The sequence below is a fragment of the Actinomadura rubrobrunea NBRC 15275 genome, from assembly GCF_001552235.1.
Lineage (GTDB): Bacteria > Actinomycetota > Actinomycetes > Streptosporangiales > Streptosporangiaceae > Spirillospora > Spirillospora viridilutea.
In genome coordinates this window covers 1-50,205 of sequence record NZ_BCQU01000049.1, presented here as the reverse complement: position 1 = coordinate 50,205, position 50,205 = coordinate 1, and the positions used below count along the sequence as shown (strand labels likewise).

The window sequence follows — 50,205 nt, the reverse complement described above, 5'->3', positions numbered from 1 at the left end:
AAGGGGCGGCCCGCCGGAACCCCCGCCCGGCGTCCCGCCGGCGCGTCCGCGCAGGGCCGCGGCGCCGTGCCGGGGCGGCGCCCTCCCCGAACGCCGGGAGGGGCCGGGCCGGGCACCGAACCGGACGACCAGGTGGTGATCGGCCGGATCGGCCGCCCGCACGGGATCCGCGGCGAACTCGCCATCGACGTGCGCACCGACGACCCCGACCGCCGGTTCGCGCCCGGCGCCGAACTGGCCACCGACCCGGCGGACGTCGGCCCGCTGACGGTCGAGCGCGCCAGATGGCACGCGGGCCGGCTGCTCGTGCGCTTCTCCGGAGTCGACGACCGGAACGCCGCCGACGAACTGCGCGGCGTCTGGCTCGTCGTCGACCCCTCCGACATCCCCCCTTCGGCCGACCCCGACGAGTTCCACGACCAGGAGCTCATCGGCTTGGCCGTGACCACCGTCGACGGCGCCGACGTCGGCACCGTCGCGGAGGTGCGGCACCACGGACAGGACCTGCTCGTGGTGCGCCGGGCCGACGGAGGCGAGGTGCTGGTGCCCTTCGTCGCCGCCCTGGTCCCCGAGGTGGACGTCCCCGGGGGGCGGTTGCGCATCGACCCGCCCCCCGGCCTCCTCGACTGAGCCACCCCCGGGGCGACGCTCCCCGCGACCGGCACCACCGAAAGCCTGATGAAGCTCGACATCGTCACGATCTTCCCGGAGTACTTCGCTCCGCTGGACGTCTCCCTGCTGGGCAAGGCGCGCCGCGCCGGCCTGCTCGACGTGCGCGTGCACGACCTGCGGCAGTGGACCCACGACCGGCACCGCACCGTCGACGACACACCGTACGGGGGCGGGCCCGGCATGGTGATGAAGCCCGAACCGTGGGGGGAGGCGCTGGACGCCATCGCGCCGCCCGGCGGGCCCGTGCCCCGGCTGATCGTGCCCACCCCGAGCGGCCGCCCGTTCACCCAGGCCACCGCCGTCGAGCTGGCCGAGGAGGACTGGCTGGTGTTCGCCTGCGGCCGGTACGAGGGCATCGACGCGCGCGTCGTGGACGAGGCCCGCACCCGCATGCCGGTGGACGAGGTCAGCCTGGGCGACTTCGTGCTGGCGGGCGGCGAGGTCGCGGTCCTGGCGATCGTCGAGGCGGTCGGGCGGCTGCTGCCGGGGGTGCTCGGCAACGCCGACTCGGTGGCCGACGACTCCTTCGCCCCCGGCGCGATGGAGTCGCTGCTGGAGGGCCCCGTCTACACCAAGCCGCCGGTCTGGCGCGGCCGCGCCGTCCCGGAGATCCTGCTGTCGGGCAACCACGGCGCGATCGCCCGGTGGCGCCGCGACCAGGCGCTGCGGCGCACCGTGCGCAACCGTCCGGAACTGGCCGCGCGGCTGGACCCGGCGACGCTCGACGCGCAGGACCGCCGGGTGCTGGCCGAGGCCGGTTTTCCGGTGGACGGCGAGGATGTGGCACACTGAAACACCGCCGTGCGCGCGGGCGCCCGGCACACAGACTCCCATCAAGATCCACTTCGCGCGGCGCGACGCCCCCACCGCGTTCACCGGGGCCTCTCGACGCCGCGTATGACCATGAGGAACCGCTGTCATGCACACCCTGATCCGTGAGATCGAGCAGGCCACGCTGCGCACCGACCACCCGGCCTTCCGCCCGGGCGACACGGTCAAGGTGCACGCGCGCATCACCGAAGGCAAGGTCACCCGGATCCAGGTCTTCGAGGGCGTGGTGATCCGGCGGCAGGGCGGCGGCGCCCGCGAGACCTTCACCGTCCGCAAGGTCAGCAAGGGCGGCTACGGCGTCGAGCGCACCTGGCCGCTGAACAGCCCGCACATCGAGAAGATCGAAGTGGTCACCCGCGGCGACGTGCGCCGGGCCAAGCTGTACTACCTGCGCAACCTGCGCGGCAAGGCGGCCCGCATCAAGGAGAAGCGCGAATTCTGATCGCGCCCGCCGCTTCCCGACGCCCCGGACCGAGCTCCGGGGCGTCGGCCTGTTTCCTCCGGCATTTTCCTCCCAATACCGGGTAATCGCTTCGAATTCGTCTTGTGGGCGGTGGGCCCGTTCAGGAACCCTTCGAGGGGAACGGAGCGTTGCCCGCAGTGGCGGGGACGCGCGTCGGGCCCGGATCGGGCGCGACACGGTCCGGTGCGCGGTGCGACGGCGTCCGCGCCGATAGTCTTGCGCAAGGGATGACTGACGAGGACGATCGGAGAGACGTGCGATCGGAAGCCGAGGGCGCGGTGCCCGACGACAAGCAGACCGTGACCTCCGGTGCGGAAGGCGCTGGCGACACGTCCTCGGACGACGGGGAGAGCGGCGGCCGCAAGGAGCGCAAGCAGGGCTCCTTCTGGAAAGAGCTGCCGATCCTCATCGGGGTGGCGCTGATCCTCGCCCTGATCATCAAGGCGTTCGCCGTGCAGGCGTTCTATATTCCGTCCGCGTCGATGGAGAACACCCTGCAGATCGGCGACCGCGTCCTCGTCAACAAGATCGTCTACCATACCCGCGACGTGAAACGCGGCGACATCGTCGTGTTCAACGGCCTGGACTCCTGGGACCCCGAGGTCCAGGTGGAGGAGCCCGGCAACCCGGTCTCCCGGGCGCTGCGCGGCATCGGCCGGACCTTCGGCATGGTGCCCGGCGAGAAGGACTACATCAAGCGCGTCATCGGCGTCCCCGGCGACCACGTCAAGTGCTGCGACGCCCGCGGCCGCATCACCGTCAACGGCGTGCCGCTGGACGAGCGCTCCTACCTGTACACCGACCCCCTCACGGGCGAGCAGAACCGGCCGTCCAACGAGCCGTTCGACCACGTCGTCCAGCCCGGCCAGCTGTGGGTGATGGGCGACCACCGCGAGGTCTCCTCCGACTCGCGGGCCCACCGCGGCGACCCCGGCGGCGGCACCATCCCCACCAACCGCGTCATCGGCCGCGCCTTCGTGATCGTCTGGCCTCCGAAGCACATGGGCACCCTCCCGATCCCGAAGACCTTCGAACAGCCGGCGCTGCAGGCGGCCGGGGCGGCCCTGCCCGCCACCCCCTTCGCGCTCGGCCTCGCGGGCGCCGTCCCCATCACCTACCTCCACCGCCGCTACCGCCTACGCCGCCGGCGCTCCTGACCCGGCCACCGCACGGCCGTGAGGAATTTCAAGGCCGTCACCTCGACGACGCCCTGGGGCCCCGACGAAAGGTTGTTCAGACGGCCCGCGGGTCGCCCTGGGCTCCCGGTGTCGTCGCTCCGCCGCATCAGCTCGCAGCGATCCGCAGGTGCTCGAGCTCCATGTTGAGGCGCGGCTCCCAGATGGCCTTGACCAGCCGCCGTCTGGGGCGCCAGGGGCGCCGAGCCGTGGCGTGCCGGGATGCGGCACGCGGTGCAGAGCGCGATGCCAGTGCGGGCGGGGCCGACCCGAGCGATTACTTGCCCCTCGATGTCGTTGGTGTCCATCGGGGGCTGCCGGTGCCGTCGCGGTGCCGGTTGATGCGGCCTCGGCGCGCCCAGTACCCGCCGCCGTCCGGGGGAACGACCGAATCTATGTGACGTAGATGTGGACCAGGTCGCCGGCGCCGGTGCTTGCAGCGGAGAAAGGTGTCGCCGGCGGCCCGGTGCCTGCCGCTGGCGGCGCCGTGGCGTGCCGGGATGCGGCACGCGGTGCAGAGCGCGATGCCAGTCAGTGCGAGCGGTCAGGCGGAGAGGGCCGATCGTTGTGTGCGGCGCAGAGCGATCACCTACGCCTCGATACGTCCGTCGGGGGCTGCGATACGGGCTGCTGGAGCGGTAGGGCATGCCGTCGGCGGGGTGCCGGTACGGGCATGACTCCCATTCCGGGCGCCAGGACGGGTGCAAGAGACGTACGCTGCGGACCATGAGAGGTCGTCCACTCCGCTACACCCCGCGCCGGGACGCCGGGTTGTACGCCTACGAGCGGGCGTTGGCGCACGCGGGCTTCAGCCCTGTGGCCGGTGTCGACGAGGCGGGCCGCGGCGCGTGCGCGGGCCCGCTGGTGGTCGGCGCGGTGATCCTGCCCGATGGGCGACGCGAGCGGATCGAAGGGCTGACCGACTCCAAACAGCTCACCCCGGCGCGCCGCGAGGAGCTGTACGACGAGATCGTCGAGCGGGCCGTGGCGTGGAGCACGGTGATCATCCCCTGCCACGACGTCGACCGGGTGGGGCTGCACCGGAGCAACGTCATGGGCATGCGGCGCGCGCTGGCGGCGCTGGAGCGGCGGCCCGCGTACGTGCTGAGCGATGGATTCGCCGTTCCCGGTCTGGACGTGCCGGGGCTGGCGGTCATCAAGGGGGACCAAGTGGCGGCATGCGTGGCGGCGGCCTCGATCGTGGCCAAGGTCACCCGTGACCGCATCATGATCGACTTGCACGAGCGTTACCCGGCCTATGGCTTCGATGTGCACAAGGGGTATGTGACGCGTGACCATTCAGCGGCTCTGGCCAGGTACGGGCCGTGTCCGGAGCATCGGTTCTCCTTCGTGAACGTGGGGCGCGCCGTGCGTAACAATGGTGGAGAGGCCATGGGGGAGGAGTCCGGGTACGGCCCCGCGGGGGAGATTCCCGGCGAGGGGCGGACGGAAGGGGCACGAGCGTGAGCGCCGAGGATCTCGAGAAGTACGAGACCGAGATGGAGCTGCAGCTCTATCGCGAGTACCGCGACGTCGTCGGCCTGTTCACCTACGTGGTGGAGACGGAGCGGCGGTTCTATCTCACCAACTCGGTGGACCTGCAGGTGCGCAGCTCCGACAACGGCGAGGTGTTCTTCGAGGTCACCATGCAGGACGCCTGGGTCTGGGACATGTACCGTCCTGCGCGCTTCGTCAAGAACGTCCGCGTCGTCACGTTCAAGGACGTCAACATCGAGGAACTCGCCAAGAGCGACTTCGAACTGCCGGCGGCCCACTGAGCCCACCGGACCGCACGAACTGCCGGGCATTGTCGGCCGACTCAGCAAGACGGACATCACTTTCTCTCCGATCCCGCCTCTCCACCCCACCGCGAGCCTCCAGGCCACAGGGCTGCGAGCAGGCTGCTCCAAGGCCGTCTCCGCGGACTCACCGCATGTCCGGTGAGCGGGTCCGGTGCGGCTCGATCGTCCATGGGGACCGCTGACCGTGTCGGGCTGGGCGAGCTCCAACGTGGTCGGCGGCGATGCCGTCGATCCGCTCGGCGCCGTGGCGCGTGGCGTACAGGCTCTGGCGTAGATCGGCTGCGAGGCTCTGGCCAGGGCTCGGGGCCGTGAGCGGGCTGCTTCATGGTCGTCTCCGGCGACTCGCCGCACGCTAGGCGAGAGGGTCCGGCGCGGCTCGATCGTCCATGGGGGATCGCCTGATCGCGTCGGGCTGGGCGAGCTCCAACGTGGTCGGCGGCGATGCCGCTGGCCCGCTCGGCGGCCCGCTGGGGGGAACGGGCGTTCATACCTGGCGAAGATGGACGACCCGCTGCACATCGTGTGGTCTCGTCCCCTCCCAGAAGGTGCGGAGCCGTCCACGGTGACGGTGTCGCGCGGCGGGACGCTGGTTCGTGCCCATCCTGGTCGAGGAGAACATCCCGCCCGCCTGCCCCGGTCGAGCCGGCTGTGGGGTGGAGCTGGTATCACCTGCCTGGTGACGCTGTCCACCGGGGAGAGGATCGACAACCCCAGGCATGAGCGCCGGGACCGGCGCAGGCTCGCCAAGGCGCAGCGTGCCCGGTCCCGTACAGCCAAGGGCAGCGTGAACCGGGACAAGACCCGACGGCGGGTCGCCCGCATCGCCGACCGGTGCCGCGACGTTCTGCACAAGATCACCACTCGGCTCGTCCGTGAGAACCAAACGGTCGTGATCGAGGACCTGACCGCCCGCACCATGGTCCGCAACCGCTCGCTGGCCCGCGCCATCTCCGATGCGGCGTGCCGTCAGCTGCGGTCGATGTCGGACTACAAGTGCGACTGGTACCGGCGCGAACTGGTCACGGTTGACCGGTGGTTCCCTTCCTCCAAGCTGTGCTCGGCGTGCGGCACCTTGCGGGACGAGATGCCGCTGAACGTCCGGAGGCGGGAATGCGCCTGCGGCGCGGTCCACGACCGCGATGTGAACGCGGCCAAGAACGTGCTCGCCGCCGGGCTGGCGGACAGGCAGAACGCCTGTGGAGCTGGTGTGAGACCTCAACGAGAGTCCTCTCGGACGAGGCGGCTGGCTGTGAAGCAGGAAGGCCGACCGGCGACCTTTGAAGGCCCCGCCTTTAGGCCGGGGGAGGAAGTCAACTGCGGCTATTTCGGCTGTTTGGCGGACTTGGTGAGGCGCCAGCCGCCGGAGCAGCGTTCGACGAAGCCGCCGGCGGCCAGGAGGCCGAGCTTGCCGTTGACCGTGGCCAGGTCCACGCCCGCCTTGACGGCGATCTGGGCCGGGCCCGCGGCGCCCCTGGCGGGGAGGGCTTCCAGGACGGCGCGGGCGGTGGGCTCCAGACGGTCGCGGGGGAGCACGGGGCCGGACGGGACCGGGGCCAGGTCGTCGCCGATCCGGCCGACCGCCTCGATGATCTCCTCGGAGCGGGTGACCAGTGTCGCGGACGGGTCGTCTCGGAGCAGTTTGTGGCAGCCCACCGATGTCCGGGAGTCGACCGGGCCGGGAACCGCCATGAGGACGCGGCCCAGCCTGCGGGTCCAGGCGGCGGTGCTGAGGGCCCCGCTGCGCGCCTCGGCTTCGACGACCACCGTGCCGCGGCACAGCGCCGCGATGACCCGGTTGCGGACGAGGAAGCGCAGGCGGTGCGGTTCCACGCCCGGCGGGGACTCGCTGACGAGCAGCGTGCGGCGGGCGATCTCGGCGAACAGCCCGTCGTTGGACGCCGGATACGGCACGTCCACGCCGTTGGCGAGCACCGCGATCGTCGGGCCGTCGGCCGCCAGGGCGCCCCGGTGGGCGGCCGCGTCGATGCCGAGCGCCCCTCCCGAGACCACCGTCCAGCCGCGTTCGGCCAGGTCGGCGGCGAATCCGGCGGCCAGCCGCAGGCCGTAGGACGAGGCCGCGCGGGATCCGACCATGGCCACCGAGCGCAGGCACGTGTTGCGCAGGTCGCCGGGGCCGCGCAGCCAGAGCGCGTAAGGGCGCTCCCCGCCCAGATCGTCCAGCGTGGTGGGCCATTCCGGGTCGCCCGGGCAGAGCAGACGGCCGCCCAGCCGTTCGCAGATTTCCAGGTCGCGTCCGGGGTCTGCGGCGGCCGACCGGATACGCCAGTGTTCGACTCGGCGGACGACGCGTTCGGAGAGCAGGTCTCCGGGGATGTCGCCGGTGCGGATCGCCTCGACGGCCCCGACCGGGCCGAGGCGGTCGATGACGCGGTTGAGCAGGGCGTCGCCCGGTTCGGCCGTGGCGGTCAGGGCGGCCCTGGCCAGACGTTCGTCGGTCATGACCGCCTCACCGTCCACAGGGCGAGCGCGCCTCCGACGTCGTCCTCGGAGGGCTGGTCGCGTCCGGCGAGATCGGCGATCGTCCAGGCCACTCGCAGCACGCGGTCCAGCCCGCGGGCGCTGAGCGTGCCGTTCTGCAGGGCCTCGTCGGCGGCGCGCATCGCCTCCGGCGCCGGAGTGAACCGGCGGCGCAGCTCCGGGCCGGGGATCTCGGCGTTGGACCGCCACGGGGTGTCGGCCAGGCGTTTGCGGGTCCGCTCGCGGGCCTCCTGGACGCGTTCGGCGACGACCTGGCTGGACTCGGCGAACTCCAGGTCGTACCGCAGTTCGGCGCGGCTGGCCGGCACCAGTTCCAGCTTCAGGTCGATCCGGTCGAGCAGCGGTCCGGAGATCTTGGACTGGTATTTGCGTCGGACGCCGGGCGCGCACGAGCAGTCGATCTGCTTGGCCGCCGCGCACGGACACGGGTTGGCGGCCAGCACCAGCGTGAACCTGGCGGGGAACGTGGCCGTGCCCTCCGTGCGGGAGATCCGCACCACTCCCTCCTCCAGCGGTTGACGCAGCGCGTCCAGAACCCCGTTGTGGAACTCGGGCGCCTCGTCGAGGAAGAGGATGCCGCGGTGGGCCAGGGAGACCGCGCCGGGTTGCAGCGTGCGGCCGGAACCGCCTCCGACCATGGCCGACCGGGTGGCGGTGTGATGCGGCGCGTAGAACGGCGGCCTGGTGATCAGCGGCTGATCGGGCGGCAGGGTGCCCGCGACCGAGTGGAGCGCGGTGACCTCCAGGGCCGCCTCCGGCTCCAGCGGCGGCAGCAGTGTGGGGAGGCGTTCGGCCAGCATCGTCTTGCCGCAGCCGGGCGGGCCGCAGAAGTACAGGTGATGGCCGCCGGCCGCGCTGATCTCCAGCGCGCGGCGGGCCTCGGCCTGGCCGCGCACGTCCGCCAGGTCCAGACCGGGACGCGCCGCTCGGCCGCCCAGGGCGAGCCCTTCGGGAGCGGCGCGGACGGGAAGCTCCTCGTCGTCCTCCTCTTCCTCGATCGGCGGCGGCTCGTCGCGCAGCATGCACAGCAGCCCCCGCAGCGACCGCACCGCTATCACCCGCAGGTCGGGGACCAGTTCGGCTTCCGCGGCGTTGGCGTGCGGCACGACCACGGTGCGGCAGCCCGCGTTGGCGGCCGCCAACGCCGCGGGCAGCACGCCCGGGATGGCGCGGACCCGGCCGTCCAGCCCGAGCTCACCGATCATCACCAGCTCCGCGCACGACCGCGGCGGAACGGACTCGGCCGCCGCGAGCAGCGCGACGGCGATGGCCAAGTCGAAGGTCGAGCCGCGTTTCGGCAGGCTGGCGGGGAAGAGCGACACGGTGACGTGCCGGTTGGGCCAATCCTCACCCGAATTGAAGACGGCGGCCCGCACGCGGTCGCGCGCCTCGTTCAGCGCGGCGTCGGGCAGGCCCACCAGGTGCAGCCCCGGGACGCCGCTCGTGATCGCGGCCTCCACATCGATGACGAAGCCGTCCACTCCCACCAGGGACACCGAACGGGTTCTGGCGAGGGTCAATCAGCACACCCCCCGCACGTGCTCTACCGAGAAACCGCAGCTTTCGGCGTGCGGGGCGCCACCGCCGAGGCGTCTGGCCCGTCTATGGCGCGGGTCGTGTTCATCGGCTGGAGCAGGCCGGCGCTTTCCGAAAACCGCGCCGGCGATCCAGGAGACGCCTCTGCCGCGGGATACCGCCCGGTGCGGCGGCGTACACGGGGTCAAGCCGAGGACGTCGATCCGGACGTCGGCGCCGCGGACGCGGTGCTCGGCGGCCCAGCGCCCGGCCAGCCGCCGCAGCCGCGCGGCCTTGTCGGGCGTGATCGCCTCCAGCGGGGCGCCGAAGGCCGCCGTGCTGCGGGTCTTCACCTCACAGACGACGTGACGCCGCCCGTCATACGCGACGATGTCCAGCTCGCCCTCCGGGCACCGCCAGTTGCGGTCGAGGATCGTCCAGCCCAGCCGGGTCAGGTAGGCCGCCGCGGCGTGCTCGCCGCGCCGTCCGAGAGCCGCGTTGTCGGTCACAGGATCACCTCCGTGTTCTCACGGTGACGCGGCGTCACTGCGGGCGGAAGGTGAACCGGATTCTGTGGAAAAGTCGGCGGGAAGATCACGAGAGCGGCGGTGCGCGCTTGCCTTCGCGGCGTCCGTGGCGCAGCGTGACGGCTGTGAACGCCGACGACGCTTCCGTCCCCTCCGCAGTGCCGCGAGAAGTGCTGGAGGACTTCGAGCGGCATCTGCGGGTCGAACGAGGACTGTCGCCGCATACTCTGCGGGCTTATCTCGGCGACATTCGCGACCTGAGCCGTTACGCCGCCGAAGTGGGGGCATCCGGGTTGGACGGCATAGACGTCGCACTTCTCCGCGCCTGGCTGGCCAGGCAGCATGCTCACGGCCGCTCGCGCGCGACCCTGGCGCGCCGGACCGCCGCAGCGCGGACCTTCACCGCCTACCTGTTCCGGCGGGGGCTCCTTGCGGACGACCCGGGCCTGCTCCTTGGCACGCCTAAGCAGCCGCGAGACCTCCCCACGGTGCTGACGCAGGACCAGGCCGCCCGCCTGCTGGACGACCTACGGGGCGAGGGGCCCATAGGTCTGCGCGACCGCGCCGTCCTGGAGATGCTCTATGCCACGGGCGTGCGGGTCAGCGAGCTATGCGGCCTGGATATCGACGACCTGGACACCGAACGCCAGACCGTGCGCGTCCTGGGAAAGGGCGACAAGGAGCGCACGGTGCCGGTGGGTGATCCTGCCGCGCGAGCAGTCCAGGAGTGGCTTCGGCACGGCCGCCCGGCGCTGGCCACAGAGCACAGCGGACCTGCCCTTTTCTTGGGGGCGCGCGGCGGTCGCCTCCATCCCACCAGCGCGCGGCGCATCGTCCATTCCCGCATCGCCGAAGCGGGCGACATGCCGGATGTCAGCCCGCACGGGTTCCGGCATACTGCCGCGACGCACCTTCTCGAGGGCGGAGCCGATCTGAGGAGCGTGCAAGAGATGCTCGGGCACGCGTCCCTGCAGACGACGCAGATTTACACCCGGGTGTCCGTCGAACGGCTCAAGCAGGTCCACCGCCAAGCCCATCCTCGCGGCACCGCATGATCTTGCCCTGTCTCCCAGCCGCAGCGGGTCGAGCCGCAGGGTGCTTCCGTCTGCCTGGGGGAGATCAGGCCCTCGCCTGCGGTTCGTGGCGATCTCGTTGATCAGCGCGCAGACGTCGTCCTGATCGACGCCGCCCTCGAGCCTGGGCGCCATCCTGCCGGCCACCACGGCGTCGACCGGATCGCGGCCTTGCTGTCTACTTCCACCACGCCGCATGGACCGATCACGACGTGATCCAGGTCTGCGCGGTCGACAGGCTGATCGAGAGCTCGGTCGTGCGGGATCGGCGCCTGGGCGGGAACGCGGCGTGGCGTCCCCGCCCCTGGCGGCCTGCTTTCGCGACATGGCCGGCTCCGGAAACGCGTAGCGCATAGGGGGCGTTGCCGGAGGACGGTCGCGAGCCCGAAGGCGCGACCGTCCGGGCGAAAGGTCAGCGGGCTCGGCGTTGGCGGCGTTCTCTCGCCAGGTCGATCACGCCCGGGGGAGGGCGGCGCATGGACGGACGGGAACGGCCATAGCGCCAACCCAGGCTCAGGAGAAAGGCGAGCACCATCCCGGCCAGTGCGCCGCCACCTGCGGTCGTGGCGTAAGCCCGAAGATCCATACCGGGAGAGGCGACGGAGCGCGGCGGGGCCGACGGCTGCGACCGGGGGCGCGGGGTCGGCGTCCAGTACGGCAGCAGGCGGACGTTCGGACGCACCAGGCGCAGCGGGTCGAGGTAGAGCGACCCGCGTATCAGCCCCCAGTGCAGGCATGTGACCGCGCAGTGCTGCCAGGTGGTCTCCACGGTGCCGATGAGGGTGCCGGCGCCCACCTGGCGTCCTCGGTCCACGGCGGGGCGCACGGGCAGGTAGGTGGTGCGCAGTGCCCCGTGGGTGACCGCCACGATTCCTCGGCCTGCGAGACGCCCCGCATACGAGACTCGGCCCGCGGCGGCCGCGTAGACAGGCTGGCCTGGTTCGGCCGCCAGGTCGACGCCGCGATGACCGGCGCCCCACGGGGACGCGGGTGCGGAGAACAACCGCACAACCCGGGGTGCGGGCGGCCCCAAAGGCCATCGCCAATGGCCCGACAAGGCCGGAGGGGTGCTTCTCGTGGGTGGCGGGCGGCGGGGCAGAGCTGGTGTGGCCGTGTCCGGCCGCGGAGGGCGGTTCGGTTCGCCTGTCGGCGGAGACGACGTGCTGCCGTCGGTCCCCGCTAAGGGGGCATCGCGGCCGGTCGGGTGGGATGCGTGCACAGCGCCGCTCCGGGCGACTGCCGGGGCGGAGGGTCGAGTCAGCGCGGCGGAGGCGGCGGTGGTGGGGGAGACGAGGGCCGCCAGAGTGGTGCAGGTGACCAGGATGCTGACTAGGCTCATGCCCGGCAGCCTGCTCCCCCTGATCCGAGGGTCGCCAGACCCGGTCGCGCATGTGGATAACCGCCGCCAGCCGAGGGCCGCCGGTGCGGCCCGGTCCACCCGTGCGCACGACATCCCGTAGACTTGGGCAACGGCCGTGTGGGTGCTCACCTGGACGGCCGAATACACGCGCCCGTCAGCCACCAGTTCCACGACCGGTGGGGCGCGGCCGCTCGGTCCGTCACCCGTTGGCGGCGTGGCCGTGTCGCGGGCGCAGGAGGACAACCGAGACGAGGCCCGGCGGCGACCGGGCCGGACAGGAGATTGCGGGCCATGGCACCCGTCGTCACCATGCGGCAGCTGCTCGAGAGCGGCGTTCACTTCGGCCACCAGACCCGTCGGTGGAACCCGAAGATGAAGCGCTTCATCTTCACCGAGCGCAACGGCATCTACATCATCGACCTGCAGCAGTCGCTGTCGTACATCGACCGCGCCTACGAGTTCGTCAAGGAGACGGTCGCGCACGGCGGCACGATTCTGTTCGTCGGCACCAAGAAGCAGGCCCAGGAGGCCATCGCCGAGCAGGCCACCCGGGTCGGCATGCCCTACGTGAACCAGCGCTGGCTGGGCGGCATGCTCACCAACTTCTCGACCGTCCACAAGCGGCTCACCCGGCTCAAGGAGCTGGAGGAGATCAACTATGACGACGTGGCCGGGTCCGGCATGACCAAGAAGGAGCTGCTGGGCCTGCGCCGCGAGAAGGACAAGCTGGAGCGCACCCTCGGCGGCATCCGCGACATGGCCAAGGTGCCCAGCGCCGTGTGGATCGTCGACACCAAGAAGGAGCACATCGCCGTCAACGAGGCCAAGAAGCTCGGCATCCCGGTGGTGGCGATCCTCGACACCAACTGCGACCCGGACGAGGTCGACTACCCGATCCCCGGCAACGACGACGCCATCCGCAGCGTCAGCCTGCTGACCCGCGTCGTGGCCGACGCGGTCGCCGACGGGCTGATCGCGCGCGCCGGCGCCGCGACCGGCGGGGAGGAGAAGCCGGCCCCCGGCGCCTCCGCCGAGCCCCTGGCCGAATGGGAGCGCGAGCTGCTGGAGAGCGGCCAGACCCCGAGCGCCGAGGCCAAGGACGCCGCGTCCAAGGAGGGCCAGACCCCTGCCGAATCCGCCGCCGAGGGCAAGAGCGGCGAGGCCGCGGGAGCCTGACGACGGGGAGCTCCCGGGCGCCGACGTCGCGCGGCTCCCGGGGGCCCGTCTCCACCAAGCCTTACGTCCCACCACGACAGAGACGAAGAGAGCGATGGCGAACTTCACCACCGCGGACGTCAAGCGGCTCCGCGAGCTGACCGGCTCGGGCATGATGGCCTGCAAGAACGCGCTGACCGAGGCCGAGGGCGACTTCGACAAGGCCGTGGAGATCCTGCGGCTCAAGGGCGCCAAGGACGTCGGCAAGCGCGCCGAGCGCACCGCGGCCAACGGCCTGATCGCCGAGCACTTCAACGGCACCGGCGACGGCGCGATCCTCGAGCTGAAGTGCGAGACCGACTTCGTCGCCAAGAACGCCGAGTTCATCGAGCTGGCCAACCGCATCGTCGCGTTCGCGGCGGGCAGCGACGTGGCCGACGCCGCGGGCCTGCTCGGCGCCGAGATCGAGCCGGGCAAGACCGTGGAGGCGCTGATCCAGGAGGCCAGCGCCAAGATCGGTGAGAAGCTGGAGCTGGGCCGCTACGCCCACTTCACCGGCGCCTACGTGGCCAGCTACCTGCACAAGTCGGACCCGTCGCTGCCGCCGACCACCGGCGTGCTGGTCGAGCTGGACAAGGAGAACGCCGAGGTCGCCAAGGACGTCGCGCAGCAGATCGCGGCGATGGCGCCCAAGTACCTCACCCGCGACGACATCCCCGCCGACGTGATCGCCAAGGAGCGGGAGCTGGCCGAGCGGCTGACCCGCGAGGAGGGCAAGCCCGAGAAGGCGATCCCGAAGATCGTCGAGGGCCGGGTCAACGCCTACTTCCGCGACTTCGTCCTCCTGGAGCAGGCGTTCGTCAAGGAGCCCAAGAAGACCATCGCCAAGGTCCTCGACGAGGCCGGCGTCACGGTCAAGCGGTTCGCCCGGTTCAAGGTCGGCCAGGCCTGACGCCCGTCTCGCAGGGACGGCGGGACCAGGGACCCGGGGCCGGGCGGAAGGACGCGCCTCGTACGCGCCCCCGGCTCGCGGGACCTCCGCGCAGACTCGGATCCGGCCGGACAACGGCAGCGCGTCCCGGCCCGGATCCGGTCGGCGCGACCGCCCCGGCAGGACGGCGACGGACGATCCCGAGCGACAGCAGCATCTTGGGCCCTGGGCGACGCGGGACCCCGCACGGGCACCGTGTCCCCAGGGGGCGCCGCCCGGTCGAAGCCACGGCCGGGCGTGCATCCTGAATACAGGGGCCTGCTTCCCTCGGACAGGGGTCCGGAGCCTCAGAGGGAAGCCCGGTCCCCGAGGGAGGGCTCGATCACCGGGAAATCTCCCGGATTCTGGGGAACCCTTGAGGGAAGCCCTGGAAGCATGCGAGGCAGGGCATGCCGACACGAACCAGCAGACGCCGCAGCGAGGAGGCCGCCGACGTGCAGGAGACACCGACCACTGACACGACGGCGGCCTCGTCGTCCACGCTCCGTCCGAACCGCGCCGGCTGGAAGCGTGTGCTGTTGAAGCTGTCCGGCGAGGCGTTCGCCGGCGCCGAGCCGCTCGGCATCGACCCCGCGGTCGTGCAGCACGTCGCCGAGGGCGTCGCCGAGGCGGTGCGCGTGGGCGTGCAGGTCGCGGTGGTCTGCGGCGGCGGCAACATGTTCCGCGGCGCGGCGCTGGCCGAACGGGGCATGGACCGGGCGCGCGCCGACTACATGGGCATGATCGGCACGGTCATCAACTGCCTGGCGCTCCAGGACTTCCTGGAGAAGATCGGCCTGGACACGCGGGTGCAGACCGCGATCACCATGAGCCAGGTCGCCGAGCCGTACATCCCGCGCCGCGCCATCCGGCACCTGGAGAAGGGCCGCGTGGTCATCTTCGGCGCGGGGCTGGGCCAGCCGTTCTTCTCCACCGACACCACCGCCGCCCAGCGCGCGCTGGAGATCGGCGCCGACGCGGTGCTCAAGGCGACGCAGGTGGACGGGGTGTACGACGCCGACCCGCGCAAGAATCCGGACGCGGTCAAGTTCGACCGGCTGGACTACGCCGAGGTGCTGCAGCGGGGCCTGAAGGTCATGGACGCCACGGCCATCAGCCTCTGCATGGACAACGCGCTGCCCATCGTGGTGTTCGACCTGATGGGGCAGGGCAACATCGTCCGGGCCGTCCGGGGTGAGAAGATCGGCACACTGGTCACTCAGGCCGACGGCTGACGCGACGCGCGCCGCGCCGTCCGGGCGCCGGACGACCGGGGCCGGGCGGGGCGCGCGGGACGCCCGGTCCCGGGAAAGCTGCGGATCAGTGGCCCCGAGGACCGGCGGATCAGGCGACAATGGCTAGGTGGCAAGGGCCGACTAGGTGACATGGGAGTCGAAGTGATCGACGAGACCCTCCTCGAAGCCGAGGAGAAGATGGAGAAGGCGGTCGCGGTCGCCAAGGAGGACTTCCAGGCCATCCGCACCGGCCGCGTCACTCCCGCCATGTTCAACAAGATCACAGCGGAGTACTACGGGACGCCGACGCCGATCAACCAGCTGGCGTCGTTCCGACTGCCCGAACCTCGCTTGGTCATCGTCGAGGTCTTCGACAAGAGCTCCATGGCCGCGGTGGAGAAGGCGATCCGCGAGAGCGATCTCGGCGTGAACCCGACCAACGACGGCAAGGTCATCCGGGTGGTCTTCCCCGAGCTGTCGGAGGAGCGGCGGCGGGAGTTCATCAAGGTCGCCGGGGCCAAGGCGGAGGAGGGCCGGGTGGCCATCCGCAACATCCGCCGCCGCGCCAAGGAGACCCTCGACAAGCTGGCCAAGGACGGCGAGGCGGGCGAGGACGAGGTCCGGCGCGCCGAGAAGGAGCTCGACGACGTCACGCACCGCTATGTGGCGCAGATCGACGAGCTTCTCGAACACAAGAAGGCGGAGCTGCTCGAGGTTTGATGGAGCTGGACGAGACCGGAGAGCCGTCGGGCTCGCCGGCCGACCCGCACGTGTCCTCCGGTCCCACTGGCCCAGCGGAGGACGCGCCCTCGCCGGACCCGGCGGGGGGCGCGCACTCCCCGGACCCGTCCGGGGACGCGTCATCGGACGCCGCCTCGGGGCAGACGCCCACGCCCAAGAAGCGCAAGATGGGCCGCAACCTGCCGGTCGCGGTCGGCGTGGGCGTGCTGCTGGGCGGCGTGGTGCTGGCGTCCCTCTACACCGTCAAGGAGATCTTCCTCGGCGTCCTGGTCGCCTTCCTCCTCGTCGGGCTGCACGAGCTGAACGGGGCGTTCGCCACGCGCGGCATCCGCGCCCCGTGGATCCCCATCGCCGTCGGGGCGGTCGCCACCGCCGTCGCCTCGTACGCGTCGGGGCCGACGGGTCTGGTGGCGGCCGCGGCGCTGACCGTTCTGGCGGTGCTGGTGTGGCGGATGCCGGGCGGCGCCGACGGGTACGTCCGCGACGCCACCGCCGGCGTGTTCCTGGTCGGCTACCTGGTGGTCATGGGCGGCATCGTCGCCCTGCTGCTGCGGCCCTCCGACGGCGACCACCGGATCGTCGTGTTCGTCGCGGTGGCCATCGCCTCGGACATCGGCGGCTTCTTCGCGGGCTCGTTCTTCGGCAGGCACAAGCTGGCCCCGGCCATCAGCCCCAAGAAGACGTGGGAAGGCGCGACCGGCTCGGCCGTCGCGTGCATGGCGGTGGGCGCGTGGCTGGTGTGGTGGCTGCTGGACGGGCACGCCTGGCAGGGGGCCCTGCTCGGCGCCGCCGCCGTCGTCACCGCCACGGTGGGCGACCTCATCGAATCGCAGATCAAGCGGGACCTCGGCATCAAGGACATGGGCACCCTGCTGCCCGAGCACGGCGGCGTCATGGACCGCCTCGACTCCCTGATCGCCACCCTCCCCGTGGCGTGGCTCCTCTTGGAGCTCTTCGTCCCCTCCACCTGACGCGGATTCCCCCCGAGGGCGCCCGGCGCGGGGGCGCCCCCGGGGCGGATGCTCAGGAGACGACCCAGGAACGACCCTGCTTGGCCAGGCGGCGCACCAGCGCGTCGCTGCCCTCGTTCTTGGCGTACCGGTACTCCTCGGCGGTGATGGGCACCAGCCACAGCCACCGCACCGGATCCCCGCCGATGGACAGCCCCGCCAGCCCCGGGGGCACCGGCCCCGAGAGGCGGCTCGGGTCTTCCAGGAGCAGCACGCCCTCCCATTGGGACTTCTCGCTGTTGAGGGGGAACGTGTGCGCCTGGTGGTACCACTTGACCACGTCGCCGGGGGCGAACCAGGTCACCGAACGCCACGGATACTGCGACAGCCACGGGAAGATGCTGCCCGCGCGCTGACTGGGCAGGGTCGTGGCCACGGCCAGCTCGATCCTGCTGTGGGGGGAGACGTCGTCCTCGTACAGCTCGATCGTGGGCATCCGCTGGCGGCTCATGCCGACAGTGCTGAGCACCGTGTAGTCCCGGCCGTCCTGGACGGGACGTTCGGAGACGCCGACGGTGGGCGCCACGCCGCTCTTCCCTCCGGGATGCTGGCGGCCGACGTCATGCCAGTAGTGGCCGCCCGGGCCGAGACGCTGCAGGAGGTGCCCGAGCACCGACTGCTGGAAGTCGGCCCAGGAGCCCTCCTTGGCGCAGATCTCCCAGTGCTCCCGCGCGCGCTTGATGCGAGGGGTGAACTCGTCGATCTCGTCGTCGAGCGGGAAGGCGTACGGGCTCTTCCGCTTGACGTCACGGCTGTAACCGGGGATGCCGCGGCTCATGTCGGACCAGCCCGGGATGACGCACAGCAGCTCGCCCGCCTCCATGACGGCGACGCCGTCGCCCTCCTCGAACCACACCACGTCCAGGGACCCGGCAGGCACCGGTTCGCGTCCTTCGGGGTGACGCACGTGCGAAGCGGGCATGAGCGGCGCCAGCCCCGCCTCGACCCGTGAACGGTCCAGTTCGGCGGGGGCCTTCTGGTGGTTGGCGAGCCACGCGGCCCCGACCACGTTGCCGCGGACGTCCTTGAGGTAGGCCGCGGTGACCACCCCGTCGGATTCGATGACGAGACGGCGGCTCCCGTAGGGGCTGACCTCGGACAGAACAGTCGTGGCGGCTGTAGCGGACCCCCTGCGCAATACCGACATGATCGAGACCTTAGCCGCCCCCAGGGCCGTGCGCAGGCATGTCGAGACCACGGGCACCAGTGCGCGGCCCGAGAGGCGCGGGCGGCCGGGGCACCGGGCGATGTTTGCGACACTGGAACCACCATGTCTGCCACCGCCGAACCTGCCGCCGCCGAGACCGCCGGGACGAGGACGCCCGCGAAGCTCGTCTTCGCGGCGCCCCGCAGGGCCAAGCCGCCGCGCCACCTGGCGGACCTCACCCCCGCCGAACGCCGGGAGGCCGTCGCCGCGCTCGGCGAGAAGCCGTTCCGGGCCGACCAGCTGTCCCGCCACTACTTCGCCCGTCTGGTCGACGACCCGGCGCAGATGACCGACCTGCCCGCCGCCACACGGGAGCGGCTGACGGCGGAGCTGCTGCCTACCCTGCTCACCCCCGTGCGGGAGCTGTCGTGCGACGGGGGCACGACGTTGAAGACGGTCTGGAAGGCCTTCGACGGCGTGCTGTTCGAATCCGTGCTGATGCGCTACCCCGATCGCGCCACCATGTGCGTGTCGTCTCAGGCGGGCTGCGGCATGAACTGCCCGTTCTGCGCCACCGGCCAGGCGGGGCTCACCCGCAACCTGTCCACCGCCGAGATCGTCGAGCAGGTCACGGCGGGGGCGCGCGCCATGGCCGCCGGCCGCATCCCGGGCGGGCCGGGACGCGTCTCCAACATCGTCTTCATGGGCATGGGGGAGCCTCTGGCCAACTACAAGGCCGTCCTGGGGGCCATCCGGCGCATCACCGACCCCAGCCCGCGCGGGCTCGGCATCTCCCAGCGCGCCGTCACCGTCTCCACGGTGGGGCTCGTCCCCGCCATGGAGAAGCTGGCCGCCGAGGGACTGTCCGTGCGGCTCGCGGTGTCCCTGCACGCCCCCGACGACGAGCTGCGCGACGAGCTCGTGCCGGTCAACAACCGGTGGAAGGTGCGCGAGGTGCTGGACGCGGCCTGGGCCTACGCCGACCGCACCGGCCGCCGCGTCTCCATCGAGTACGCCCTGATCAAGGACGTCAACGACCAGGCGTGGCGGGCGGATCTTCTCGGAAGGCTCTTGCGCGGGCACCTCGTCCACGTCAATCTGATCCCGTTGAACCCCACGCCGGGATCCAAGTGGACCGCCTCCCGGCCCCGGGACGAGCGCGAGTTCGTCCGCCGGCTGGAGGCGCACGGGGTGCCGGTCACGGTTCGCGACACCCGAGGGAGAGAGATCGACGGGGCCTGCGGCCAGCTGGCCGCGACCACCGGGAAGTAGCGGGCCCGAAGGGACGCCGCGCCGTCTCCGGGCGAGGCGGCCCCGGACGGCGCCGCTCGGACGCACGCTGAGGAGTCCGGTGCCGTGAAGACGGGGATGCGCCTGCCGGTGGCGTTGCGCGGGTACGACCGCGCCCAGGTGGACGGACTGCTGCGCAGGATCGGCGACGCCCTGCAGGGCCGCACGGTCGTGACCGCGGACGAGGTGCGCCGGACCCGTTTCGACATCGTCCTGCGCGGCTACGAGACGCGCGCGGTGGACGAGCTGCTGCGCGAATGCGTCCTGGAACTGCAGGCCGCGGCGCCGATCGGGCGGCGCCCGCGGCGGCCCCGGGTGCACACCGGGTGGCTCATCACGTGGATCCAGAACGCTCGGTTCTCCGGCTCGGGCGTGCGCGCGGGATACGACGTGCGGGACGTGGACGCGTTCCTCGACCGCGTCATCGACGGGCTGCGCGGCGTGGCGCCGCCGGTGACCGCCCGGGATGTCCGCGAAAGCGTCTTTCGCACGGTCCGCCTGGGGCCGGGCTACGACGAACGCGAGGTCGACGAGTTCCTGGTCCAGCTCGCGGGCGCGCTCGAAGCCCGCTGACGCGGTTATCCACAATCTCCGCGGGCCCTGGTCAACACCCCGCGGCACGCGCGACGCTACGTGACATGGACCACTTCACCGTTCAACGTCAGCGGCTGCGCTCCATGTTCGGCGTCTTCTTCGGCCCCGAAGTCATCGAGGCGATCCTGGCGCTCGTCCGGCCCGCGCTGCGCCTCGGCCCGGACGGCGCGGCGGCGGTGCGGTTCGGCGGCACGCCGCTGCTGCCCGCCGGCGCGCCGTGGCCGACCTGGAACGGCCGCCCGCTCGACTTCCTCTGCGCGGTCGACTTCGGTGAGCTGGCCGCGGTTCTGAAAGTCCCCGGCCTGCCCACCGAAGGGCAGGCCGCCCTCTACTACGCCAGCGCCATCCCCCGCCCCTGGGGGGACGAGCCCGGCCAGCGCGACGGCTGGCGGCTCCTCACCGGTGACCTCGTGGAGGCCGAGCCGCCCGAAGGCACGGTGTCGTACCCGTCCCGAACCCTGCGGGCGGCGCCGCTCCTCTCCCTCCCCGCACCCCAGGAGCCCGTCCTGCGGCAACTGGAGAACACCTACAGCGGGACCCTCCAGGTGTACGAGCAGTTGCACGCCGCCTGGCTGCAGCACACATGGCCGGACGACACCCCCGCGCACCAGATCGGCGGATGGCCGGCGCTCGTCCAAGGCCCCCTCGACCCCGGAAGCCGCCGCACGTCGGAAGAACGCGCCCCCGGCACCTCGTCGTCGTCCGGTGACGACGAGGGCGCCGCCGCCGAGGATTGGGACCTCCTCCTGCAGCTCGACTCGGATCCCGGCCTCGACTGGCATTGGGGCGATCCCGGTCGCGTCTACGTCAGCATCTGCCGGGACCAGCCCCTCCACGACGCGTGGCTCACCCTCCAAGCCACCTGACCGTGAACCGGACCTCCAGCGTCGCGTCCGCACGCTCCTCGGTCACGGACGGTTGCGGCGGGCCGCGATGTAGACGAGGGCCACCGCCGCGGACCACAGCGCCAGGTGGACGGCGAGTCCGGGGAAGGCCGTGACGAGCCCGTCGGGGCCGTCGTGCGCCGCGCGCAGCCACTCCACCATCGGCACGGCCGCCCACGACAGCGGGCTCATGCTGAGCAGCAGAGCGGCGGTCACGCCGCCGAGCAGCGTGAGCAGCGAGAGGCCCGGATGCGGCACGACGGCCCGGCTGGCGCACGCGCCCAGCACCGTCGCGCAGGCCGCCACGAGCGCGTTCAGCGCCGCGCCCGCCAGCACGGCGCCGCCGACGCCGGCCGACAGCGCCTGGGCCGTCGGCACGGCGAGCAGCAGGCCGGTGAGGCACAGGTTCACCGCGTACGCGGCGACCGGCCCGGCGAGCACGTGCGCCAGCCGAGACGGCGCGGCGGTCTCCGACAGAGCGCGCTGCTCGTCAGGCTGGGTGTCCAGCAGCAACCGAGCCGTCCACGCCCACACGGGGAATGCGAACGCCGCCACGTCCCCGAACGTCCCCGTGGCCAGCCTGCGCGCGTCGTCACCGCCGACCCCCTGCAGCACCACCGCCGAGAACAGAAGCACGGCGATCACAGGGGGCAGCACCCGAAGGGACCGGACGTATCCGGCCACATGGAAGCGAACGAGGGCGATCACCGGTCGCTCCTCCGCACCCGGTACCCGTCCGCGCGGAGCTTGGCCTCGACGTCGTCCGCCTCGTCCACCCGCACCACGACCTCCAACACGGCCCAACCCTCCTCTGCCGCGCCCAGGCCTGGCGCACCGTCGCCTCCCGCCTCCCCGCAAGGCCCGCCCACCCGCGCCTGCGAGGCATCAGAGGCCGGGATGTCGCTGACTGGGGAGGGAGGGTCGCTTATGTGTGTTCTGTAGGCATCAGGTGCTGCGTCGTTGGCCGGGGCGGAGGGCTCGCCCATGCGCGCCGCGGGGGCTGCTGGCGCCGGACTTTTACTGGTCGGGGCGGAAGGATCGCTCGTGCGTGCCCCTGAAGTACGCCGTGCCGTGCGCCGTATGACACGGCCGAGTGATCCCGCCCTGTCGCGGGCAGCGTCGTTCGGCGTTCCGTCGGGCTCTGGTGGACCGGAGATGTCCGGCACTGCCGCTGAAGTCCTCGGCTCGGACGGCGAGGCCGGTGCCTGACCGTCCGGCACAGGTTGCAGCGACGCTGATTCCGGCGCTGCCGGCCGTACTCCTTGACCGGACGGCGAGGCCGGTGCCTGACCGTCCGGCACAGGTGGCAGCGACGCTGATTCCGGCGCTGCCGGCCGTACCCCTTGACCGGACGGTGGAAAGACCGGCGTGGATTCCTCGGCGCCGGTGACGGGATGGACGGTGCCGTCCGCGACGCGGACGCGGTGGACGTCCGGGCGGCCGTCCAGGCAGCGCTGATGGTCGCTGAGGACGACGGTGGCGCCTTCGGCCGCCAGCTCGGCGAGCAGGTCCGGGAGCGCCCCGCGGGTTTCGGCGTCCAGACCGGCGAACGGTTCGTCCAGCACCAGCAAGCCGGGCCCGGCGAGGAACGCCTGCGCCAAGCCGATCTTGTGGGCGCTGCCCTTGGACATTTCCGACAGCCGGACGTCGAGCACATGCGCGAACCGCAGCCGGTCGGCCAAGTCGTCGATGGCCGACACGGACACGCGCCGCACAGCGGCCATGTGCGACAGGTAGGAGCGCGCCGTGAACGGCTGCCCGACGGGGAAGCGTTCGGGCGCATAGCCGACGTGCCGCGGGCGTCCGATGATCCTGCCGCGCCGGGGCGAGCGCAGACCGGCGACGAGGCGCAGCAGGGTGGACTTCCCGACACCGTTGTGCCCGGTCACCTCGGTGATGCGACCGGGCGGAAGCGACAGCGAGACGTCCCGCAGTATCCAGGGCCCCTTCCTGGTGTAGCGGAAGGCGACGTCGTCCATGCGCATGGACGCCAGAGAATAAAGTCGGCGGTGTAAGGGCGGCGTTAGCCGTCCGGCACCTGCTTTCCGTGCCGCCCGAACCCGCGTCCGCATGGGAGAACCACGTGTCCGGCAAGCCCTGCCTGTTCTGCGAGATCGTCAAGGGTGAGCGTCCAGCCCACCTGGTGCTGGAGACCGCGGACGCGGTGGCGTTCCTGGACGCCCGGCCGTTGTTCAAGGGGCACACGCTGCTGGTGCCGCGTGAGCACATCGAGACGCTGCCGGACTTGCCGGAGCACATGCTCGGCCCGTTCTTCGCGCATGCCAGGCGGCTTGCGATGGCCATGGAGACGGCGCTGGGCGCCGCGGGCTCGTTCGTGGCGATGAACAACAAGGTGAGCCAGAGCGTCCCCCACCTGCACGTCCACGTGGTACCGCGGAACCGCAAGGACGGGCTGCGCGGGTTCTTCTGGCCGCGCCACAAGTACGCCTCGGATGAGGAGGCCGCCGCCTACGCAGCCCGCCTCCGCGACGCTCTCGGGCGGGGGAGTGCAGTCGCGCGGGATGACGGGGCGGGGGTGGCTCAGCGGGCGCCCCAAGAGTAGGTCTGCTTGCAGAGCTTCAGATAGACGAAGCTTTCCGTGGACACGACGCCGTCGATGGCGCGGATCCGGCCGAGGAGTTCGAGGAGTCGGGCGTCGTCCTCGCAGACCGCTTCGAGGAGGATGTCGAACGAGCCGGCGGTGATGACCACGTGATCTGTCTCCTCGATGGCGGCGAGGTCGTCGGCGATGCGTTCCAGGTCGCCCTCGCACTTGACACCGATCATGAGGCGTCGTTTGAAGCCGAGCATGCGGGGGTCGGCGATGCCGACGATCTGCACCACCCCGGCGTCCAGGAGTTTTTGCACCCGTTGGCGGACGGCGGCCTCCGACAGGCCGACGGCCTTGCCGATCGCCGCATAGGAGCGGCGCCCGTCCTGCTGGAGCTGCTCGATGATCTGCCTGGCCGTCTCGTCGAGCTGGACACCCGGCGGCGTCGGGCGGCGCGGGGCGGGCCGCTGCGCCGGGGAACGCTCGGTCATGCTCTCTCCTCGCTGCGGTATCGTGGTTGCGAAGAAGACATTTCAAGTGTTTTCGTTGTAGTCCTGGAGCCTAACAACGGAATCACTTGTATTCCCGGAGATCCTCTGTGGAGGTCGGGGCGGAGCGGACACACCGGTGAAAGGGTCGATCGTGACCATCGACGGCGGGAGCGGGCTGCGCGACGTCATCGGCGGTCGGGAGGCGGACGCCGCTGACGGTCGCCCCGTCGAGGTGGTCGACCCGGGCGCCGGCTCGGAGCGTGCGGAGGCTTCTGAGCCGGGGGCCGAGGCGTCCGCGCCGGTCCCGCTGCGCGTCCTTGACGCGGTCGAGGGGCACACGCCGGCGGGCGTCCAGTGCCGCGCCGCCGGCAGGCCCGTCCGGATGACGCTGGACGAGGAGGTGCCGCCGATGGTCGACGACCTGCGCTTGTCCGCCGGGGCCGCCGGCGACCGCACGGAGCACCGCACCTCGTCGGTCCGGTGGGAGCCGGCCGGGGGGTGCACGCAGGCCACGCCGTGGATCCCTCCGATGACGACGGTGCCGACGGCGGGCGGCGCCGTGACGCTCCGGCCTTCGCGGTCCGCCGCCGAGTTCCTGTCGGCGGGCGTGTTCACCGTGGTGCGCGGTGACCGCGATACTGGACGGGCGATGGCCGACCACCCGATTCCGCAGGCGGTGTCGAACACCGAGAGCGCGCACGCCGACATGGCGGCGGTCGCCGCGGCGGCCGAGGAACTCAGGCGGGTCCGCCCGGAGCCGGGCGGCACGACACCGGCGGTGGTGTTCGACGACGCCGAGTCCGCCGCCACGGGGATCGCCGCGGCCGGGCGCCCCCGCGCCGCGCGGCGCGGAGGCGTCCCGCAGTCCGGGCGACGGCGCCGACGAACCCGCGCGGGTCCGGCCGGAGCGGGCGCCCGAGCACGCCGAGGCGCCGACCGGCGGCCGTCGGCGGTCCGCGGCAGGACGACGAGATGATCGAGGACGAGATCGTCGGCCCGGTCGTCGCCGTGCCGCGGCCCGGGCGCGGGGGCGCGAGCACGCGGCCCCGCGGCCATGGCCGGGCCATGAGGATGACCAGGGCGCTGCACTTAGACGCGGTGTGAGTCGACCCCCACGTACCGCCGGTGCCGGAACGGCCGCACGGCGGCTTTGAGCACTCCGGCACCGCACTGACCTGTCGAGTACGGCGTCGAGGACCACGCGCGCGTCGAGCACGTCGTGCACGACATCGTCGCCTGACGCCCCCGAGACCGTGAAGGACCCCCGATGACCGAGACCAAGCACGCCGCGGCGCCCCCCGACGTGGGCGCCGCGCTCCCCGCGATCGAGCTCGCCGGCGTGGCCAAGGAGTACCGCGCGCACGGCGAGACGGTGGCCGCGGTGCGCGGGCTGGACCTGGAGATCGCGCAAGGGGAGTTCTTCTCCCTGCTCGGCCCGTCGGGCTGCGGCAAGACGACCACCCTGCGGATCATCGCCGGGTTCGAGGAGCCCACCGCCGGCAGGGTGTACCTGCACGGCGCCGACGTCACCGGCGTCCCGGCCAACAAGCGCGACGTCAACATGGTGTTCCAGTCGTACGCGCTGTTCCCGCACATGAGCGTCTGGGACAACGTGGCGTTCGGGCTGCGCCGCCGCCGCGTCCCCAAGGAGGAGATCAGGGCGCGGGTCGGCGAGATGCTGGAGACCGTCGACCTGACCGGGCGCGAGAAGCGGCGCCCCGCCGAGCTGTCGGGCGGGCAGCAGCAGCGGGTCGCCCTGGCGCGGGCGCTGGTCAACCGTCCGCGCGCGCTGCTGCTGGACGAGCCGCTCGGCGCGCTGGACCAGAAGCTGCGGCAGGCCATGCAGGTCGAGCTGAAACGCATCCAGCGCGAGGTCGGCATCACGTTCGTGTACGTCACGCACGACCAGGGCGAGGCGCTGACGATGTCCGACCGGATCGCGGTGATGAACGACGGCCGGGTGGAGCAGCTCGGCACCCCGCGGGAGATCTACGAGCGTCCCGCCACCCGGTTCGTGGCCGGGTTCATCGGCACGTCCAACCTGCTGGCGGGCGAGGTGGAGCGCATCGGCGACGGCCGCGCGGTGATCTCCTACGGTCCGGACGGGCGGATCGAGGTGCCGCTGCGGCCGGCGCTGCCGGCGGCGCCCGGCCGGCGGCTGGAGTTGACCGTGCGTCCGGAGAAGATCACCATCGGGACGGAACGGCCGGGCGGCGCGCTGTGCGCGGTCCGCGGTACCGTCACCGAGGTCGTCTACCTCGGCACCTCCACCAACTACAACGTCAGCACCGCGACCGGCGCGGACGTGGTCGTGTTCACCCAGAACGCCACCTCGGCCGACCATGTCGCGGCGCGGGGGGACACCGTCTGGCTGTCGTGGGAGCCGCGACACTCGTACGCCATGGGAGCAGCGCAATGACCAGCCTGAACCGGCCGGCCGCCGGGCGCGACGCCGGCGGCCGCCTCGACCCGTCGCTGCTGCGCGGGCTGACCCGGCCCCGCCGCAGGGACGTCCTGCGGCTGCTGGGCGCCGCCGGGGCCGGGGCCGCGCTGTCGGCCTGCGGCGTGCAGGGGCAGGGCGGCAAGCAGAACGTCACCCGGTCGGACGTGGAGAAGTACTGGTCCGGCAAGTCGAAGGCCGGTCGGCTCTCCTGGGCGAGCTGGCCGGGCTACATGGAGGACGACCGGGCCACGCTCAAGGCGTTCGAGAAGGACACCGGGATCAAGGTCGACTACCGGGAGGTCATCCAGGAGACCGCGTCCTGGTTCGGCCGGATCCAGGCGCCGCTGGCGGCCGGGCAGTCGATCGGGTTCGACCTGATGGTCATCACCAACGGCATCCAGCTGGACCGGTGCCTGCAGCTCGGCTACCTGGCCCCGCTCGACCACTCCCGCCTGAAGACGTTCGCGGCCAACGCCGGGCCCGGCTTCAAGAACCCGTCGTACGACCCCGGCAACGCCTTCACCATCCCGTACTTCTCGGGGATCACCGGCATCGCCTACAACACCAAGTACGTCGACGAGGAGATCACGAGCATCGCCCAGCTGTTCGACCCCAAGTACAAGGGGCGGGTCGGGATGATGGCGGACTCCCAGGAGCTCGGGAACTTCGGCCTGTTCCTCCTCGGCGTCGACCCGGAGAAGTCGACCCCCGCCGACTGGGAGAAGGCGGCGGCGCGGCTGCGGCGGCAGCGCGACGACGGCATCGTCCGCAAGTACTACGAGCAGGACTACATCGACGCGGTCAGCAAGGGCGACGTGTGGCTGACCATGGCGTGGTCGGGCGACGTCTACAGCCTGGCCGGGCCGAACGTCCGGTTCGTGGTGCCGAAGGAGGGCGGCACCATCTGGACGGACAACCTGTGCATCCCCAAGACCGCCGTCCACCCGGTCGACGCCATCACGATGATGGACTGGCTGTACGAGCCGGAGCACAACGCGCCGCTGACCGAGTTCATCAACTACATCACGCCCGTCCCCGCCACCCGGGACCTGATCGTCGAGCACGCCCGCAACGCCACGGGCGAGGAGAAGAAGGACCTGGAGCGGCTCAGCCGCAGCCCCCTGGTGTTCCCCTCCGACGCCGACATGGCCCGGCTGCGTCGGTACCGCCGGCTCGACAGGGACGAGGAGGCGCGGTACCAGCGGATCTTCGAGCCGATCCCCAAGGGCTCGTGATGGCCGGTCCGGCACGGCGCAGACTGGCGCCGTACCTGATGATCCTCCCGGGCGCGCTGTGGATGCTGGCGTTCTTCCTCCTCCCGCTCGCGCTGATGGTGTCGCTGTCGCTGCAGACCGGGAACCTCGTCGACGGGTTCCGGCAGACGTTCCACTGGCAGAACTACACCGACGGCCTGTCGATCTACGGCGACAAGTTCGCGCGGTCGCTCTGGTACGCGCTGCTCGCCACGCTGGCGTGCGCGGTCCTGGCGTACCCGGCGGCGTACTGGATCGCGATGCACGGCGGGCGGCACAAGTCGACGTACCTGTTCCTCGTGCTGCTGCCGTACTTCGTGCCGTTCGTCCTGCGGATCGTCTCGTGGAAGCTGGTGCTGACCGACCACGGGCCGGTCCTCGGGCCGCTGCGCGACCACGGCCTGCTGCCCGCCGACCTGCACGTGCTGGACACCGGGTTCGCGGTGGTGTCCGGGCTGGCCTACAACTTCCTGCCGTTCATGGTGCTGCCCGTCTACGTGGCGCTGGAGCGGATCGACCCCCGGGTGGTGGAGGCCGCCTACGACCTGTACGCCTCCCGGTTCCAGGCGTTCCGCCACGTGATCCTGCCGCTGTCGCTGCCCGGCGTGTTCGCCGGGGTGATCATGACGTTCGTGCCGATGAGCGCCGACTACGTCAACGCCGAGGTGCTGGGCGGGCCGCGCAACACGATGATCGGCAACGTGATCCAGTCGGAGTACTTCGCCAACAGCGCCTATCCGCTGGCCTCGGCGCTGTCGTTCACGCTGATGGCGATCCTGCTGGTCGGGATCTTCATCTACGCCCGCGCCCTGGGCACCCGGGACGTGTTGGAGGCGGCCCGCCGATGACCGCCCCGGCGACCTCGAGTCCGCGCGCCCCGCGGCGCCGCGTCCGGCGCCGCGCCGTCCGGTCCGGACGCGTGCTGCACCTCTACACCGTCCTGCTGATCGCGTGGCTGCTGCTGCCGATCGCGGTGATGATCCTGTTCGGGTTCAACGACACCCACAGCAAGCAGAACTACCGCTGGGAGGGCTTCACCCTCCGCTGGTACCGGCACCTGTTCGACAAGCGGGACCTGACCGCCGCGCTCGTCAACTCGCTGACGATCGCGCTGCTCAGCACGGCGATCAGCACGGTGATCGGGACGGCGGCGGGGCTGGCGCTCGGCCGCCACCGGTTCCGCGGCCGGGGCGCGGCGAACCTGGTGCTGTTCATGGCGATCTCCTGCCCGGAGATCGTGATGGGCGCCTCGCTGCTGTCCATGTTCGTCACCTTCAACCTGCCGCGCGGCTACCCCACGATCCTGGCCGCCCACGTGATGTTCTCGATCGCGTTCGTGGCGGTGACGGTGCGCGCCCGGGTGGTGGGCCTCGACCCGTCCGTCGAGGAGGCCGCGCAGGACCTCGGGGCGGGGCCGTGGACGAGGTTCCGGCTGGTCACCCTGCCGATGATCATGCCGGGGGTGGTGTCGGGGGCGCTGCTGGCGTTCGTGCTGTCCATCGACGACTTCGTCATCACCAGCTTCACCAGCGGCGCCACGGTCACCTTCCCGCTGTGGATCTACGGCTCGACCCGTACCGGCACCCCGCCGCAGGTGAACGTGATGGGCACGCTGATCTGCGCGGTCGGCGTGGTGGTCGCGCTGGTCTCCGCCCGCCGCAACGTCCGCCGCCTTCAGGCGGACCGGGACGCGCGAGGGGACTGACCGCCGGGGCGCCGGTCAGTCCCCGGAGGCGCCGAACACCTCCGTGGAGACCTCCAGGTAGAGCTGCTCGGGGTAGGGGATGAAGCGGACGTTGCGCAGCGCCTGCTTCTGCCCGGCCGACTCGATGACGAACTCGCCGTACCCCAGCAGGCGGCCGAGCATCGACCGCTCCAGCGCGATGTCCTCGACCGCGGCCAGGGGCATCATCGCCACCTTGCGGTTGAGCACCCCGCTGATGACCATGACCCGGTGCTCGGTCACCAGGAAGTACCTGAGCGACCACGCCAGGACCTTCCAGCCCAGGTAGCCGAGCGTGGCCGGCCACAGCAGCCAGATCCACGCGACGCCGAACAGGGCGGAGACGAGGCCGCACCCGATCAGGCCGCCCACCACCAGGAGCAGGGCCGGCAGCAGCACGGCCGGGTGCCCCCGAACCGCGATCACCCGTTGCTCGTGCGACATGAGGTACCGGCCGACGGTCTTCGACCCGGCCTCGTGGAAGACCATCATGTCCTGCATGTTCATGGCGGCACCCTTGTCATGATCAGGTGCCTCAACGGTAGCCGAAGCGGCGTTCGCGCCGCAGTACCGAACGGGTCCGCCTTGCCTGTCGCCGCGCCGCCCCCGTCCGCCGCCGACGTTCATGACCGGGTTCGGATACCGCCAACGTCTGGTGTATCGCCCATATGACCTTGCGAAACGGAAACTCCCCCCATGACCGAAGTGACGTGATGACGGGGGGAAGGCCATGGCCGAGACGGTGGCCGACTTCGTGCTGAAGAGGCTGCGCGATTGGGACGTCGAACACGTCTTCTGCTACCCGGGCGACGGCATCAACGGGTTGGTCGCGGCGCTCGGCCGGGTGGGCTCGCCGAGCGTGGTGCAGCCGCGGCACGAGGAGACGGGCGCGTTGGAGGCGGTCGGCTACGCCAAGTTCGGCGGCGGGGTGGGCGTCTGCATGGCCACCAGCGGTCCGGGCGCGATCCATCTGCTGAACGGGCTGTACGACGCCAAGCTCGACCACGTGCCGGTGGTGGCGATCGTCGGGCAGGTCGCGCGCACCGCCATCGGCGGCAGCTACATGCAGGAGGTCGACCTGCAGACGCTGTTCAAGGACGTGGCGTCCGACTACGTGCAGACGGTCACCGTCCCCCAGCAGCTGCCGAACGTGCTGGACCGGGCCCTGCGCACCGCCCTGGACCGGCGCGCGCCCACCTGCGTGATCATTCCGGCCGACCTGCAGGACGAACCGTACGAGCCGCCGGCGCACGCCTTCCGGCACGTGCCGTCCGGCGCGCCGGGCTACGCCGCGCCCGAGACGCGGGCGCCGGAGACCGAGATCGCCCGCGCCGCCGAGGTGATCAACGCGGGCCGGAAGGTGGCGATCCTCGTCGGGCAGGGCGCCCGCGGGGCCGCCGCCGAGGTGAGGGAGCTGGCCGAGCTCACCGGCGGCGGCATCGCCAAGGCGCTGCTCGGCAAGGACGTGATCTCCGACGAGCCGCCCTTCGTCACCGGCGCGATCGGGCTGCTGGGCACCCGGCCCAGCTACGAGATGATGCGCGACTGCGACACCCTGGTGATCATCGGGTCCAGCTTCCCGTACGCCCAGTACCTGCCCGAGTTCGGCAGGGCCCGCGCGGTGCAGATCGACGTCGACGCGCACATGATCGGGATGCGCTACCCGACCGAGGTGAACCTGGTCGGGGACGCGCGGGCCACGTTGCGGGCGCTGCTGCCCCGGCTGCGCCGCAAGGAGCACGGCGACTGGCGCCGCACGATCGAGCGGAACGTGGAGCGCTGGTGGCAGACGATGGAGATGCAGGCGCGGGTGCCCGCCGACCCGGTCAACCCGATGCTGGTGTTCCACGAGCTGTCGTCGCGGCTGCCCGACGACGCCGTCGTCGCCTGCGACTCGGGGACGGCGGCCGACTGGTACGCGCGGCTGCTGCGGTTCCGCGGGCGGGTGCGCGGGTCCCTGTCGGGCACCCTGGCGACCATGGGCGCGGCCGTGCCGTACGCGATCGGCGCCAAGTTCGCCCGTCCCGGACGGCCCGCGTTCGCGCTGACCGGCGACGGGGCGATGCAGATGAACGGGCTGGCCGAGCTGATCACCGTGCGGCGGTACTGGCGGCGCTGGACGGACCCGCGGCTGATCGTGGCGGTGCTGCACAACAACGACCTCAACCAGGTCACCTGGGAGCTGCGCGCGCTGGGCGGGTCGCCGCGGGTCCCGGCGACCCAGGATCTGCCGGACGTGTCGTACGCGGCGTTCGCGCGCTCGCTGGACCTGGAGGGGATCGACGTCGACAAGCCCGAGCTGCTCGGCTCGGCGTGGGACCAGGCGCTGGGCGCCGACCGGCCGGTGGTGCTGGACGTGCGGTGCAGCCCCGACATGCCGCCCATCCCGCCGCACGCCGAGTTCGACCAGATGAAGAACACGCTGGAGGCGCTGCTGAAGGGCGACAAGGACGCCTGGGGCATCGTCAACGAGGGGGTCCGCGCCAAGCTGCAGGAGGCCCGTCCGCATCGGGGGAGATGAACCGGGGGAAGTGAGCCGGGGGAAGTGAGCCGGCAGGAGCGAACGGTGCGCGCGCCCGCGCCGTGAACTTCTTGCTCGACGGGGGACATGACCGGAAGATGGGTACATGGTCACCCCTGAGCAGGCGTCTCCCGGGTCGTCCCGGGGGGCCTACGCAGCGGACGTGACGGGGCGGCCGGTGTGGCGGCTGCTGCTGCGCGGGTTGGGCGTGTACCTGCCCGGCTGGCAGGCGCCGCGAGGGGTGATGCGCGTCCGCAACGGGGCGGGGCCGTCCGCGGACGGCCGGCCGTCGCGGGGCGACGGCGGTGCGCCGGGCTCCGGTGATCCGTCCGGATTCGGCCCGCCGGGGTTCGTCGACGGCGCCACGGGGTTCGGTCTGCACCTTCCCCGCCGGGCGCGCGGCCTGGAACCCGACCGCGAGATCTACGTGCGCGGGCGGCAGGACCCCAGCTTCGGGATCGTCATCGCGGGCCCGTCGGAGGCGATCGGCACCCGGGTCGTAGACGCGGAGGGGCTGCTGCGGTACGCGCGGCGCCTGACCTTCCAGGAGCTGTACGACACCGCCGACGCGGCCTCTGTGCCCTACGCGGTGCGCGCGGCGCGGGCCGTGGACAACGTGGTGTTCCTCGACCGCGCGACGGGCGTCGGGCTGTGCGCCGAGGTGGACCCGGTGACGGGGGACGCCGCGTGTCCGCTGTTCGTGCGGCTGCACGCGGCCGACCGCACCGTGCGCGCCTACGGCCTCGACGGCGCGGTCACGTCCCCGCGGCCCACAGGCTGAGATCCCACAGCTGGTGGGACGGCAGGCGCCGCAGCCGCACGGCCGCGGCGGCCGGATCCCAGAACACCTCGTCGCTCTCCAGTTCCAGCGACTGCGGCGGGGTCAGCACGGCGCACAGCAGCTCGTCGCGGCTGCGCACCGCCAGCAGCGGGCCGATCTGCGCCACCGCGCCGCTGCTCTCGTAGAGCGCGCGGAGCAACGCCTTGAGCGCCGCCTCGTCCTCCGGGGGCGGTTCGGGGGTGATGCCGGGGGGAAGGACGCGTTCGCCGGGGCGTCCGCGCGCCAGCGCCCCCGGCCCCGGAGAGCCCTCGCGCGGGAGGTCCGCGCCGGTGGAGATCAGCAGCGCGGTGAAGACGCCGCCGAGGTCCTCGGGCCGCTGCCCGGCCAGGAAGTAGCGTCGGCGGTCCGACGCGTCGGCGGCGGACGAGCCGTTCGCCGCCTCGGTGGTGCGGAACCGGATGCGCAGCCGGTTGGCCCGCACGCACCGCTCGTACACCTCGGTGAGGATGTCCGCCAGCTGCCCGTCGCGCGTCCACAGCCGCCCGATGACGTTGACGGACGTCCCGTCGGCCCCGGTCCGGGGCCGGGCGGTCAGCGCTGACGCGACGGCGTCGTCCAGCTCCCCCTCGGTGAACGACAGGAGCTCGGCGACGACGTCCTCCACTTCCTCCAGCGTGCGGGTGAGGGCGCGCTGCAGCTCCAGCATCTCCGCGCCGCCGCGCTCCAGCTCCGCCAGCCGCTCCAGCGCCGCCTCCACGTCGGCGCCGCCGGCGGTCCCCGCGCCGCCGTCGGCGGCGCGGGCGCTCGCCTCGGCGACCGCGCGCACGGACGTCTCCACCTCGGCCAGCTTGCGGCGCAGCGCGGCGAGCGTGACGCGCTGCTGCTCCAGCTCCTGGAGCCGCTCCGCCTGGGCGCGCAGGTACTCGTCGGCCCGGTGCACGAGCGCGGCCAGCTCCTCGACCTGGCGGGTGTTGTCGCGCAGCCGCGAGTCCAGCGACGGCAGCACGTCCCGTTTGACCCGCGACAGCTCGGCGGTCAGCTGCTCGCCCACCTTCACCAGCACGTTGTTCTGCTTGGTGACGTGCTCGTTGAGCTCGTCGACGCGACGCACGAACGCGGCCGCCTGCTGTTTGCTCTGCCGGCCCGCGTACAGCTCCAGCGCTCCCACGACGACGCACAGCACCACCAGGATCACCGTCGTCAATGGGACTCCTCCGGGGGCGGCGGCGTCGGGTTCCTCGTCGGGTTGTGATCGCGACCATAACTTACGAAGCCGGGCCGGAAGGGGCACTTACGAAAGCGACTGATCTTGCTGACCGCACGGGGCGTCGTCCCGCGGCGGCATCGCGTGCACGCCGCCCGGCCGGCGCCGGTCGCCCGGACGCCGGCGCGGATCGCGCCGTCACGTCGCACTTCGCCGTCGGAGCGTGATGGTGGTCCAGGCTCCCACGTGGATGCGGTCGCCGTCGCCGACGGGCACCTCGACGTTGAGGGGGATCGGGTCGGTGGCGCCGTTGAGGCACGTCCGGTTGGTGGAGCCGGGGTCGACCAGGGTCCAGGTGCCGTCCGGCTTGGCCAGCAGCACGGCGTGCATGTGGGAGACGCCGGGGTCGGCCGGGGGCTCCTGCAAGTCGATCTCGGGGGTCGTCCCCCGGGAGACGCTGCGCCTGCCTATGCGGATCTGCGACCCGGTCAGGGGGATCCGCCGTTCAGGGCAATAGGGAGGGAAGGGGATGTCCTTGCTGTCGGGTCCGCCTTGGGCGATGACGGTGTCGTAGTAGTCGCGGTCGGCGTTGACGATGGCCACCCACTCCGCGTCCCCGCCGGGCGCAGTCGGCGGGGGCGCCGCCTCTGATGGGGCTTGGGGAGGCGGAAACGGTTGCGGGGGACCTGACGGCGTCGGCCTGCCGCTTCCCGTCGCGAAGTCGTAGCCGCACTCCTCGCAGAAGCGGTCGGTGGACGGCGTACCGCAGTCCGGGCACGGCACGCCGCCGGTGCCCGCCTCCCCGGCCTCCCCGGAGGTCGCGGGCGTCGAGGCGGACGCGGCGCCGATGCGCTGACCGCAGACGTCGCAGTAGTCCTCGGAACCGGAGCTGTGTCCGGACGGACAGATCGCCATGCTCAGCCCTCGTCCTCGCCGATACGGACGGTCTCGGCCGACCGCGTGCCAGGCGACGACACGCCGGCCGCGTCCGCGTCCGCGTCCATGTCCATGTCCATGTCCATGTCCATGCGCAACCGCACCGCGTCCATGTCCATGCGCAACCGCACCGCGGACCGTCCCGAGCAGTGCCGCGGCGCCGCGGCGAGCGGAGCGGCAGGGGCGCGCCGGTTCCCGTCCCCGGTGAGCAGGATGCCGTGCCGAGTGACGCCGAACGGCTCATCGGCCGGACGCGGCCACGATTCGACCGCGGCGCCGCTGGTGAAGGCTCCGCCGGACGACCCGCCCGACGTGAGCTCGGGGACCTCGCGGCCGCCCACGGGCAGGTAGTCGTTCCGGTCGACCATGACGGTGCGCTGCTGCTGTGCGCTCATCGAACATGCTCCGTGCTCCGCGGGACAGGAGAGTTCGCGGGGGGCGCATCCTTCTGGGCGGTGACCTTCGGAAGGGGGACGACGGCGACGGTGACGTTGTCACGGCCACCTGCGTCGAGGGCATGCCGAACCAGGGTGCGGGCGGCTTCCAACGGGCGGGCCGCGTCCCCGGGGGAGCACGACGCGGCCCTCAGCGCGGCGGTGAGCCGCTGGGGGGTGGGCAGGTAGTTCCAGAGGCCGTCGCTGCACACCAGCACCGTGCCGGGGCCCTGGACGCAATAGGTGCGGACGTGCGGGGCCGGCTCGTCCGCGTCCGCTCCCAGCCAGGCGGTGATGACGTGCGCATTGGGGTGGGCCTCCGCCTCCGCCCAGGTGAGCGCGCCCTCGGCGACCATGGCGGCGGCCCAGGAGTCGTCCTCGGTCAGCTGCCGCGACTCCGCCTCGTCGGCGGCGAGCCAGTAGGCGCGGCTGTCGCCCACCCACCCGACGGTCACCGAGCCCGGGCCGACGACGGCCGACACCAACGTGCACGACGGGGCCTCGTCCGGAGAACCGGCCAGGGACGACACGGCGGCGGCCGCGCGGGCGACGGCGGTGCGCGTGGCCGCCTCGGCGTCCGCCCCTCGGTCCAGTTCCGCGACGAGTGACGCGACGGCGGTTTCGGCGGCGACCCGGGAGGCCTCCTCAGGGCGCGGCGACGAACCGACCCCGTCGCATACCACCGCGGCCACGCCCCCGCGGCACGGCGCGAGCGCCAGGGCATCCTCGTTGCGGCTGTGGCGCAGGCCGCGGTCGCTCACTCCGGCGGCGATGCCGCCGGGCAGCTCCACTTCGACGCGGTCGCGGTCGAGAGGCTGCCGCAGACCGCACTGCTCGCAGTAGCCGTCCGCGTCGACGGCCGCACGGCAGGACACGCAGCGGCGCAGCCGCACCGGGGCGGCACCGGAGCGCGGGTCGAGACGCTGCCCGCACGCCTCGCAGAACTCCTCGCCCGGATACACCACCTCGCGGCACGCGGGGCAGCCCAGCTCCACCGCCTGGGCGGCCTCCCGGTCCCCGCTCACGGCGGCGTCCTCGGGCCGACGACGGCGGCGCGGCCGAGGAGCGGTCGCCGCTTCTTCGCGTCGCCGCGCGGTCGCGCAGGCGCCCGCCCCTCGCGGCGCGGCGGCGGGGCGGCAGCGCCGGCGGCGGTGAACGCGAACGGGAGCCCGCCGTCGCTCATCGCGGCCCCACTTCGCCCATGGTCGCCCCCGGCGTCGCGCTCTCGCGTGATCAGTGTTCCCCATGCCGAGGGCCCGCTCAAGGCCTCCACACTGTCGGTATTCGAACGTATTATCGAATCATGGCGAACGCAGCGACGCACCGCAGCGCCCTCACCCCGGCGGAGATCGCCGCGCTGGCGCTCTCGCTGGCCCACCTGGGCGCCGGGCCGCAGGCGGCCACCGCCCGCCGCGCCCTGCGCACCCTCCTGGACGACGACGTCGCCGACGGCGAGGTCGTCGCCGCCACCCTGCAGACCCTCACCACGCCGCTCGGCCCCGCCACCGCCGACCGCGCCCGCGTGATCGCCGCCGCGATCACCGAGCACCGGATCGTCCGCCTGGTCTACGGCGACGCCCGCGCCAACGTCACCATCCGCGAGGTCGAGCCCGTCACCTGCCTGGTCCACCGCGACCACTGGTACCTGGTCGGCTGGTGCCGGATGCGCCGCGGCGTGCGCGCCTTCCGCTTCGACCGCATCCTCGCCGTCGAGTCCACCGGCATGCCCGCCCGCCCCCACCGGGCCGAGCGGTACCTGCCCTTCCAGGGCCGCGCCGCCGCCTGACCGCCTCCCCGCGCTCCCCAGGCCCCGTGAGGCGGGCCTTCGCCCGCCCCTGCGCAGGCCCGCCTCACGGTCCGGGGCCGGCGCTCAGAACTCCAGGGTCCGGCGGACGGCGTCGGCGACGACCGCCGCGGCGTCGCGGGTGCGCGTGAAGACGGCGCGTTGGACGCTCGCGCCGTTGCCCCGGTCGAGCAGCCGCCGCAGCAGCCGCTCCACCGTCTCCAGGTCCCCGCGGCGGATTAAGGCGGGGGCCGCATGCTCCAGCAGCGCCGACACCACCGCGCGCGCATCGGCGGCGCGATGCGTGACCGGGTGCACCAGGTCGCCGCGCAGTCCCGACCGGCTGGCCCGCCACATCGCCAGCCGCAGCAGATGCGTGCGCACCGGGTCGGGCGGCACGCCCGCCCGCCACTCCCGGACCGCCGTGTCGACCAGCGCGCGGACCAGCGCGGCGAGCAGGACGGCGTCCTCGGCGCGCAGGCACACGTCCGCCACCCGGATCTCCACGGTGGGATAGCGGTGGGAGACGCGGGCGTCGAAGTAGACCATGCCCTCGTCGAGCAGCACGCCGGTGTCGAGCATCCCCGAGACGGTCGACCGGTACTCCTTGAAGGACTCGAACACCTCGGTCGGTCCGCTGGACGGCCAGCGCCCCCACACCTGGTGCCGCCAGCTGTCGTATCCGGTGTCGCGTCCCTGCCAGAACGGGGAGTTGGCGCTCAGCGCCAGCAGCGGCGGCAGCCACGGCCGGATCCGGTCGAGCACGGCCGCGCCCTCCTCCGGCGAGTCGACCGCCACGTGCACGTGGCACCCGCAGGTCAGCTGCTCGTCGGCGGTCAGCCCGTAGGCGTCGGCCATCCTCCGGTACCGGCGGGACGGGGTGAGCGACGGCCGCACGGCCACCGGCGAGGTCGCCAGCGCCGCCACCGCGACCCCGACGCCCCGCGCGGCCTGGGACGCCGCGCGCCGCGCCCACCGGATCTGGGCCGACAGCTCGGCGAGCGAGGCGCACGGGCGGGTGCACACCTCCATCTGCTCGCGCTGCAGCTCGGTCTCCAGGCTCTCGCCGCCGGACGACCCGACCTGCGGATCGCGGTCGCCGCGCGGCACCTCGCCCTTCTCGTAGGCGTAGCGGATCACGTCGACCGACACGGCCTGCGGCACCCCGCTGTCCGGGTCGACGAGCAGCAGTTCCTCTTCCACCCCGATGGTCCGGTCGTCCGCCCCGTTGCGTCCCTCCACGGTGTCGTTCTGCCCGAGCCACCGCCGATACACGGTCCGGGGCTGGGAGCCCCGCACAGTGCTCTCCCCGAGCCCGTCGCCGTCGCGCGAAATCACCAAGGCGCGGACGACGGATCGGCCGTCGACGCGCTCCGCGCACCCGGCGCGCGGCTCAGGTGTTGGAGCGTTCCCAGCGCAGGGAGGCCAGGGCCAGGAGCGCGACGTGGAGGGAGACGCAGCACTCCACGTCGTCGAGGTCGGCGTCGAGGACGCGTTCGATGCGGCGCAGGCGCTCGTAGAAGGCGGGGCGGGACAGATGGGCGCGCTGGGCGGCGACGGCCTTGTTGCGCCCCGATTCGAGGTAGAGCTCAAGGACGCGCGTGAGGTCGCTGCCGCGCTCGGCGTCGTACTCCAGCAGGGGGCCGAGCTCGCGCTCGACGAAGGTCTGGACCCGGGCGTCGTCGCGCAGCAGGTGCAGCAGGCCGCGCAGGCGCAGGTCGGGCAGGCGGTAGAACAGGCGAGCGGCCGAGCCGCGGGCGGCCACGTCGGCGACCTGCTCGGCCTCCAGGAAGGAGCGGCGCACGTCGCGGACGGACTGCACGACCGACCCCGCGGCCATGACCACGTCGCCGTCGTACCGCTTGCGGACACGGGTGGCGATCTCGGTCAGCACGGCCTCCACGTCGGCGCGGGCCGACAGGGAGGCCAGGACGCTGACGCGGGCCTTCGGGCCGTCCTCCTCGAGCACGCCGACCAGGGCGGCCACGCGGGCCTCCTTGCAGGCCGCCGACGCCGTCTCGGCCAGTTCGGACAGGTCGCCGCGCGCCGCGCCGGCGCACGGGCGCAGCACCACGCCGAGCAGGCGGCGGCCCGACAGCGGCACCCCGAGCGCGCGGGCGCGGGCGGCGACCTCCTGCGGGTCGGCGTAGGAGTGGGCGAGCAGGCGCGCGATGATCGTCCCGTGCGCCTGCCGCTCCACGCTCTCGGCGTGCCGGTCCAGCAGGCGGACCAGCGCCAGGGTGGTGGCGGCGCGTTCGATCAGCACGGTCTCGCGGGGCGTGGGCGGCCGTCCGCAGGTGATGATCAGCCGGCCCCAGTCCTCGCCGCGGGCGCCGACCGTCGTGACCAGCCAGCCGGACGCCTCGTCGTAGCCGGTGCGCCCCTCCGGCCGCACCGCCCGGGAGCGCGTCTCCCACGCCGACAACAGCTCGGCGGGGTCGCCCGGGCCCGCGTCGGCGGCCAGCACCTGGTGCGACAGGTTCTCCAGGACGACCGGGTGCCCGCCGAGCGCGGCGACCTGCCGGACGATCTCGTCGGGGGAGGCGCCCTCCACCGACAGCTGGGTGAAGATCTCGTGCAGCCGCTCGGAGGCGCGCAGCTCGGCCATCTGGTCCTGCAGGATGCGCGCGTGCACCGACTCGGTGATGTCCACGAACGCCGGCTCGTGCGCCAGCATCACCACCGGCAGGCCGTGCTCCTCGGCGGCCGCCAGCAGCGCCCGCGGCAGCGACCGGGCGTACCGGCGGCCCAGCTCGATCATCAGACCGCTCACGCCGACCTCGGCCAGGTCGGCGATGTAGGCGCGCAGGCGGTCGGGGTCGTCGGGCAGCGCGATGCCGGTGGTGAGCACCAGCTCGCCGCCGTGCAGCAGGTGGGCGATGTCGGTGACCTCGGCCACGTGGACCCAGCGGACCGGGTTTCCCAGCCGGTCCGCGCCCGCGACCACCCGCGGTTGCCCGCGGCGGACCGCGTCGAGCTGCAGGACATCCGCCAAGGTAGGGAGCATTCTGTCCCGATGATACCGGCAGGGTGTCAATGTCAATATGTCATGACATAATGTGGGCGTTTTTCGGGAAGGGGTCGTCCCCAGCAGAGCGTCAACGGCGAGGAGGCGGACCTGACAGTGTGCGGGTTCCCCGGCCTCAGGGCCGAGGACAACACTGGTGACATGTCGGAACACGCGAAGCTGCTGCGGCGTCACCGGGCCGTCATGCCGGACTGGCTGGCGCTCAACTACGAGAGTCCTATCGAGATCGTCGGCGGCAAGGGCAGCCGCGTGACCGACGCCGAGGGCAACGGCTACCTCGACTTCTTCACGGGCATCCTCACCAACATGATCGGGTACGACGTGCCCGAGGTGCGGGAGGCGGTGGAGCGCCAGTTGGCCACCGGCGTCGTGCACACCTCCACGCTCTATCTCCTGCGCGGGCAGATCGAGCTGGCCGAGAAGATCGTCCGGCTGGCGGGCATCCCGGACGCCAAGGTCTTCTTCACCAACTCCGGCACCGAGGCCAACGAGACGGCGCTGCTGCTGGCGGCGGCCGCGCGCCGCAGCGACCAGGTGCTCGCGATGCGGCAGTCCTACCACGGCCGCAGCTTCGGCGCGGTCGGCGTGACCGGCCTGCGCACCTGGAAGAACCTGCCGTACTCGCCGCTCAACGTGCACTTCCTGCACGGCGCGGACCGGCACCTGCCGCAGTTCGCCGGGCTGTCGGACGCCGACTACATCAAGGTGTGCGTCGAGGACCTGCGGCACGTGCTGGCCACGGCGACCGGCGGCGACGTCGCCGCGCTGATCGCCGAGCCGATCCAGGGCGTCGGCGGGTTCACCATGGCGCCGGACGGCCTGTTCGCCGCCTACCAGGAGGTGCTGAGCGAATACGGCGCGTACTTCATCTCCGACGAGGTGCAGACCGGCTGGGGACGCACCGGAGACAGCTTCTTCGGCATCAGCGCCCACGGCGTCGTCCCGGACATGATGACGTTCGCCAAGGGGCTGGCCAACGGCTTCGCGGTCGGCGGGGTGGTGGCGCGGCGCGAGCTGGTGGACGGCCTGAACGCCAACGGCATCTCCACCTTCGGCGGCAACCCCATCGCCATGGCCGCGGCCAACGCCACCCTCGACTACGTCCTGGACCACGACCTGCAGGCCAACGCCGCCAAGCAGGGCGCGGTCATCATCGGCGGCCTGCGCGAGGCCGCCAAGGACCTGGCGGTGGTGCGGGACGTGCGCGGCAAGGGCCTGATGTTCGCCGTCGAGCTGGCCGACCCCGGTTCCGGCGAGCCCAGCCCGCCCCTGGCCGACGCGCTCATGGAGGAGACCCGCCGCCGCGGCCTTCTGGTGGGCAAGGGAGGCCTGTACGGGAACGTCATCCGGATGGCCCCGCCCCTGACCCTCACCGACGCCGAGGCCCGCGAGGGGCTCGGCATTCTCGTCGATTCCCTCCGAACCGTGAACGAGGCGGCCATCGCATGAGCACACAGCAGTCCACGCCCGGCAAGCGCGTCACGCACTGGATCAACGGCAAGCCCTTCACCGGTGAGGCCGAACGGCGCGGCGACATCTACGAGCCGTCCACCGGACGCGTGTCCGGCACCGTCGACTTCGCCGCCCAGGCCGAGGTCGACGCGGCCGTCGCCGCCGCCAAGGCCGCGTTCCCCGCCTGGCGGGACGCCTCGCTGTCCAACCGCACCAAGATCCTGTTCCGCTTCCGCCAGCTGGTCGACGCCCACCGCGACGAGCTGGCCCGGCTGATCTCGTCCGAGCACGGCAAGGTGGTGTCGGACGCGGCCGGGGAGGTGGCGCGCGGCCTGGAGGTGGTGGAGTTCGCCTGCGGCATCCCGCACCTGCTCAAGGGCGGATTCTCGGAGAACGTGTCGACGCGGGTGGACGCCTACTCGATCCTGCAGCCGCTCGGGGTCGTCGCCGGGATCACGCCGTTCAACTTCCCGGCGATGGTGCCGATGTGGATGTTCCCGATCGCGATCGCGTGCGGCAACACGTTCGTGCTGAAGCCGTCGGAGAAGGACCCGTCGGCGTCGGTGCGGCTGGCCGAGCTGTGGGCCGAGGCCGGGCTGCCGGACGGGGTGTTCAACGTGCTGCACGGCGACAAGGCCGCGGTGGACGGCCTGCTGCACCACCCCGACGTCAAGGCCGTCAGCTTCGTGGGCTCCACCCCGATCGCCCGGTACGTGTACGAGACGGCGGCCCGCACCGGCAAGCGCGTGCAGGCCCTCGGCGGCGCCAAGAACCACATGGTCGTGCTGCCGGACGCCGACCTGGACCTGGCCGCCGACGCGGCGGTGTCGGCCGGGTTCGGCTCGGCCGGCGAGCGGTGCATGGCGATCTCGGTGGTGGTCGCGGTGGACCCGATCGGCGACGAGCTGGTCGCCAAGATCGTCGAACGGGTGGGCCGGCTGAAGGTCGGACCCGGCGACGACCCCGCGTCCGACATGGGCCCGCTGGTCACCCGCGAGCACCGCGACCGCGTCGCCTCCTACCTCGACAGCGGCGTGGCGCAGGGCGCCTCGCTCGTCGTGGACGGGCGGCGGACCCCGGTGCTCGGCGGAGGCGGCGACGGCTTCTGGCTCGGCCCGAGCGTGCTCGACCACGTCACGCCCGAGATGGACGCCTACCGCGACGAGATCTTCGGCCCGGTGCTGTCGATCGTGCGCGTCGGGTCGTACGAGGCCGCCATGGAGCTGCTGGCGGCCAACTCGTACGGCAACGGCACCGCGATCTTCACCAACGACGGCGGGGCGGCGCGGCGCTTCCAGAACGAGGTGGAGGTCGGCATGGTCGGCATCAACGTGCCGATCCCGGTGCCGATGGCCTACTACTCGTTCGGCGGGTGGAAGGACTCGCTGTTCGGCGACAGCCACGCCCACGGCATGGAGGGCGTCCACTTCTACACGCGCACCAAGGCCGTCACGGCGCGGTGGCTGGACCCGAGCCACGGCGGCGTGAACCTCGGCTTCCCCACCAACGGCTGACCGCCCCGGCGGCGCCGGCCAGGGCCAGGCCGGCGGGCAGGCACGCGAACGGCGCGGCGGGCGGCACGTGGCGGCAGTCGAAGTCGGCCGACGCGATGGGGAACACCAGCAGCGTCACGGCCGTGGCCCACGCAGGCAGCACGGTGCGGCGCGGCCGGGGCGCCGCGAGCGTCCCGGCCGCGCCCACCGCGAAGATCACGTCCAGCGCCGGACCCGGCAGGTGCCAGTCCCGCTGGTAGGCGATCATCCGGTCGGCGGGCGGCCGCACGACCCGGCTGGGGGGTGGACGTGCGTCCGTAGTCCATGGCGTCCGTGAAGGCCGAGTCGCCGCCGCCTCAGCCCTTGCCCGCGGGAAGATGTGCGGGCTGTCGGGGAAGTGGTAGAGGGCCTCGGTGGACGCCGCGCCGCCAGGAAGGACGCGTTGGCGGCGGGCCACCGTGATATCCGGCGCGCCGGAGGCCGGCGGATCGCCTCCTGGGCGGGGGAGGACACGGAGTCCGTCGCCCGTGTCAGGGCCGCCGGGGTGTCGCGTCCGCCAGGAAGGGCGAATCGGTCATCTGGGAAGGAATTTCGCAAACTGCCGCCGGGGTGCCGCCGGGCGGTCCGTCGTTTCACCGATCACCAGGGCGGTCACCGTACGGGGCGCCGGCGACGCCCGGGTGAACCCCGGATGGCGCCCGGCGGCCGCGACGGGACTTTCTGTCGGACGTAGGTTTCCACCGTCATTTTCCGCCCTTACGGCCCCGACAAACAATAGCCACAAGTATTGACTGGTTCTGTGGCGGGCGACACAATCTGACTACCTCAATTAAATGAGGCGATTTCGACAAAGGGTCTTCGGGTGAAGTGCCGCCGCCGGAAACGTCCGGGCGCAGGGAGCCGCGTGATGACTGCCGACGAGCATGCCGCTGAGGTCGACGCGCTCAGCAGACGTTATCCCGGCTGGACCATCTGGTTCGGCCCGAGCACGGGCCGATGGTGGGCGCTGCCCCCGCGGGAGCGGGACGTCGGGGGCTTCGTCGAGGCCGAGACCCCGCAACGGCTGATCGCGCGCATCGAGGTGATCCGACATGCCCGGTCCGACCCGCCGGGCGCTCCGGCGGCGGCGCAGCGGACGGGCCCGGTGACCGGACACGGCTCTCAGACATCGGAAAACCCCCGGTCGGAGACGCGACGCCCCTCGAATCTCCTCCGTCTCGAGGGAGGCACCCCGTCGCCGTTCCACCGGGTACCGGCGGTCGCGTGGCCGGGCGGCACTGCATGGTGATCCGCTGTTCCCCCACCACGGCCACGCCCGCCGGCGCCGCCGCGGCCCGGGACGAGACAGCAGCCCGTGCCACGCCCCTCTCCAGCAACCTCCACGTGGCGCGGCTGCCGGCACCCGCTGTCCCCGGGCCGCGGCGGACTCGTCCATGCCGCTTCGACAATCGCGTCCGGCGTCGCCCGGAAAACGCTCCGCGGACGCGACCGAAATCGGCGCCTGAGAACCGCCCCGACGGCTCCCGCTGAATTTGACGGATAATCGGCCGGCGCGCCGGCGCGTCGTCGGTGAAATTCCGTGGAATCGTCCGTTAGGACGGTTTGACGGGCCCCGCGAGCGTCCGCCGCGCGGCCCGCGCCGGGGCCGTCCGCGTCCGTGGCGGGGTGATCCCGCGGCCGGAGACGCTACGCTGCGCCGGGGAACGGGTCGGCGCCGGCACGGCGCGGCCCGCGGGGTGCCGGCGGCAGCCGGCCGCTGCGGACACGAGCGCGATCGGGAGCGACATGAGGCTGAGGGCCAAGGTGCTGGCCTCGGGGACGGCCGCGGTTCTGGCCACGACGCTGGGCGCGTGCAGCGGCGACGAGGGACAGCCGGTCGGCACGGTGCGGGTGGCGAGCAGCCTCGGCCCCGGGGAGGGCGCCCTCAACCTGGTGACCCTGCCCGGCTACATCGAGAACGGCGGCAGCGACCCGCGCGTCGACTGGGTGACGCCGTTCCAGGAGCGCACGGGCTGCAAAGTCGGCCTCAAGGTGGTCGGCACCGTGCAGGAGATGACCGAGGTGATGCAGAAGAAGTCGCGCCGCTACGACGGCGTGGCCGCCCCGCCCGAGGTGGCGGGGCAGCTCATCGAGAGCAAGGACGTCGCCCCGGTCAACCCCGGTCTCATCGACGGCTACCGCAAGCTCGAGCCGCGGCTGCGCAACCTGCTCAAGCGCGGCAAGACCGTGTACGGGGTGCCGTACGTGTGGGGCACCAACCTGCTGATGTACGACACCCGGTCCGTGCAGCCCGCCCCGACGAGCTGGGCGGCGCTGTTCGACCCCGACCAGGCCCGCAGGTACTCGGGACGGCTGGTCATGCGCGACAGCCCGCTCACCATCGCCGAGGCCGCGCTCTACCTGCGCTCCAAGAGGCGCAAGCTGGGCATCAAAGACCCCTATTCGCTGACCCGCCGGCAGTTGGACGCGGCCGCGCGCGTGCTGGCCGAGCAGCGTCCCCACGTGAAGATGTACTGGGGGCTGCCCGCCGACCCGGTCAGCGCGTTCGCCGGGGGAGAGGCCGCGGTCGGGCAGGTGTGGCCCTACCAGGTCGACGTGCTGAGCCGCGCGGGCAAGCCCGTGCAGGGGGTCGCCCCGTCCGAGGGCGTGACGGGGTGGATGAACGCGTGGATGATCGGCGCTCGCGCGGAGCACCCCAACTGCATGTACCAGTGGCTGCAGTGGACCATCTCGCCCGACGTCCAGCAGCAGATCGCCGAGTGGTCCGGGGTCGCGCCCGCCAATCCCCAGGCGTGCGGCGGCGACCGGCTGAGGGCCGCGTTCTGCAACGCCTACCACGTGGGCGACCGCGACTACCTCGACAAGGTCATCTTCGCGCACACCCCGTCGCGGCAGTGCGGCACGGGCGACGGCGCCGCCAAGGGGCGGCGGGACTGCACCGATTACGCGGAGTGGACGAAGGCGTGGTACGAGGCCACCAAAGGCGGGAAGCGGATGCCCTGAGCCCTGGGCGATGACCGGAGAAGCGACCTGGACGGAAAGGGGGTCTCCGGCGCGCCCGACCGCCCCCAGTCGGGCGCGCCTTCCGGGTGGTCCCGGGCGTCCCCCCGAAAGCCCGGGTCACCCTCCTCCATGAGAGACCTCCGTGGCCGACGGTCTACGTCGCGACCGCCGTCCTCGCCGGCTCCGGCCGTCCGACCGGGGCGCCGACGTTCGTGTCCGGCTCCTCCTGTTCCCTGCGAGGGCGGGGGACAGGGCGGATGGCGGGCGCGCACTCTTCGCACGCGAACACGCCCTGGCCTTCGGGGAGGCGGCCGACCCGGATTCGCGGCCTCGGCCACTTCTTGTGGCAGAGAACGCATGCGTCCCCATCGCGTTGCGCGGCGGTCAGAGCGCCGGGGTCGAACGTCACCTCGCCGTTACGGCCCATCCCTGTCTCCCGTGACGGGTGCCGATGCACGCTTACCTTTATAGGCGGGACACCGTGATGTATCAGTTACCGTTGGTGAAAAGCCGGGCAAAGTTCGGTCACATCTGCGACCTGCGATGACGGCCGCGACGGCGTCGCCGAGAGGCGTTCGGCGCGGCGATGCGATCGGCGGACGTTCGCGCAACCAAAGGTAGAAAGCCGGAGGATTTTCGCATTTTATTGCGGCGCCCGCTTTGCCCGGGGTTGTACGGTCGCGACATACAAAGGAGACATGCGCGTCCCCGCCCTGCAGTGGCGTGCACGGAGGGGGCAGCGGCCTCATTCGCTCCGTGCCAGGGTGACGCTCGCGGCGGTGAGCATGATCGGCACCGTGCTCATGGCCGTCGGCATCCTCGTCGTCGTGGCGGCGAACCACCTGATCACGTCGCATCTGACCGCACGTGCCGCCGACGCCGCGCGCAAGACCACCGCATCGGTCCGCGCCGGCGGGACGGCGGGGTCCCTGCCGACTCGCGACGGGGTGGACCTGCTCCAGGTCGTGTCCACCGGCCCGGACGGGCGCGTGCTGGCGGCGAGCGCCTCGCTGCGGGGCAGGCCGCCGCTCGACCACGCCCGGCCCGGCCCGGGGCGCACCCGCGTCGACACGCGGATCTGCGGCGACCCGGCGTGGAAGTCCGGCTGCCTGGACGTGGTCGGCTACCAGACCGCCGTTCCGGCGCACGGCACCGTGATGGTGTACGGGGCGGTCCCCGAGCCGCGGGTGCTGGGCGGCCCCGTCGCCGCGATCACCGTGGGGGGCCTGTGCCTGCTGTTGATCGTCGTGGCGGGCGCGGTGACCTGGCGCGTCGCGGGGCGCACGCTGCGCCCGGTCGCGGAGATCGACCGGGCCGTGTCCGGGATCGCCTCGTCCGACCTGAGCGTCCGGGTGCCCGTGCCCGACGGCACCGACGAGACGGCGCGGCTGGCCGCCACGCTGAACGCCGCGCTGGACCGGCTGCAGCAGACGGCGGATCAGCAGCGCCGGTTCGTGGCCGACGCCTCGCACGAGCTGCGCACCCCGCTGACCGCCCTGCGCACCCGCATCGAGCTGGCCCTGGCCGCCCCCGAGGAGACCGATCTGCTGGAGACGCTGCGCGAGGGCCTGGACGACTCCGAGCGGCTGCACCACATCGTCGAGGACATGCTCGTGCTGGCGCGGCTCGACGCCGGCGTGGCACCCGTCCTCGCCCCGCTGGACCTGGGACGGCTGGTCGAGTCCGAGCTGGCGCAGCGGGAGCCGCGGCTGCCGGTCTTCGCGCGCGTCGAGCCGGGCGTGATGGTGGCGGGCAACCGGCTCCAGCTGGCCCGGGTCCTGGTCAACCTGCTGACCAACGCCGACCGGCACGCCGTCGACCGCGTCGAGGTCAACGTGCGGAGCGAGGGCGACGAGGCGGTGGTCGAGGTGTGCGACGACGGCCCCGGCATCCCGTTCGCCGACCGCGAGCGGGTGTTCCAGCGCTTCACCCGGCTGGACGCGGCGCGCAACCGCGCGTCCGGCGGCACCGGGCTGGGGCTGACGATCGCCCGCGACACGGCCATCGTGCACGGCGGCCGGCTGTACGTGGCCGACAGCCCGCGCGGCGCCCGGTTGGTGCTGCGCCTGCCTCTGATGCGCGGGCCGATTCCTTCCGGCTCGTCCGTCCGGACGGAGTTCTCCTCGTCCGCCGCCCCGACCGCGCAGCCGCCGTGGGCGTCCACCACGGAACGGTTCGGCAGGGGCCCCTCAGGCGGTCCGCGGTGACAGAACGGCTCGGCGGCCGGTGTACGGGGGGAGGAACACCGGCCGCCGAGCCCTTTCCGCGGCGAGTTTCTGATTCCGCGGCGAGTTTCTGAAGCCCGTGGGCCTAGGAGGACTGCGCCGTGTTGTAGAGGTTCTGGGCGTCAGTGCCGAAGTACGGGCCGAACATGTAGTTCGGCAGGAAGTTGTACTTGAAGCTGTTCACCGAGTTCTGGATGCCGGTGCCGGTGGACTCGTTGAAGTTGAGGAACCACGGGCCGCCGCTGGAGCCGCCGGTCATGTCGCAGTTGAGGCCGTGGTCGTTGCTCAGCAGGAAGTCGTCGATGGTCTGGCCGCTGCAGTAGATGAGCCTGGAGCCGTCGTAGGGGGAGGCCGCCGGGTAGCCGAAGGCGTACATGCTCTGCCTGCGCGGCTGGTTGAACGCGATGCCCTGGCCGCCGACGACGTCGACCAGCTTGCGGCCGTCGAGCTCGTTCACCACGGCCGCGCCGACGTCGTAGTTGATGTCCTCGCTGGCGGTCCACTGGGGGGTGGCGAGCGTCTTGCTGGCGGTCCACGTGCCGTAGGGGCGCTCGCCGTTGTCGTAGCCCGGCACGAACACCCAGTTGGTGTGCCACGCTCCGTCCAGCTTGACGCAGTGCCCGGCGGTGATGACGGTGCTCTTGTTGGCGCTGGTGACCGCGTTTCCGGAGCAGGACGCGGTGCGGCCCTGGTAGGTGAAGAACACCCGTCCGGCCGTTTGCGTCACCTGGCCGCCGCCGGTCCAGGGGCTGCCGCCGTTGGGGATGGACAGGGTGGTCGGGGGCAGCACTTGGGCCTGCCCGCGCCGCACCTGCTTCCAGCGGCTGTCGTGCTTCGGCTTGAACAGCTTCTCCATGGGGACGGCCGAGCGCATGCGCTCGGGAGTCCAGAACCGCAGCACGCGCTGCTGTTCGGCGTCGTCGGTCGCCTGCAGCTTGGCGACCGGGCTGGGGGAGGTCGGGAGGGCGGGAGCGGTCGGAGCGGACGCGTGGGCGGGGACGGTCAGCAAGGGCAGCAGCGCGGCGCCGCCCACCGCGGCCACGGCCGCGTTGCGCAGGGAGCGTTTCATCTGGTCTCCGGAGTTCGGGGGGAGACGGGGAACGGGGGTCGGGGGACGTGGTGGATGTCCGTGAGCGGACGGTAAATTCGCCCTCTATGTCCGGACTAGTGGCATAACTTCACAAATGCCGTTCCGGTGATCCGCAGCATTGCGGGTCGCCGCACGTCAGTCCCGGACCGCGGGCCGGCGGGACGGCACGGCGCGGGCCCGGCCGCCCATGGCCGACAATGGACGGGTGACCGCAGACTCGAACGCCGACCGTGTTCCTGCCGACGTTCCTGCCGACGTTCCTGCCGACGGCCCTTCCGAGGTTCCGTCCGACGCCGTCGCCCCGTCCGACGGGCATGCCGAGCGCCCCAAGGGCGTGCGCGACGTCGTCGTGCTGGGCTCCACCGGCTCCATCGGCACCCAGGCCCTGGACGTGATCCGCCGCAACCCCGACCGGTTCCGGGTGGTCGGGCTGGCCGCCGGCGGCGGCCGTGTCGACCTGCTCGCCCGGCAGGCCCTGGAGTTCCGGCCCGAGGTCGTCGCCGTTGCGCGCGCGTCGGCGGCCCAGGACCTGCAGCTGGCGTTCTACGCCGAGGCCAAGCGGCACGGCTACGCCTCCGGCGACTACCCCATTCCCAAGATCGTGGCCGGGCCGGAGGCCGTCGCCGAGGTGGCCGCCTGGCCGTGCGACGTGGTGCTGAACGGGGTGACCGGGGCGCTCGGCCTGTCGTCGACGCTCGCCGCGTTGGACGCGGGGCGCGTGCTGGCGTTGGCGAACAAGGAGTCGTTGATCATCGGCGGCCCGCTGGTGGCCGAGCGGGCCCGGCCCGGGCAGATCGTCCCGGTCGACTCGGAGCATTCGGCGTTGGCGCAGTGCCTGCGCGGCGGACGGG

46 protein-coding genes and 2 pseudogenes are annotated in these 50,205 nt (G+C 72.3%); 31 read left to right on the top strand and 17 right to left on the bottom strand.

What is annotated here, in order from left to right; genetic code table 11:
* Positions 1-132 precede the first annotated feature (132 nt).
* The 7 genes and pseudogenes from rimM to AR3_RS29770 form a co-directional block, all read left to right on the top strand.
* Complete coding sequence (gene rimM, locus AR3_RS16750; RefSeq protein WP_067915144.1) at positions 133-630, top strand: ribosome maturation factor RimM; 498 nt, start codon at positions 133-135, stop codon at positions 628-630.
* Positions 631-678: 48 nt separating this feature from the next.
* Positions 679-1,464: a tRNA (guanosine(37)-N1)-methyltransferase TrmD gene (trmD, locus tag AR3_RS16745; RefSeq protein ID WP_067915143.1), complete on the top strand. Its 786-nt coding sequence runs from the start codon at positions 679-681 to the stop codon at positions 1,462-1,464.
* Between the two features lie 127 nt (positions 1,465-1,591).
* Positions 1,592-1,945, top strand: a complete 354-nt coding sequence (gene rplS / locus AR3_RS16740) for a 50S ribosomal protein L19 (protein WP_067915142.1) — start codon at positions 1,592-1,594, stop codon at positions 1,943-1,945.
* Positions 1,946-2,220: 275 nt separating this feature from the next.
* The gene (gene lepB / locus AR3_RS16735) at positions 2,221-3,123 is read left to right on the top strand and encodes a signal peptidase I (protein WP_067915141.1); all 903 of its coding nucleotides are present in this window, start codon (positions 2,221-2,223) and stop codon (positions 3,121-3,123) included.
* Positions 3,124-3,867: 744 nt separating this feature from the next.
* Positions 3,868-4,608 (top strand): ribonuclease HII, encoded by a 741-nt coding sequence (locus AR3_RS16730; protein ID WP_067915140.1) that lies wholly within the window; start codon positions 3,868-3,870, stop codon positions 4,606-4,608.
* Positions 4,605-4,919 (top strand): DUF2469 domain-containing protein, encoded by a 315-nt coding sequence (locus AR3_RS16725; protein ID WP_067915139.1) that lies wholly within the window; start codon positions 4,605-4,607, stop codon positions 4,917-4,919. Before AR3_RS16730 ends, AR3_RS16725 begins: the two co-directional genes overlap by 4 nt.
* Before the next feature lie 499 nt (positions 4,920-5,418).
* Positions 5,419-6,219: pseudogene (locus AR3_RS29770) on the top strand (RNA-guided endonuclease InsQ/TnpB family protein); the annotation flags it as partial.
* A gap of 44 nt (positions 6,220-6,263) precedes the next feature.
* Here the strand turns inward: AR3_RS29770 and dprA are convergent.
* Genes dprA through AR3_RS32625 form a run of 3 tightly spaced genes read right to left on the bottom strand, consistent with a single transcriptional unit; the run spans position 6,264 to position 9,466 of the window.
* Complete coding sequence (gene dprA / locus AR3_RS16720; RefSeq protein ID WP_067915151.1) at positions 6,264-7,403, bottom strand: DNA-processing protein DprA; 1,140 nt, start codon at positions 7,401-7,403, stop codon at positions 6,264-6,266.
* Complete coding sequence (locus AR3_RS16715; RefSeq protein WP_067915138.1) at positions 7,400-8,962, bottom strand: YifB family Mg chelatase-like AAA ATPase; 1,563 nt, start codon at positions 8,960-8,962, stop codon at positions 7,400-7,402. The genes dprA and AR3_RS16715 overlap by 4 nt, the downstream gene beginning before the upstream one ends.
* Positions 8,963-9,466, bottom strand: coding sequence for a YraN family protein (locus AR3_RS32625; protein WP_083951602.1), 504 nt, complete (start codon positions 9,464-9,466; stop codon positions 8,963-8,965). It abuts the gene before it with no gap.
* 143 nt (positions 9,467-9,609) lie between these two features.
* Between AR3_RS32625 and AR3_RS16705 the strand changes: the two genes are divergently transcribed.
* Positions 9,610-10,539, top strand: coding sequence for a tyrosine recombinase XerC (locus AR3_RS16705; RefSeq protein ID WP_067915137.1), 930 nt, complete (start codon positions 9,610-9,612; stop codon positions 10,537-10,539).
* Between the two features lie 430 nt (positions 10,540-10,969).
* Here the strand turns inward: AR3_RS16705 and AR3_RS29760 are convergent, their stop codons facing one another.
* Positions 10,970-11,896, bottom strand: coding sequence for a M23 family metallopeptidase (locus AR3_RS29760; RefSeq protein ID WP_083951605.1), 927 nt, complete (start codon positions 11,894-11,896; stop codon positions 10,970-10,972).
* Positions 11,897-12,208: 312 nt separating this feature from the next.
* On the opposite strand from AR3_RS29760, the gene rpsB reads away from it, so the two are divergent.
* The 5 genes from rpsB to AR3_RS16670 all read left to right on the top strand — a co-directional run bounded on the left by rpsB (position 12,209) and on the right by AR3_RS16670 (position 16,989).
* A complete protein-coding gene (rpsB, locus tag AR3_RS16690; protein ID WP_067915135.1) occupies positions 12,209-13,093 on the top strand; it encodes a 30S ribosomal protein S2 in 885 nt (294 codons plus the stop codon).
* A gap of 94 nt (positions 13,094-13,187) precedes the next feature.
* Positions 13,188-14,024, top strand: a complete 837-nt coding sequence (tsf, locus tag AR3_RS16685) for a translation elongation factor Ts (RefSeq protein WP_067915134.1) — start codon at positions 13,188-13,190, stop codon at positions 14,022-14,024.
* Between the two features lie 473 nt (positions 14,025-14,497).
* Complete coding sequence (gene pyrH, locus AR3_RS16680) at positions 14,498-15,277, top strand: UMP kinase (protein ID WP_067915150.1); 780 nt, start codon at positions 14,498-14,500, stop codon at positions 15,275-15,277.
* A gap of 162 nt (positions 15,278-15,439) precedes the next feature.
* Positions 15,440-15,997 carry a ribosome recycling factor gene (frr, locus tag AR3_RS16675; protein WP_067915133.1) on the top strand — a complete coding sequence of 186 codons (558 nt, stop codon included), beginning with the start codon at positions 15,440-15,442 and terminating at the stop codon, positions 15,995-15,997.
* A complete protein-coding gene (locus AR3_RS16670) occupies positions 15,997-16,989 on the top strand; it encodes a phosphatidate cytidylyltransferase (protein ID WP_083951600.1) in 993 nt (330 codons plus the stop codon). The genes frr and AR3_RS16670 overlap by 1 nt, the downstream gene beginning before the upstream one ends.
* Positions 16,990-17,041: 52 nt before the next feature.
* Here AR3_RS16670 and AR3_RS16665 read toward each other — a convergent pair whose 3' ends face one another.
* Positions 17,042-18,175 (bottom strand): suppressor of fused domain protein, encoded by a 1,134-nt coding sequence (locus AR3_RS16665; protein ID WP_067915132.1) that lies wholly within the window; start codon positions 18,173-18,175, stop codon positions 17,042-17,044.
* Between the two features lie 123 nt (positions 18,176-18,298).
* Between AR3_RS16665 and rlmN the strand changes: the two genes are divergently transcribed.
* The 3 genes from rlmN (at position 18,299) to AR3_RS16650 (ending at position 20,925) form a co-directional block, all read left to right on the top strand.
* Positions 18,299-19,447, top strand: coding sequence for a dual-specificity RNA methyltransferase RlmN (gene rlmN, locus AR3_RS16660; RefSeq protein ID WP_067915131.1), 1,149 nt, complete (start codon positions 18,299-18,301; stop codon positions 19,445-19,447).
* A gap of 84 nt (positions 19,448-19,531) precedes the next feature.
* A complete protein-coding gene (locus AR3_RS16655; protein ID WP_106258643.1) occupies positions 19,532-20,038 on the top strand; it encodes a DivIVA domain-containing protein in 507 nt (168 codons plus the stop codon).
* Positions 20,039-20,103: 65 nt separating this feature from the next.
* Positions 20,104-20,925 carry a DUF1963 domain-containing protein gene (locus AR3_RS16650; protein WP_067915129.1) on the top strand — a complete coding sequence of 274 codons (822 nt, stop codon included), beginning with the start codon at positions 20,104-20,106 and terminating at the stop codon, positions 20,923-20,925.
* A 42-nt stretch (positions 20,926-20,967) separates the two neighbouring features.
* Here the strand turns inward: AR3_RS16650 and AR3_RS16645 are convergent, their stop codons facing one another.
* Positions 20,968-21,651 (bottom strand): hypothetical protein, encoded by a 684-nt coding sequence (locus AR3_RS16645; protein ID WP_157406691.1) that lies wholly within the window; start codon positions 21,649-21,651, stop codon positions 20,968-20,970.
* A complete protein-coding gene (locus AR3_RS32240; RefSeq protein ID WP_227023141.1) occupies positions 21,648-22,928 on the bottom strand; it encodes an ATP-binding cassette domain-containing protein in 1,281 nt (426 codons plus the stop codon). Before AR3_RS32240 ends, AR3_RS16645 begins: the two co-directional genes overlap by 4 nt.
* Positions 22,929-23,026: 98 nt before the next feature.
* Between AR3_RS32240 and AR3_RS16635 the strand changes: the two genes are divergently transcribed.
* Positions 23,027-23,506, top strand: coding sequence for an HIT family protein (locus tag AR3_RS16635; RefSeq protein ID WP_106258645.1), 480 nt, complete (start codon positions 23,027-23,029; stop codon positions 23,504-23,506).
* On the opposite strand, the gene AR3_RS16630 is transcribed toward AR3_RS16635, so the two are convergent.
* On the bottom strand, positions 23,485-23,985 hold the full coding sequence (locus AR3_RS16630; protein WP_067915126.1) for an Lrp/AsnC family transcriptional regulator: 501 nt from the start codon (positions 23,983-23,985) through the stop codon (positions 23,485-23,487). The genes AR3_RS16635 and AR3_RS16630 overlap by 22 nt on opposite strands.
* 151 nt (positions 23,986-24,136) lie before the next feature.
* Between AR3_RS16630 and AR3_RS16625 the strand changes: the two genes are divergently transcribed.
* The 5 genes from AR3_RS16625 (at position 24,137) to AR3_RS16605 (ending at position 29,386) form a co-directional block, all read left to right on the top strand.
* Positions 24,137-24,961 carry an aldehyde dehydrogenase family protein gene (locus tag AR3_RS16625; RefSeq protein WP_146150258.1) on the top strand — a complete coding sequence of 275 codons (825 nt, stop codon included), beginning with the start codon at positions 24,137-24,139 and terminating at the stop codon, positions 24,959-24,961.
* 291 nt (positions 24,962-25,252) lie between these two features.
* Entirely contained in the window at positions 25,253-26,404 is a 1,152-nt protein-coding gene (locus AR3_RS16620; protein ID WP_067915124.1) for an ABC transporter ATP-binding protein, read from the top strand.
* On the top strand, positions 26,401-27,663 hold the full coding sequence (locus AR3_RS16615) for a polyamine ABC transporter substrate-binding protein (RefSeq protein WP_067915123.1): 1,263 nt from the start codon (positions 26,401-26,403) through the stop codon (positions 27,661-27,663). The genes AR3_RS16620 and AR3_RS16615 overlap by 4 nt, the downstream gene beginning before the upstream one ends.
* Complete coding sequence (locus tag AR3_RS16610) at positions 27,663-28,529, top strand: ABC transporter permease (RefSeq protein WP_067915122.1); 867 nt, start codon at positions 27,663-27,665, stop codon at positions 28,527-28,529. Before AR3_RS16615 ends, AR3_RS16610 begins: the two co-directional genes overlap by 1 nt.
* Complete coding sequence (locus AR3_RS16605) at positions 28,526-29,386, top strand: ABC transporter permease (RefSeq protein WP_067915121.1); 861 nt, start codon at positions 28,526-28,528, stop codon at positions 29,384-29,386. The genes AR3_RS16610 and AR3_RS16605 overlap by 4 nt, the downstream gene beginning before the upstream one ends.
* Positions 29,387-29,401: 15 nt before the next feature.
* On the opposite strand, the gene AR3_RS16600 is transcribed toward AR3_RS16605, so the two are convergent.
* Positions 29,402-29,911 (bottom strand): PH domain-containing protein, encoded by a 510-nt coding sequence (locus AR3_RS16600; RefSeq protein WP_067915120.1) that lies wholly within the window; start codon positions 29,909-29,911, stop codon positions 29,402-29,404.
* A 223-nt stretch (positions 29,912-30,134) separates the two neighbouring features.
* Here AR3_RS16600 and AR3_RS16595 point away from each other — a divergent pair, with 223 nt between their 5' ends.
* Both AR3_RS16595 and AR3_RS16590 read left to right on the top strand, forming a co-directional pair.
* The gene (locus tag AR3_RS16595) at positions 30,135-31,925 is read left to right on the top strand and encodes a thiamine pyrophosphate-requiring protein (protein WP_067915119.1); all 1,791 of its coding nucleotides are present in this window, start codon (positions 30,135-30,137) and stop codon (positions 31,923-31,925) included.
* 106 nt (positions 31,926-32,031) lie between these two features.
* The gene (locus AR3_RS16590; RefSeq protein ID WP_067915118.1) at positions 32,032-32,706 is read left to right on the top strand and encodes a hypothetical protein; all 675 of its coding nucleotides are present in this window, start codon (positions 32,032-32,034) and stop codon (positions 32,704-32,706) included.
* Here the strand turns inward: AR3_RS16590 and AR3_RS16585 are convergent.
* The 4 genes from AR3_RS16585 to AR3_RS16570 all read right to left on the bottom strand — a co-directional run bounded on the left by AR3_RS16585 (position 32,681) and on the right by AR3_RS16570 (position 36,305).
* The gene (locus AR3_RS16585; protein ID WP_227023147.1) at positions 32,681-33,901 is read right to left on the bottom strand and encodes a hypothetical protein; all 1,221 of its coding nucleotides are present in this window, start codon (positions 33,899-33,901) and stop codon (positions 32,681-32,683) included. The two genes, AR3_RS16590 and AR3_RS16585, sit on opposite strands and share 26 nt — an antisense overlap.
* A gap of 207 nt (positions 33,902-34,108) precedes the next feature.
* On the bottom strand, positions 34,109-34,825 hold the full coding sequence (locus AR3_RS16580) for an FHA domain-containing protein (RefSeq protein ID WP_067915116.1): 717 nt from the start codon (positions 34,823-34,825) through the stop codon (positions 34,109-34,111).
* Between the two features lie 2 nt (positions 34,826-34,827).
* Positions 34,828-35,241, bottom strand: coding sequence for a hypothetical protein (locus AR3_RS16575; RefSeq protein ID WP_067915115.1), 414 nt, complete (start codon positions 35,239-35,241; stop codon positions 34,828-34,830).
* A complete protein-coding gene (locus tag AR3_RS16570; protein ID WP_227023143.1) occupies positions 35,238-36,305 on the bottom strand; it encodes a PP2C family protein-serine/threonine phosphatase in 1,068 nt (355 codons plus the stop codon). The genes AR3_RS16575 and AR3_RS16570 overlap by 4 nt, the downstream gene beginning before the upstream one ends.
* A gap of 278 nt (positions 36,306-36,583) precedes the next feature.
* Between AR3_RS16570 and AR3_RS16565 the strand changes: the two genes are divergently transcribed.
* Positions 36,584-37,066 (top strand): helix-turn-helix transcriptional regulator, encoded by a 483-nt coding sequence (locus AR3_RS16565; protein WP_067915114.1) that lies wholly within the window; start codon positions 36,584-36,586, stop codon positions 37,064-37,066.
* Positions 37,067-37,150: 84 nt separating this feature from the next.
* Here the strand turns inward: AR3_RS16565 and AR3_RS16560 are convergent, their stop codons facing one another.
* Positions 37,151-38,401: a carboxylate-amine ligase gene (locus tag AR3_RS16560; RefSeq protein WP_245637898.1), complete on the bottom strand. Its 1,251-nt coding sequence runs from the start codon at positions 38,399-38,401 to the stop codon at positions 37,151-37,153.
* A 55-nt stretch (positions 38,402-38,456) separates the two neighbouring features.
* Positions 38,457-40,070, bottom strand: coding sequence for a PucR family transcriptional regulator (locus tag AR3_RS16555; RefSeq protein ID WP_067915113.1), 1,614 nt, complete (start codon positions 40,068-40,070; stop codon positions 38,457-38,459).
* A 162-nt stretch (positions 40,071-40,232) separates the two neighbouring features.
* On the opposite strand from AR3_RS16555, the gene AR3_RS16550 reads away from it, so the two are divergent.
* Both AR3_RS16550 and AR3_RS16545 read left to right on the top strand, forming a co-directional pair.
* On the top strand, positions 40,233-41,540 hold the full coding sequence (locus AR3_RS16550; RefSeq protein ID WP_067915112.1) for an aspartate aminotransferase family protein: 1,308 nt from the start codon (positions 40,233-40,235) through the stop codon (positions 41,538-41,540).
* Positions 41,537-43,057, top strand: a complete 1,521-nt coding sequence (locus AR3_RS16545; protein WP_067915111.1) for a CoA-acylating methylmalonate-semialdehyde dehydrogenase — start codon at positions 41,537-41,539, stop codon at positions 43,055-43,057. The genes AR3_RS16550 and AR3_RS16545 overlap by 4 nt, the downstream gene beginning before the upstream one ends.
* On the opposite strand, the gene AR3_RS16540 is transcribed toward AR3_RS16545, so the two are convergent.
* Positions 42,993-43,325, bottom strand: coding sequence for a hypothetical protein (locus tag AR3_RS16540; protein ID WP_067915110.1), 333 nt, complete (start codon positions 43,323-43,325; stop codon positions 42,993-42,995). The two genes, AR3_RS16545 and AR3_RS16540, sit on opposite strands and share 65 nt — an antisense overlap.
* Positions 43,326-43,943: 618 nt before the next feature.
* Between AR3_RS16540 and AR3_RS29750 the strand changes: the two genes are divergently transcribed.
* The 3 genes from AR3_RS29750 to AR3_RS16525 all read left to right on the top strand — a co-directional run bounded on the left by AR3_RS29750 (position 43,944) and on the right by AR3_RS16525 (position 48,246).
* Complete coding sequence (locus AR3_RS29750; protein WP_083951596.1) at positions 43,944-44,324, top strand: hypothetical protein; 381 nt, start codon at positions 43,944-43,946, stop codon at positions 44,322-44,324.
* A 497-nt stretch (positions 44,325-44,821) separates the two neighbouring features.
* Entirely contained in the window at positions 44,822-46,039 is a 1,218-nt protein-coding gene (locus tag AR3_RS16535) for an ABC transporter substrate-binding protein (protein WP_067915145.1), read from the top strand.
* Between the two features lie 785 nt (positions 46,040-46,824).
* Positions 46,825-48,246 carry a sensor histidine kinase gene (locus AR3_RS16525; protein WP_227023148.1) on the top strand — a complete coding sequence of 474 codons (1,422 nt, stop codon included), beginning with the start codon at positions 46,825-46,827 and terminating at the stop codon, positions 48,244-48,246.
* 103 nt (positions 48,247-48,349) lie between these two features.
* Here the strand turns inward: AR3_RS16525 and AR3_RS16520 are convergent, their stop codons facing one another.
* Entirely contained in the window at positions 48,350-49,333 is a 984-nt protein-coding gene (locus tag AR3_RS16520) for a trypsin-like serine peptidase (RefSeq protein WP_067915107.1), read from the bottom strand.
* Positions 49,334-49,688: 355 nt separating this feature from the next.
* On the opposite strand from AR3_RS16520, the pseudogene AR3_RS16515 reads away from it, so the two are divergent.
* Positions 49,689-50,205: pseudogene (locus AR3_RS16515) on the top strand (1-deoxy-D-xylulose-5-phosphate reductoisomerase); the annotation flags it as partial.

Excerpts from the sequence above, each read along its gene's own strand:
- rlmN (WP_067915131.1), top strand. The coding sequence starts at position 18,299 with ATGTCTGCCACCGCCGAACCTGCCGCCGCCGAGACCGCCGGGACGAGG.
- AR3_RS16555 (WP_067915113.1), bottom strand. The coding sequence starts at position 40,070 with ATGCTCCCTACCTTGGCGGATGTCCTGCAGCTCGACGCGGTCCGCCGC.
- AR3_RS16605 (WP_067915121.1), top strand. The coding sequence starts at position 28,526 with ATGACCGCCCCGGCGACCTCGAGTCCGCGCGCCCCGCGGCGCCGCGTC.
- tsf (WP_067915134.1), top strand. The coding sequence starts at position 13,188 with ATGGCGAACTTCACCACCGCGGACGTCAAGCGGCTCCGCGAGCTGACC.
- AR3_RS16575 (WP_067915115.1), bottom strand. The coding sequence starts at position 35,241 with ATGAGCGCACAGCAGCAGCGCACCGTCATGGTCGACCGGAACGACTAC.
- AR3_RS29750 (WP_083951596.1), top strand. The coding sequence starts at position 43,944 with ATGACTGCCGACGAGCATGCCGCTGAGGTCGACGCGCTCAGCAGACGT.
- AR3_RS16590 (WP_067915118.1), top strand. The coding sequence starts at position 32,032 with ATGGTCACCCCTGAGCAGGCGTCTCCCGGGTCGTCCCGGGGGGCCTAC.
- AR3_RS16535 (WP_067915145.1), top strand. The coding sequence starts at position 44,822 with ATGAGGCTGAGGGCCAAGGTGCTGGCCTCGGGGACGGCCGCGGTTCTG.
- AR3_RS29760 (WP_083951605.1), bottom strand. The coding sequence starts at position 11,896 with ATGAGCCTAGTCAGCATCCTGGTCACCTGCACCACTCTGGCGGCCCTC.
- AR3_RS16600 (WP_067915120.1), bottom strand. The coding sequence starts at position 29,911 with ATGAACATGCAGGACATGATGGTCTTCCACGAGGCCGGGTCGAAGACC.
- rpsB (WP_067915135.1), top strand. The coding sequence starts at position 12,209 with ATGGCACCCGTCGTCACCATGCGGCAGCTGCTCGAGAGCGGCGTTCAC.
- AR3_RS16580 (WP_067915116.1), bottom strand. The coding sequence starts at position 34,825 with ATGGCGATCTGTCCGTCCGGACACAGCTCCGGTTCCGAGGACTACTGC.
- AR3_RS16670 (WP_083951600.1), top strand. The coding sequence starts at position 15,997 with ATGGAGCTGGACGAGACCGGAGAGCCGTCGGGCTCGCCGGCCGACCCG.
- AR3_RS32240 (WP_227023141.1), bottom strand. The coding sequence starts at position 22,928 with ATGCGCATGGACGACGTCGCCTTCCGCTACACCAGGAAGGGGCCCTGG.
- AR3_RS16545 (WP_067915111.1), top strand. The coding sequence starts at position 41,537 with ATGAGCACACAGCAGTCCACGCCCGGCAAGCGCGTCACGCACTGGATC.
- AR3_RS16610 (WP_067915122.1), top strand. The coding sequence starts at position 27,663 with ATGGCCGGTCCGGCACGGCGCAGACTGGCGCCGTACCTGATGATCCTC.
- trmD (WP_067915143.1), top strand. The coding sequence starts at position 679 with ATGAAGCTCGACATCGTCACGATCTTCCCGGAGTACTTCGCTCCGCTG.
- AR3_RS16615 (WP_067915123.1), top strand. The coding sequence starts at position 26,401 with ATGACCAGCCTGAACCGGCCGGCCGCCGGGCGCGACGCCGGCGGCCGC.
- AR3_RS16620 (WP_067915124.1), top strand. The coding sequence starts at position 25,253 with ATGACCGAGACCAAGCACGCCGCGGCGCCCCCCGACGTGGGCGCCGCG.
- AR3_RS16650 (WP_067915129.1), top strand. The coding sequence starts at position 20,104 with ATGGACCACTTCACCGTTCAACGTCAGCGGCTGCGCTCCATGTTCGGC.
- AR3_RS16730 (WP_067915140.1), top strand. The coding sequence starts at position 3,868 with ATGAGAGGTCGTCCACTCCGCTACACCCCGCGCCGGGACGCCGGGTTG.
- AR3_RS16665 (WP_067915132.1), bottom strand. The coding sequence starts at position 18,175 with ATGTCGGTATTGCGCAGGGGGTCCGCTACAGCCGCCACGACTGTTCTG.
- AR3_RS16525 (WP_227023148.1), top strand. The coding sequence starts at position 46,825 with ATGATCGGCACCGTGCTCATGGCCGTCGGCATCCTCGTCGTCGTGGCG.
- AR3_RS16550 (WP_067915112.1), top strand. The coding sequence starts at position 40,233 with ATGTCGGAACACGCGAAGCTGCTGCGGCGTCACCGGGCCGTCATGCCG.
- dprA (WP_067915151.1), bottom strand. The coding sequence starts at position 7,403 with ATGACCGACGAACGTCTGGCCAGGGCCGCCCTGACCGCCACGGCCGAA.
- AR3_RS16565 (WP_067915114.1), top strand. The coding sequence starts at position 36,584 with ATGGCGAACGCAGCGACGCACCGCAGCGCCCTCACCCCGGCGGAGATC.
- rplS (WP_067915142.1), top strand. The coding sequence starts at position 1,592 with ATGCACACCCTGATCCGTGAGATCGAGCAGGCCACGCTGCGCACCGAC.
- AR3_RS16520 (WP_067915107.1), bottom strand. The coding sequence starts at position 49,333 with ATGAAACGCTCCCTGCGCAACGCGGCCGTGGCCGCGGTGGGCGGCGCC.
- AR3_RS16595 (WP_067915119.1), top strand. The coding sequence starts at position 30,135 with ATGGCCGAGACGGTGGCCGACTTCGTGCTGAAGAGGCTGCGCGATTGG.
- AR3_RS16630 (WP_067915126.1), bottom strand. The coding sequence starts at position 23,985 with ATGACCGAGCGTTCCCCGGCGCAGCGGCCCGCCCCGCGCCGCCCGACG.